A 56497-nucleotide genomic window follows, 5' to 3' on the forward strand; every position below is an offset into this window, starting at 1 on the left:
GTCAACGGGACGTGGCTCGACACGACCGAGATCCCCGGCGACCGGGCCAGGTTCGGCACGTTCGACATGCTGCGCGAGGAGTCGACCTCCCGAGTCCGCGACCTCATCGAGGCCGCAGCAGCCGACCACGACAGCGCACCGGGCACCCCGAAGCGCCAGGTCGGTGACCTCTACGCCAGCTTCACCGACACCGACCGGGTGGAGGAGCTCGGGCTGACCCCGCTGCAGGCGCTGCTGTCTGAAGTCGCCACCATCTCCGACGTCGCCACCCTCGGGGCAGCCTTGGGGCGCCTCGAGCGCGACGGCGTCGACGGACCACTGCGCCACTTCGTGTCGCCCGACGAGCGCTCGCCCGAGGACTACGTCGTCTACCTCGAGCAGGGCGGCCTCGGGCTGCCCGACGAGTCGTTCTACCGCGAGGACAAGTACGCCGACATCCGCACCGCCTACGTCGAACACGTCGGCCGGCTGCTCACGCTCGCCGGCATCCCCGACGCCGAGGGCAAGGCCACACGCATCATGGCGCTCGAGACCCTGCTCGCCTCGTCGCACTGGGACAAGGTCGCCAACCGTGATGCCGTGAAGACCTACAACGCCCACAGCCTCGACGAGGCCCAGGCGTTGGCGCCCCAGTTCCCTTGGGACGCATGGCTGTTCGGGCTACAGGCCCCGGCGGGGGCCTTCGACAAGGTCGTGGTGCGCCAGCCGAGCTTCGTCAGCGCGCTGGGCGCCGCCCTCGAGTCGGCCGACATCGACGACTGGCGCGCCTGGCTGACATGGCACGTGCTGTCGGAGTTCGCGCCCCTGCTGCCGCAGTCGTTCGTCGACGAGGACTTCGACTTCTTCGGCCGCACCCTGTCGGGGCAGCCCGAGAACAAGGAACGCTGGAAGCGTGGGGTGGCCGTCGTCGAGTCGTGCGTCGGCGAGGCCGTCGGCCGGCTGTACGCCGAGCGCTGGTTCCCCCCGGCAGCGAAGGAGCGCATGCAGGAGCTCGTCGCCAACCTCGTCGCCGCCTTCCGCACGTCCTTCTCGTCGCTGGAGTGGATGGGACCCGAGACCCGCGCCCAGGCCCTCGAGAAGCTCGACGCCTTCACGCCGAAGATCGGCTACCCCGAGGTGTGGCGCGACTACTCCTCCATCGACATCGACCCCGGTGACCTCGTCGGCAACGTGCGGCGCAGCACCGCGTTCGAGGTCGACCGCAACCTCGCCAAGATCGGCGGACCGATCGACCGCGCCGAGTGGTTCATGCTCCCGCAGCACGTCAACGCGTACTACATGCCGTCGATGAACGAGATCGTCTTCCCCGCCGCCATCCTCCAGCCGCCCTTCTTCGACCCCGAGGCCGACGACGCCGTCAACTACGGCGGCATCGGGGCGGTCATCGGGCACGAGCTCGGGCACGGCTTCGACGACCAGGGCTCGCGCTACGACGGCACCGGGGCGCTGCGCGACTGGTGGACCGAGGGCGACCGCGAGCGCTTCGACGCGCTGTCGCAGCGGCTCATCGAGCAGTTCGACGGCTACACGCCCGCAGGGCTCGACGAGTCGCACAAGGTCAACGGTGGCCTCACCGTGGGCGAGAACATCGGCGACCTCGGCGGCCTGCAGATCGGCTTCTCGGCCTACCGCATCGCGACCGAGGGCACCGGCATGTCCGAGATCGACGGCTTCACCGGGCCGCAGCGGTTCTTCGTCGGCTGGGCCCAGGTCTGGAAGGGCAAGTCCCGCGAGGCCGAGGCGATCCGCCTGCTCGCGATCGACCCGCACTCGCCCCAGGACGTGCGCGGCAACGCGGTGCGCAACCTCTCGGAGTTCCACGAGGCGTTCGCCGTCAAGCCCGGCGACGGGCTCTGGGTCGAGCCGGACGAGCGAATCCGCATCTTCTGACCCGGCCACGAGCGAGGGGCGGCGACCACCGGTCGCTGCCCCTCAGTCGTCGAGCCGGAGCTTGAAGCCGACGTGCGAGGCGACGAAGCCGAGACGCTCGTAGAAGCGTCGCGCGTCGGTGCGGCTGGCATCGCTCGTCAGCTGCACCAGGCCGGCACCGAGCCGGCGCGACTCGTCGACGGCCCAGGTCACGAGCTCGGTGCCGAGGCCGCTGCCGCGCTCACCATCGGCCACTCGTACGCCCTCGATGATCGTTCGCGTGGCGCCGCGCCGTGAGAGCCCGGGGATGACGCTGAGCTGGAGCGTGCCGACGACGGCGCCGTCGCGCTCGGCGACGACGAGGTGCTGCCCCGGGTCGGCAGCAACGCGGTCGTATGCCGCCGCGTACGCCTGCGTGTCCGCGACGTCCTCACGCCCTGCCCCCAGCGGGTCGTCGGCGAGCATCGCGACGATCGCGTCGACGTCGTCGCGGGTGGCCCGTCGGATGACCAGTGACCTCATGCGGCCTCGGCGGCGCGCTTGAGCTGGGCGAGGCCCTTGTCCATGTCGGGGCCCACCAGCTTCTCCATCGACCAGAACCTGCTCATGAGACGCATCACGACGTTCTGTGGGCCGGTCATCGCCCACTCGACCCGCGTGCCGCCGGCGACGGGCGCCAGCGTGAAGTCGACCCGGTTGTGAGCCTTCATCGGCGCGGCGAAGAGCAGGTCGACGCCGACGTGGCGGGTCTCGGACTCGAGGATCTCCATGCGACCCTCGCCGGCCTTGCTGTTGCCCTTCCACGCGTAGACGGCGCCCACCCCGGAGTCGGCGCCGGCGTAGGTGCGGTCCATGGCCGGGTCGAGCCCCTCCCACGGCGACCACTTCTGCCACTCGCGGAAGTCGGCGAGGAGGGCGTGGATGCGCTCGGGCGGTGCCGCGATCGTCGTCTCGCGGGTGATGAGGAAGCTCTTGTCGGCCATGGCGGCATCCTGCCACCGGCGTTCGGCCCGGGGGAGGAGCCGCCCCGTCGGCCGGCTCGCCTAGGGCGCCCTGAGCTCGTAGACGTCGGCGGTGCCGAGCCGCAGCCGCAGGTCCGCCAGCGTCGCCAGCGCCGGTGACACCGTGCTCGCCCGGCGGTCGGCGTAGAGCCAGCGGACGCCGCGTGCGTAGAGCGCGTCGAGCCCGGCCGGCGAGGGCGCGGTGAAGGCGGCCTCGTTGAGGGCGAACGTGGCGGGGTCGGAGAAGGGCTGCTGGCGCGAGCCGAGGTTGTTCCTCCCGTTCGCCTCGTGGGCCGCCTCGGTGTAGGCCCAGCCCTCGACGAGGACGGCCCGCTGGGTCAGACCGCTGACCCAGAAGGAGCGGGCGTCGCAGCCCGGTTGGGTGAGGAGGCGCAGGCAGTGGAGGTTCGTGGCCACGACGTCACGGCTCGGCGTGTTCGCTGCCACCCAGCGGGCGGCCCTCACCTCGGCCGAGCTGATGGTCCGGGACGGCTCGGGCGCGTAGCCACCGGTGTGGGGCACGTCGGTCAGGGGGCGCACGACCGGGGCGAGCACGAACGCCGCCGTCAGGGCCACGAGGAGGGGCAGTGCCGCCCAGCTGCCGCGCCGGCGCAGCACCCACCACGCGACGAGGCCCAGCAGCAGGGGCACGACGACGACGGCGAGGTCGGCGACGAGCTCGCCGTGGACGGCGGCGGCGGGTGGGCTCTTGGCCCCCGGTGGCACGTCGGTCCGGGAGAGGGAGTTCTGCAGCTGGAGAACCAGCCAGCCGACTCCGAGGCCCACGACGGCCCAGACCGCGAGCCTGCGCCGGCCGCCATCGCGTGCGACGGTCCAGATCCGGTGGACACCCCAGGCGGCGAGGACGTGCCAGGCCACGACGGCCCCGCGCATGAAGTACGCCTGGGAGACGCCGTCGACGTCGAGGAGCATCATCGCCCACCAGCCCGCGATGCCGGTGCCGAGGAGGAACCAGGCCGTGAGGTCGCCCTGGCGGCGGACGGAGAGGACGGACAGGCCGGCGAGCAGCCACGCGTACTGGACGGCATACGCGACGAGGACGAGCACGAGCAGCGTCGCGGCGCCGGGGGCGTCGAGTCTCGGGATGACCAGCCCGGTGTTGACGCCGATCTCGTAGTTGGTGACGCCCGTGACCTCCTTCCAGACCGGGAAGCGTCGCACGATCCCGAAGACCTGCACGGCGGAACCGGCGCTGCTGCCGGTCACGAGTGGCGCCATGACGAGCATGGCGGCGAGCACGGCTCCGCCGAGGGTGAGGCACCGTCGCCACCCGTCGCGTCGGAGCAGCGCGACGACGCCGGCCAGGGCGGCGCCGCAGAGGAGCACCGGCAGCACCGAGGACTTCGAGCCGGCCGTGAACACCAAGGCGAGGAACAGCAGGATCCAGCCCCGGCCGACCGGCCTGCCCCTCAGCACGTCGGTCGCCACGTGGATGACGAGCAGCAGGGGGATGAGTGAGTAGATCTGGGACGGGCTGTGCGGCACGAACGCCGTCACGCCGTCGAGCCCGAGCCAGGTGATGCCGTTGAGGCTGCCGCTCGTGAGCAGGAAGGCGGTCGCGACGAGCGACGGCCACGCAGAGCCGGTGAGCTTCACGATGACGGCGACCGAGAGGCCGGCGAGGAGCAGCACGACGGGCACGACCCACAGCCGGGCGACCACCACGGGCAGGTCGATGCCGGTGAGGGTGCTCATGACGCCCATGTGGGCGTTGGAGAACCAGTGGTAGGTGAAGGTGAGGTCGGCGACCTGCGGCACGCGAGGCAGCACGGAGCGCTGCAGCTCCGCGGCCGTCGCGAGGTGCCAGTAGTCGTCCGGGTACCACATCAGCGCGTCGGGAGGCAGCGGCGAGGAGGCGAACCACGACTGCGACACGCGCCAGATCAGCCCGCACGTCAGCGCCGCCGTCGCCCAGGCCACCCCGACCGGCAGCCGTCGGGGGTAGCGCGTGACGCTGGCGTGGCGACGCAGGGCCGGCACCACGGCGAACGGCGCGACGAGCAGCACTGTCCACACCCACATCCACGAGGCCTGGCCGAGGGCGGTGAACACGAGCCACCCGAGCAGCTGCAGCGCCAGACCGGTCGCCGCGCCGAGGGCGAGGTCGGCGACGAGGTGGCTCTGTCGGCCGCGGAGCCACCGGTGCACGAGCGTGCCGGGCAGCACGACCGACACCACGAAGGCGGCGAAGTAGGCCGCGACGGCGCGGCCCGGCGTGTCGTACGCGACCAGCAGGACGACCGCGAAGGCGACGGGGACGACGCCGGCCGCCCATCCGGACGCCCGGCGCGCGGCCTCCGCGCTGCGGGAGGCGGGCTCACGCAGGTCGTCCGACGGGTGGGTCATGAGTGGTGCCGGCACGGGCAGGATCCTAGACGCGACGAGGCGCCCACCCCACGGCGTCCCGCCCCTCGGAGGGGCGGGTCAGCAGGGGCGGACGCCTCGCGCAGCGATCCGGTGGCGGCGTCAGGCCGGCGGCGCGATGTCCTGCTGCGACGGCAGCTGGTCCTGGCGCACGATGCCGACCGGGCAGGTCATCCCGTTGGGGCCGTGGTTGCAGTAGCCGCCGGGGTTCTTGTGCAGGTAGCCCTGGTGGTAGTCCTCGGCGAGGTAGAACGGTCCGGCGTCGTCGGCCGAGCGGATCTCGGTCGTGATCTGCCCGAAGCCGTTGTCGTCCAGCACCTTCTGGAACGCCTCGCGCGTCGCCTCGGCCGCGAGCCGCTGCCCCTCGGTCGTCCAGTAGATCGCCGACCGGTAGGCGGTGCCGATGTCATTGCCCTGGCGGTTCGCCGTGGTCGGGTCGTGGTTCTCCCAGAAGGCCTTCAGCAGGAGCTCGGGCGAGGTCTTCTCGGGGTCGTAGACGACGCGCACCGTCTCGGCGTGGCCGGTGCGCCCCGTGCACGTCTCCTCGTAGGTCGGGTTGGGCGTGTAGCCGCCCATGTAGCCGGCGGCCGTCGACACGACGCCGTCCTGCTTCCAGAAGATCCGCTCGACGCCCCAGAAGCAGCCCATGGCGACGTAGATCACCTCTGAGCCGTGCGGCCACGGTCCCTCGATCGGGGTGCCTAGCACGACGTGGGTGGGGTCCACCTCGAACGGGCGCTCCGCACGACCGGGGAGGGCGTCCTCGCGAGCGGGCAGGTGGGTCTTCTTGCCGAGTCCGAACACCATTCCAGTGTCACATCCTTCGTGTGGGGCGGGTCGTACGCCTCTGCAACGCTCGAGGCCGCTCCCGTATGCCGGCCGGTCCGGTCTCGCACACCCGTGGCGTGTGCAGTCGGTGGGGTCAGGACCCCGGCGGCTGCACACGCCGGACCACCGCGGGTCTGCGCCGAGGCCGATCAGGTCCAGCCGACGGCCTGGCACCGTCCGTCGCGGGCGGCGACGACCCGTCCGACGAGGTGGTCGACCGGCACGACCTCCCGGAACCCGGCCGCGACGTCGGTGACCTGCACCGATCCGTCCGCGGCCTCGCGGGCACCGACGACGGCCACCACGGCGACGCGTCGCCGGCGGGCCTCGCGGACGCGCGAGCCGAGGGAGTCGTCGCAGGCCAGCTCCACGCGTACGCCCTGCGCGCGGAGCGCGTCGACGAGCGCGCGCGCGGCGTCGTCCTGTTCCTGCGACACCGGCAGCACGGCGACCTGGACCGGGGCGAGCCAGAGCGGGAGACGCCCGTCGTAGCGCTCGAGCAGCGCCGCGGTGACGCGCTCCATCGAGCCGACGGTGCCGCGGTGCACCATGACGACCCGGTGCCGCTCGCCGTCCTCACCGTGGTAGGTCAGGTCGAAGCGCTCGGGCTGGGTGAAGTCGACCTGGACGGTGGCGATGGTCTCCTCGTGGCCGCGGGAGTCGAAGACCTGCAGGTCGACCTTCGGGCCGTAGAAGGCGGCCTCACCCGGCGCCTCGACGAGGGGCAGGCCGGAGCCCTCGAGGATGTCGTGGGCCGACTCGCGCAAGGCGTCCTGCGCGGTGCGCCACTGCTCCTCGGTGCCGAGCCACGCGTCGGAGTCGTCGCGCATCGACAGGCGCACGTGGTGCACCGGCAGGCCGAGGATGCGCTGGGCCTCCAGGGCGGCGCGCAGCCCCCGCGCGACCTCCGCCCCGGTCTGGTCGGGCCGGCAGAAGACGTGGGTGTCGTCGAGGCTGATCTGGCGCACGCGGGTCAGGCCGGAGAGCACCCCGGAGCGTTCGGCCCGGAACATCGGCGCGAGCTCGTTGAGCCGGATCGGCAGCTCACGGTAGGAGTGGCTGCGCGCCTTGTAGACGAGGGCGTGGTGCGGGCAGTTCGCCGGCCGCAGCACGACCTCCTCATCGCCGAGCTGGAGGGTCGGGAACATGTCGTCCTCGAACTTGGCCCAGTGGCCCGAGCGCTCGAAGAGGGCCCGTTTGCCCAGCACCGGGGTGTGCACGTCGACGCAGCCGTCGGCGTGGGCGAGGTCCTTGGCGAGGCGTTCGAGCTCGCGGCGGATGACCGACCCGGCCGGAAGCCAGAGCGGCAGCCCGGCGCCCGCGAGCGGGTCGGTGGCGTAGACGTCGAGGTCGTGGTTGAGCTCGCGATGGTCTGACATGGTCGGTCTCCTTGCGCTGGGCCGGCCCGGAGACGACGAACGCCCCGGAGCCGACTCCGGGGCGTGGGTTGCAGTGGGTGCTAGAGCAGCAACAGTGCGCCGGAGGGGTCCGGCGTCGTCGTCTGCTGTGAGCGGTGCATGAGTCGAGGGTAGGGCGGGACCGCCGGTGCGGCAAGGCGATTGCTGGAACGAGCGCCGCCGAGGCCGTATGCCGTACCGCCTCGTTCGGAGGAAATGGCTGGCCCCGCGCCGGGCCGGTCGACAGACTCGGGCGCGTGAGCGACGACCTGGAGATCAGACCCATCGACCTGCTCGACGCGGCGCAGGACGCCGACGCGCGTGCCTGGATCGAGGTGCACGCGGCCGTGCAGCGCGACCTCTTCGGCGATCGGGGGAGCGCCTGGACCCTCGAGGAGATCCAGGGCTTCCACCGTTCACCGTCCGGTCGCCGGGTGTCGCGGGCCGCGTGGGTCGGCGACCGGGTCGTCGGTGCTCTCGAGGTGCGCATGCCGACCACGGACAACCTCGACCTCGCGCTCCTGTGGCTCTCGGTCCTGCCGGACCACCGTCGGCGTGGCATCGGTGACGCACTGCTGCGCGACGGGGAGGCGATCGCGCGGGAGCACGGGCGCGGCACGCTGATGAGCGAGACGGAGTGGGCCGAGGGTGGGGCGGACGTCGCCGAGGGCTTCGCCGGCCGGCACGGCTACGCGGTCGGCCAGACGATGCTGCGCAGCGTGATGGCGTTGCCGGCCGACCGTGACGCGCTCGCACGTGTCGCAGCCGTCGACGACGACTACGTCGTGGAGACCTTCGTGGACGCGATGCCCGAGGAGTGGTTGGAGGACCGGGCCGTGCTGCAGCAACGGATGAGCACGGACGCGCCGACCGACGACCTCGCGCTCGAGGAGGAGGAGTGGGACGCCGACCGGCTGCGCGAGACGCATGCCCGCACCCTGGCGTCCGGCCGCCGGATCATCGAGTCGGCCGCTCGCCACGTGCCTTCGGGCCGGCTCGTCGCCTTCACGACGATCGGGGTGTCCGCGGGCACCCCCGACCTCGGCTACCAGCAGGACACGCTCGTGCTGGAGGAGCACCGTGGGCACGCACTCGGCCTACGGCTCAAGGCGGTCAACGCGCTTCGCCTCATGGACGAGCTGCCCGACGTCACGGCCGTGCGCACGTGGAACGCCGCGTCCAACGAGCACATGCTCGCCGTCAACCGGCGGCTCGGGTATGCCGTCGACGGTTACAGCCGCGAGTGGCAGAAGCAGACAGCGTCAGACGAATGAGCTTTCAGGTCAAGGAGATCGAGCTTCGGGTCGGTGACCCGGGCAGCGAGGCGTGGCTCGAGGTCCACCACGCGGCCAACCGCCACGTCTGGGGTGCCGGGGCGCAGCGCATCTCCGTCGAGGAGGTCCTCGACATCGCACCGCGTCGCCACGAGGTGAGGCGCACCTTCGTCGTCGTGCCCGGGGGCTCGGACGAACCGGTCGCGTCGGCGCAGACCATCCGACGGACGCGCGAGAACGTCGGGACCGCGGGCGTCTGGCTCTCGGTGCATCCGGACCACCAGCGCCACGGCGTCGGCAGCCTGCTCCTCGCGCACTGCGAGGAGTCGCTGCGTGACGACGGGTGCACGCGCATCCACGAGCACAGTGGATCGCCGGTCGAGAACGGTGACGCAGCAACGGAGTTCGCGCTCGCCAACGGCTATCGCCAGACACTGGCAGACCTGCGTCAGGACCCGTGGCCGAGGGCACGCTCGCCGCACTCGATCCCGGACTCGACCCGACGGCATACGTCGTCCTGACCTCTGTCGACAGGCTGCCCGAGGAGTGGCTCGAGGACCGCGCGCTCCTGGCGCGGCGCATGAGCACCGACGCCCCGAGCGGTGACATCGAGCTCGACGAGGAGGACTGGGACGCCGAGCGGGTGCGTCAGCAGTGGAACACGCCGAGCCCCGTGTGGGGCGTCGAGTCCGTCGCGCGGCACGTGCCGTCCGGACGTCTCGTCGCCTTCACCGACATCTTCGTCAGGTCCGGGCAGCCCGACCTCGCAGTCCAGTCCGACACCCTCGTGCTCTGTGAGCACCGTGGCAACGCACTCGGCCTGGCGGTGAAGCTGGCCAACCTGCGGGCGCTCCAGTGCGAGCGTGCCGACGTGAGGATCGTGCGCACCTGGAACGCCGACACCAACACCCACATGGTCGCCATCAACGAGCGGTTGGGCTTCACGGTGACCGGCTGGACGCGGGAGTGGGCCAAGGATCTCTGAGGCCGGGGGAGAGGGGTGGCGGCCGGGCGCGGAGCCGGCCGCGCAGGTACTAGGACCAAAGCCCGATGGCGCCCGACGGGGTGCAGGCCGCACCGTTGGAGTCACAGCATCCGCACACCGACCCGAAGCCGGGAAGGTGCCCTGAAGAGGAGATTCCGATGAGACGACTCACCGTTGCAGCGGTGGCAGTGGCCGCCCTCGTTCCGGCCACTCTCGGCCTGGTCGGCAACAGCTCGTTCGCACAGAGCATCCCCACCTACGTTCCCCCGTCGGCCGAGCTCGTCACCGAGCCCGGCGACGACAGCGGCCGCACCTCCAGCACCCACAGCGGTACGCCGAGCGCGACCCACACCACCGAGGCCGGCGACGACAAGGGCGGCGCGACCCCTCGCGACTCGCGCACCGAGGCCGGCGACGACCGCGGCTCGCACGTCGAGCCGGGCGACGACCGCGGCTCGCACGCCGAGCCGGGCGACGACCGCGGCTCGCACGTCGAGCCGGGCGACGACCGCGGCGGCTCGTCGAACCGTGGCTCCGGTTCATCGGGATCCGGCTCCTCCGGTTCCGGCTCTTCGGTCTCCGGTTCGTCCGGCTCCGGTTCGTCGAGCTCGGGTTCCTCGTCGTCCTCGGGGTCACGCACCTCGGTGTCCAGGGTGACCCGCACCGCCGATGACCACGGCGGCAGGTCCGGCTCGTCCTCCTCCGGCTCCTCCGGCTCCTCCGGCTCGTCTGGTCGCCACGGTGGCGACGACTCCGGAGCAGACGACCACTGACCATGAAAGCGACCGAACGCTCGGGCGGCGAGAGCACGCTCCCGCTGCCTGGGGCGGCGCCCCGACCGGTGGTTCCCCCACCACCGATCGCGCCGACCGCCGTCGGCGAGCGACCCCACCGGAACCTCCCCCTCTGGTGGACGCTCGCCGACGGCATCGCCCCGCCGAGGGTGCCTCCGCTGCCGAGCCGGCGGCGGATGCTGCTCCAGCTCGGGCTGGCAGCGTTCGCCGTCTTCACCCTCGTCGTCGTGGGCGCGTCGTTCGCCGCGAGACAGCTCGCGGAGCGGCAGGTGCTCAACGACGTCGCGCACCGCACCGACCTGATCGCGCTGGCCCTCGTCCAGCCCGCTCTCGACGACGCGCTCCTCGCGGGGGACCCGAAGGCGTACAAGACCTTCGACACGATGGTGCGCGAGCGGATCATCGCCAACGGCATCAGGCGGGTCAAGCTCTGGGAGCCGGACGGCAGGATCGTCTACTCCGACGTGCCGAGCCTCGTCGGCAAGAGGTTCACCCTCGACGAGGAGCAGACGGCCACTCTCTCCGACCCCCGGACCCAGGCGGAGGTCACCGACCTGAACCGCTCCGAGAACGAGTTCGAGCGCGGCGACGGCAAGCTGCTCGAGGTCTACCGCCCTGTCTGGACCACCTCGAAGCAGGAGCTGCTCTTCGAGGTCTACGCCGACTACGAGCCGGTCCAGGAGCGTGCCTTCGACCTCTGGCGAGCACTCGCGGGGGTGCTGGCCAGCAGCCTGATGCTGCTGCTCGCCCTCATGCTCCCCGTCCTGTGGCGGCTGCTCGACCGGCTCGACGCCGCCCAGCACCAGCGCGAGGCACTGCTTCGCCGCGCCGTCGACGCGTCCGCCCGGGAGCGTCGCCGGATCGCCGCCGACCTGCACGACGGCCCCGTGCAGGACCTCGTCGCCAGCTCGCTGGCCGTGAGCGGCGCAGCCGAGGCCGAACGGGCAGAAGGGCGTGCGGGACTCGCCACGACGATCAGCGAGGCCGCCTCGACGGTGCGCGCGAGCGTCGCCAGCCTGCGCTCGCTCCTCGTCGACATCTACCCGGAACGGCTCGCCGAGGCCGGACTGTCCACGACGCTGGTCGACCTGGCCCGGCCGCTCTCGGGCCGCGGCGTCGAGGTCGACGTCGACGTGGACGAGGCGGTGGCGTCACGTCTCAGCGAGGTGGCCCAGCAGCTGACCCACCGTGTCGCGCGGGAGTGCCTCCGCAACGTGGTGCGCCACGCCGAGGCCTGTCACGTCTCGATCCGGCTCGCTGCCAACGACCACGAGGACCCCGACCACCCGGTGCTCCTGACCGTCGAGGACAACGGGATCGGCTTCGATCCCGACATTCTGCCGCGACTTGAGGGACACTTCGGAATACGGGTGCTCGCAGACCTCGCCACCGAGATCGGCGCGGTGCTCCGTGTGAGCTCGTTCCGCGGTCGAGGCACGACGTGGCAGCTCGCCCTACCCGTGGAGGAGGTTCGATGACCACCGTCGTCGTCGTCGATGACCATCGGCTCGTCCGCGCCGGACTGCGCACCATCATCGACGCGAGCGACGACCTCAGCGTCGTCGGTGAGGCGGCCGACGGGGCCGAGGCCCTCGGGGTGGTCTGCGCGGTCGAGCCCGACGTGGTGCTCATGGACCTGTCGATGCCCGGCGTCGACGGCGTCGAGGCGATCCGCCGGCTCAAGGCTGCCGGGGTGCCGGCCCCCGTCGTGGTCCTGACGTCCTTCGCCGAGGCCGAGCGCGTACGGGCTGCTCTGGAGGCCGGCGCCGTCGGCTACCTGCTCAAGGACAGCGAGCCCCGCGACGTCCTCGACGCGGTCCGGGCGGCTTCGGCCGGCCACGCGCCGCTCGACCCCCGGGTGACGAGGGCGCTGCTGCCGTCGAGCAGCCAGCATGCCATCGGATCACCCGCCCTCAGCGGCCGCGAGCGAGAGGTGCTCGCGCAGGTCGCCCAAGGCCTGGCCAACAAGCAGATCGCCCGCAGCCTGGGCATCAGCGAGCGCACCGTCAAGGTGCACCTCGGCAACGTCTTCCGCCAGATCGGTGTCGGCGACCGCACCTCGGCCGCGCTCTGGGCGCGCGACAACGGCGTGGCCTGAGCAAGACGCTCGAGGCAGCGTGGCTGGGGCGTCCCCGTCGGCGTCCCTGTCCCCGTCCCCGTCCCCGTCCCCGTGGCCGTCAGCGTCCGGTCAGGCGGGACCGGTCCACGGCCCGTTCGACCACGGCCGCCATGTCGGCGTAGCCGACGTCGTTGGGGTGGAACCGGTCCGAGGCGAGCCTGCCCCGCCACGAGCGCGGCCCCTCGCGCCGCATGTCGACGAGCACGACTCGTCCGGCGGCGGCGCGCTCGCGCAGCAGCTCGTCGACGACCCGTGCCTCGCGGTGCGGGTTGGGCAGGTTCGACACGACCGCGCCCTCGGGCAGCCGGTCGAGCAGCTCGGTGAACCGCCCGACCAGCAGGCGTCGGTGGCGCCGCAGCACCACGTCGTTGGAGCCGACGACGACCGTGACCAGGGCGGCCGGCCGTTCCCGCGACAGCTCGACCAAGGCCGGCAGCTGCCGCTCGAGGAGGTCCTCGACGCGTGCCCCGTTGACGCCGAGGTTGACCACGCGGTGGTGCCAGCCCCGCTGCTCGAACCGACGGCTGAGCTGTCCGACCCATCCCCGGTCGGGTGCGCCCGCACCGATGCCGAGCGTCATGGAGTCGCCGAGCGCGACCCAGAGCGGCCCGGTGCCACGCGCGGCCTCACGGTTGTGCGCACGCCACCAGGCGGCATACGGCTCGACCTGCTCCTGGACGGCGCGGATGCCCGGGAAGGCGGCCGAGAGCGCCGACAGCACCGGCCCGCGGGGGCGCACGGCGCGGTTGGAGTAGTCGAAGTCGTCGCCCACGCCCGCAGCATCGCAGAAGAGCCCGTGGGCATAGGCTCGTCACCATGTCTGACGAGCACGGCTTCTCCACTCGCGCCATCCACGCCGGCCAGGAGGCCGACCCGCTGACGGGCGCCGTGGTCACCCCGATCTACCAGGTGTCGACCTACAAGCAGGACGGCATCGGCGGCTTCCGCAACGGCTACGAGTACAGCCGGTCGGCCAACCCGACGCGCTCCGCGCTCGAGGAGTGCATCGCCGCGCTCGAGGGCGGCAGCCGCGGCTTCGCGTTTGCCTCCGGCCTCGCTGGCCAGGACACCGTGGCCCGCGCGCTGCTCGTGCCGGGTGACCACGTCGTCGTGCCGAACGACGCCTACGGTGGCACCTACCGCTATTTCAACAAGGTCGCGAAGCCGCAGGGGATCGAGCACTCGATCGCCGACATGGGCGACCTAGACGCCGTCCGTGCAGCGATCCGGCCCGGCCAGACGAAGATGGTCTGGGTCGAGACGCCGACCAACCCGCTGCTCGGCATCGCCGACATCGCGGCCATTGCCGAGATCGCCCACGAGGCGGGTGCCGTCTTCGTCGTCGACAACACGTTCGCGACCGCCTACCTGCAGAGCCCGCTGGCCCTGGGGGCCGACATCGTCACGCATTCCACGACGAAGTACTCCGGTGGCCACAGCGACGTCGTCGGTGGCGCGGTGGTCACCCGCGCCGGCATCCAGGTGCCGGGCCTCGAGGACGCCGAAGACCGGATCGCCTTCCACCAGAACAGCATCGGCGGTGTCGCCGGACCGTTCGACTCGTGGCTCACGCTGCGTGGCCTCAAGACGCTCGGTGTCCGCATGGACCGCCACTGCGACAACGCGGAGAAGGTCGTCGAGTTCCTGGAGGGCCACGACGGCGTCTCCCACGTGCTCTACCCGGGGCTGCCCGGCCACCGCAACCACGACGTCGCAGCCCGTCAGATGAAGCGGTTCGGCGGCATGGTGAGCTTCCGCATGACACGCGGTGAGGACGCCGCCGTCAAGGCCTGCGCGGCCGTGAGCCTCTGGACGCTCGGCGAGTCGCTCGGTGGTGTCGAGTCGCTCATCGAGCACCCGGGACGCATGACGCACGCGAGCGTCGCGGGCACCGAGCTCGAGGTGCCGAGCGACCTCATCCGCCTCTCGGTCGGTATCGAGGACGTCGACGACCTCATCGCCGACCTGCGCGAGGCGCTCGACATCCACGGCTGAGCCCGCGAACTCTCTTCCCACGCATGACGATCTTCGCGGTCGACTTCGGTTCGACCTTCACCAAGGGCGCGCTGCTCGCCGATGACGGCACGGTGCTGGGCACGGCGTCGACGCCGACGACCGGGACCCAGCGCAGCGGCGACATCCTCGACGGCTACCGAGAGCTTCGAGCGCGGCTCGACGTGCCCGACGACGCGGTGGTGCGGGCCTGCTCGAGCGCCGGCGGAGGGCTACGGCTCGCCGTCGTCGGCTACGAGCGCACCGTCACGGCCCAAGCCGGCCACCGGGTCGGGCTGTCGGCGGGCGCGAAGGTCGTCCACGTCGCAGCCGGTGAGCTCACGACGGCCGACGTCGCGGGCATCCGGGCAGCCCGCCCCGACATGATCCTGCTCGTCGGCGGCACGGACGGGGGCAACAGCAACGTCTTGCTGCACAACGCCGCTCGACTCGCCAGGGGAGCGATCGGTGGACACGGCGCGCACGCGGTCCCGGTGGTCCTGGCCGGCAACGCCGAGGCGCGTGACGAGGCCGCGGCGGTGCTCGCGACGACGAACCGGCCCACGGTGCTCGCCGACAACGTGCTCCCGCAGATCGGAGTCATCGCGCCCGAGTCGGCGCGGGCGTCCATCCGCGAGGCGTTCCTGCACCACGTCATCGGCGGGAAGGGCCTGTCCCGCGACCCGGCGTTCGCCGCAATGGTCGAGGCCGCGACGCCCGACGCCGTGCTGGGCGGGGTGGAGGTGCTCGCGTCCGTCGCCGACGGAGGAGACGTGCTCGTCGTCGACGTCGGCGGCGCCACGACCGACGTCTACTCGTGCCTGACCCCCGAGGGCGAGGACGCCGGCCTGCGCAAGGACGTCGTCGCACCCCTCTGGCACGCGCGCACCGTCGAGGGCGACCTCGGCATGCGCTGGAACGCCGAGCACGTGGTCGAGGCGGCCGAGGCCGAGCACCTGCTCAAGTCGGTACCCGATGCCGAGGCGCTGAGGGCGTATGCCGGCCGCGTCCACGAGCATCCCGGCTCGCTCCCCGTCGACGCCCTTGAACGCGGACTCGACCTCGAGCTGGCCCGTCTCGCCGCGCTCGTCGCCGTCCGGCGGCACGCTCGACCCGCTCAGCCCACCGAGGCGCCGCGTCCGCTCGCGAACGTCACGGCCCTGGTCGGGTCCGGCGGGGTGCTGCGTCACACCGACGACGCCGGGCGAGAGCACGTGCTCGGGGCCGTGCTCGCCGACCACGCGGGTGGCTGGAAGGTGCCGCGCGCGGCCCGCGCGACGGTCGACACGGCATACCTCCTCTTCGCCGCTGGGCTCCTCGCCGCCGACGCCCCCGACGTCGCCCGCACCGTCGCCGCCCAGATCACCCCCGCCCCCTAACCGTCGAGAGGCCAAAGTTTGCGGGTCTCCACCCGTCGAGGGGCCAAAGTTTGCGGGTCCCCACCCGTCGAGAGGCCAGCTTTCGCGGATCCTCACTCGTCGAGAGGCCGAAGTTCGCGGGCTGCCCCGTTGTTGTCCACACCCCCTCGTCCGCGGACCACGTGACCCACAGGTGACTCGCCGAGCATCGCGCGCCGTGCCCCGGCGCCGGAGCGTCTGGGCATGGAAGCCCAAGCCCTGCCGCCCGACCTGCTCTCCCATCCCTTCCGGACGTCCGAGGCGCTCCGACGAGGAGTGACGCCCTCTCGCCTGCGTGCCGGCGACCTGTGGACTCCGACCCCAGGAGTTCGGAGCGTGGAGATCCCGACCACCCTGCTCGAACGCGCGTGGGCCTTTGCCGCTGCAGCGCCAGGCGAGTTCGCGTTCGCACATGCGACAGCGGCCCGACTCCTCGGGATCCCGCTTCCGTACGCGCTCGAGGAGGACCCACACGTCCACATCGTCACGCGCACCGACGCCAACCGCATCCGCCGCGGCGAGGTGGTGGGTCACCGGGGCCTGGAGTCGCGCGAGGTGACCGAGGTCGACGGTCTGCCGGTCGTGGGCCCTGCGGACACCTGGGCAGACCTCGGGGAGTACGTCGGTGCGGGGCTCCCGGTTGGGCTTGATGACCTCATCGTGGCAGGGGACGCCGCGGCCAACCTCCTGGGGGAGATCTCCCCGCTCAAGCGGGCCGTCGAGGCGCGCGTCCGTCCGCGCGGCAAGGTGACCTTGACGTATGCCCTTCCGCGAGTCCGTCTCGGGGCCTGGTCTCCCATGGAGACCCGCAGCCGCCTGATGGTCACCCGGGCCGGACTGCCCGAGCCGAAGCACAACCTCCCAGTGGTCAGTCACGCCGGCGAGTGGCTCGGGTTCGGCGACCTCGTGTGGGAGGAGCAGCGGGTCGTCGGAGAGTACCTAGGCGTCGAGTTCCACAGCCGGTCGCGTGACAAGGTCCATGACCGTCTTCGCCGGGACCGGGTCGAGCGAGGCGACTGGGCCGTTGTCGAGATCCTCTCGGCCGACGTGTTCGACCACGCAGAACGTGCTGCAAAGCTTCGGGAGCTCGCCGGCTGCCTGGGCGTCAACGCCCACCTGTTGGACGTCATGGGAGCCGGCCCGCAGTTCTTCGCGCCGGCGCAGTTTGCCCGGTCTCGCCGTCGACGGTCCTAGCGGAGATCCGCGAACTTTGGCCTTTCGACGGCGGGGCACCCGCGAACTTTGGCCTTTCGACGGTGCCGCACCCGCGAACTTTGGCCTTTCGACGGTGCCGCACCCGCGAACTTTGGCCTTTCGACGGTGCCGCACCCGCGAACTTTGGCCTTTCGACGGTGGGGGAGGCGGGGGGAGCGGGGGTGGGGATGCGGAACGGGCCGGGTCCTGACCCCGTGGATGGGGAGGACCCGGCCCGTCTCGACAGGCGTGGGGCTCGGCTCAGCCGGTGTAGGGCTTGGCCGCGATGATCTTGACGTCGATCGTCTTGCCGTTGGGGGCCTCGTAGCTCGTGCTGTCGCCGACGCTCTTGCCGTTGATGGCAGCGCCCATGGCGGACTTCTCGGAGAAGACCTGCAGGTCGGAGCCGTCGGCGATCTCGCGGTTGCCGAGCAGGAAGGTCTCCTCGTCGCCGAAGATCTCGACCGTGACGAGCATGCCCGGCTCGACGACGCCGTCGTCAGGGGGCGTCTCGCCGATCGTCGCGTTGTGGAGCAGCTCGGTGAGCTGGCGGATGCGGGCCTCCATCTTGCCCTGCTCCTCGCGGGCGGCGTGGTAGCCGCCGTTCTCCTTGAGGTCGCCCTCCTCGCGGGCTTCTTCGATCTTGCGCGCGATCTCGATGCGACCTTCGCCCGTCAGCTGGTCGAGCTCCGCCTTGAGGCGGTCGTAGGCCTCCTGGGTCAGGAAGCCAGCGGCAGTGTCGGTCACTGTTGTCACTCCTCGATTGAAGAGCGCCCACGCGGTGCTCGCGTGGGCGCCTACACAAAAAGAAAGGGACCGAACCGTGGTGTCACCGACTCGATGTGCCGGTCGGCGACGGGTCCGGACCCTTGTATGAAGCACTCAGGATAACAAAGTGAACGGCAAAAGCGCAGTTCACGGCGTATTCGTGGACGCCGGGTCGGGCAGCGGGCCCCCTCAGGAGCAGGTGCGCACCTGTCCGGTCACGGCCCGCGAGGTGGTGCGCAGCGTCGCCGACGTGCGGGTGGTCTCGTCGGCGCTCGCGGGCACCCGTACGGTGCTCGTGCCGACCGGCGAGAAGTCGCGGGCCAGCGCCTCGACGGTGCAGGTCAGGGCCGTGCCGCCGGGCCGATAGACCTCGAAGTCGACGCGCACCTGCTGGTCGCTGACGACCTTGTAGCCGAGGGTCTGCCAGCTCGGCTGCCCGAGCGTGGCGGAGAGCCCGAACCAGATGGCCAGGGCGACGCCGGCGAGGATGCCGACGGTTCCGATGACCCACCACTTCAGCTGGCCGGGAGCGGGTCGGGGCAGGGTCGTGCGGGACGGCATACGAAGTCCTGGCGGTCGAAGCCCGGGCGTCGGGAGCCGCGGGGGAGAGTGAGAGGATGACAGGCGGGTCCAGTGTCTCGTATGCCGGCACGGCACGACGCGCGGGCCCGAGCGCCGGGCGGTCACGAGCCGCCTCGCGCCCTTCCACCGACGATCGACGAACAGGGAGCCACGTGGCCGAGGGCATGCGGTTGATGGCGGTGCACGCGCACCCCGACGACGAGTCGAGCAAGGGCGCCGCGACGACGGCGAGGTACGTCGCCGCGGGGACGTCCGTCATGGTCGTCTCGTGCACCGGCGGCGAGCGCGGCGACATCCTCAACGAGAAGCTCAAGGACGACCCGCACATCCTGCGCGACATCGCGCAGGTGCGGCGCGACGAGATGAAGGCGGCCCAGGAGGTGCTCGGCTGCGAGCACACGTGGCTCGGCTTCGTCGACTCCGGACTGCCGGAGGGGGACCCTCTGCCGCCGCTGCCCGACGGTTGCTTCGGCCTCGAGGACATCGACGTGACCACCGAGGCGCTCGTCCGCGTCATCCGCGCGTGGCGCCCGCACGTCATGACGACGTACGACGAGAAGGGTGGCTACCCGCACCCCGACCACATCATGTGCCACACGGTGTCGATGGCCGCCTTCGAGGCGGCCGGCGACCCGAGCCGCTACCCCCACGCCGGCGAGCCCTGGCAGCCGCTCAAGATCTACTACAACGGCGGCTGGTCCAAGGACCGCCTCGAGGCGATCCACGATGCGATGCTCGCCGAGGGTCTCGAGAGCCCGTATGCCGAGTGGCTGGCGAACTGGAAGCCGCGACGGTCCGGGCGTCCCACGACGACGATCGCGTGTGGCGAGTTCTTCGAGACCCGTGACCGGGCGCTCATGGCGCACGCGACGCAGGTCGACCCCGACGGCTTCTGGTTCCAGGTGCCGCTCGAGATCCAGAAGCGGGTCTGGGGCGTCGAGGAGTTCGAGGCGGCACTGTCCTACGTCCCGGTGGCCGACGGCGAGGACGACCTGTTCGCCGGTCTTGGCTCGCCGGCCGAGGCCGATGCCCTCGCGACCCGCGGTGACCTCGAGATCGTCCACGACGGCCGCCTTCCCGACGAGCCGGAGCCCGAGCAGGGACCCGAGTCGGCCGCGCACACGCACGGCGACAGCTCCGACACGCACACCGACGACGACGAGAGGACGGACGCCTGATGGGTAGCGGCGGCAACCTCCCGGTCGGCCCCGGCATCTGGGGCTTCATCGCCTTCTTCGTGCTCGCGATCTCCCTGTGGCTGCTCGTGCGCAACATGAACAGCCGGCTGCGCCGGATGGCCTACCGCGACCGCGACGAGGCTGCGGCGCGGGCAGACGCCGACGGCGTCGCGAAGCACCCGGACCCGTCGCACGACGCGCCCGTCGAGCGCGGCGCAGCGAGCAACGGGCCCGAGGACGACCGGCCGACGCCCCACTCCGACTGAACGGCCCCCCGAATCGAGAGAGCACTCCGTCACGAAACGCCCGTGACGGAGTGTTCTCTCGATTCGGGAGGAAGTGGGCTCAGGTTGCTGCCTGGTAGCCGATCACGGCGAGGACCACTGCGGCGAAGTGCGTCGCGAAGCCGCCGAGCGTGAAGGCGTGGAACACCTCGTGGAAGCCGAACCACTTGGGCCAGGGGTTGGGGCGCTTCGTGCCGTAGACGATGCCGCCCGCGGTGTACATCAGTCCGCCGAGACCGATCAGGGTGCCGATGAGCGGGCCGCCCTCGCGCCAGAACGGCACGACGTAGAACACGGCCGTCCAGCCCAGGGCGAGGTAGAGCGCGGTGTAGAGCCAGCGTGGCGCCCCGACCCAGAAGACGCGGAAGAGGACCCCGCCGATCGCGGCGCCCCAGATGACGGTGAGCAGCAGCCGGGCCTGGTCGGCGGACAGCAGCGTCACCGCGAACGGCGTGTAGGTGCCGGCGATGATGAGGTAGATGTTCGAGTGGTCGAACCGCTTGAGCAGGCCCGACATCTTCGGCCCCCAGGTGCCGCGGTGGTAGACCGCTGAGACGCCGAAGAGCAGGGCGGCGCTGACCGTGAACACGATCGATGCGGTGCGCACGGCGCCGGGGTCGGAGATCAGCACCAGCACGAGACCGCCGAGCAGGGCCACGGGGAACATGCCGAGGTGCAGCCAGCCGCGCAGACGGGGCTTGACGATCGCGACGAGCTCGGCGACGGGACCGCTCGCCTGCTCCTCACGGGGCTCGCCGGACTGCACGAGGGAGACCGCGACGAAGTCGTCGCGTGGCTGCTCGTCGTTCCGCTGGGGAAGGGTGCTCATGGCCCGAGTGTAACCTACGCAACCGTAGGTTACGGGTGCGTAGGTTCTGCTCCGTCACTGTCGGCCGCGAGGGCACACAACCTCCACATCCGCCTCACCAGACCCACCCGCGGTGCCCCGCCGACCGCCGGGATCGGGGGCAGCGTGAAGGGTACGGTGGGACGGCGGCCCGCTCGGGTCGCGACCTGTGGGCGAGGACGATCGAGTCGACGAGGAGGCCCCGTGGGGTGGCGCGATGTGGTCTACGGCGCGTACGAACGCCGGGTCCTCAAGGATCTGCCCAAGGAGTCGCTTCCACGGCACGTGGCCGTCATGCTCGACGGCAACCGGCGCTGGGCCCGCGCCCGCGGTGCCGGCACGGCGAGCGGTCACCAGGCGGGCGCCGACAAGATCGAGGAGCTTCTCGAGTGGTGTCGCGAGGCGGGTGTCGAGTACGTCACCCTCTGGCTGCTCTCGACCGACAACCTGCGTCGCCCCGAGGAGGAGCTGGCGCCGCTCCTCAAGATCATCGAGACCGCCGTCGCAGACCTCGCCGACACCGGCAACTGGCACCTGAAGATCGTCGGCGCGCGTGACCTCCTCCCGCGCGAGACCGCCGACAGCCTCAGGGACTCGGCCCGGCGCACCAAGGACGTCGACGGCATGACGGTCAACGTCGCGGTCGGCTACGGCGGCCGCCGTGAGATCGCCGACGCGGTGCGCGACCTGCTGCTCGAGCGGGCAGCAGCCGGCGAGTCCATCGAGCAGATCGCCGCCGGCCTCACGGCCGACGACATCGCCGGGCACCTCTACACCAAGGGCCAGCCCGACCCCGACCTCGTCATCCGCACCTCCGGCGAGCAGCGCCTCGGCGGGTTCCTGCTCTGGCAGAGTGCCACCTCCGAGTTCTACTTCTGCGAGGCGTACTGGCCCGACTTCCGCCACGTCGACTTCCTGCGGGCGCTCCGGGCGTATGCCGGCCGGCACCGTCGGTTCGGCGGCTGACCCTCCGCGCGGCCCGATCTGCGCGGCACGGTCCGCGGGGTGGGGAGTGCTCCCCATTGTCCGGCTTCGCCCTCGTTGCATACGTTTCGGGTAGCCGGCCGGGAGACCCGGACAGACGGCATACGGCACGGCACGCGGCATACGGCCCGGGTGGCACGAACACACACGACACGGCACGGCGACGACGTCAGGGGAGCAGCGGAACATGGCGATCTACAAGAAGGGCGCCGACCCGGTGGCGCTGCGCGCGTCGGCCGAGCGGATCACGGGTCACGCCCGCGAGTGCGAGAGCCTCAAGGGCGAGGCGAGCCGGGCGGTCCACGCGCTCAAGGGGCAGTGGGGTGGCGGCGACCTCGACCACCTGATGAACCGGTGGCCCCCGATCGAGGCCCAGCTGACGCAGTTCGGCACGGACCTCGGCAAGCTCGCCGAAGCCCTGCGCCGCAACGCCGGCGCCCAGGACACCACGAGCGGTCAGGGCGGCTCGGGACCCGGCGGCGGCCCCGGCGGGTCCGGCGGATCCGGCCGAGGCGGTGACCACGGCGGCATCCCCGGCTACGACCTCCTCAAGTCGCTGTGGACGCCGATCAAGGGCATCGGCACGGCCGTCGGCCTGCTGGGCACCGGCATGAAGATCAAGAACTTCCTCTCCAACCTCGGCACCTGGGACAGCGCGACCGGCGTCTTCGCCAACCTCAAGAACGCGTGGAAGACCGGTCGTCTCGCCGAGTTTGGTGAGGCGCTGGCGCCGAAGAACTGGAGCGGCCTCTCCCGCTTCCTGCCGTCGCTCGCCGAAGGCGGTGCCCTCGCCCGCACCCTCGGCACCGTCGGCAAGGCGCTCGGCCCGATCGGCGTCGCGTTCGGTGGGTTCACCGTCGCCAACGACATCTCCGAGGGCAACTACGGCCGGGCCGGCTACGACAGCGTGATGACCGGGCTCGGCGCCGCCGCGCTGATGACGCCGCCCCCCGTCGACGTCGTCTGCGGCATCGCCGCCGGCGGCATGGCGGTCGGCCAGCTCGTCTACGACAACTGGGACACCATCACCGACTTCACCGGTGACGCCGTCGACGCCGTCGGCGACTTCGCGTCCGACGCCGGCGATGCGATCAGCGACGTCGCCGACAAGGTGTGGCCCTTCTGACCGGTGCGCGGACGGCCCGGGAGGCGAAACCCCGGGCCACCCGGCATCGTTGGACCGACGGCATGACACCGTGGACCGACCCGCCGCGACCGAGACCCGCACGCCGACCCGCGAGCGACCGCACCCGACGACGAACGACACGAACGACACGAACGACCGTGAACGACCGCGCATCGACAGAGGAGAACCATGGCTGACCCGATGAAGGGCACCCCGCTCGAGGGCTTCGAGCTGCCCGAGGAGGTCTTCGGTCTCGGAGCCGCCGAGCTCGCCTACCTCATGGCCCGCCACGAGAGCCCCAGCGGAGAGCGCTCGCGGCAGCTGCTCATGCTCGACCCCCGGGCTGCCGACGACGCGGCGCTGCTCGCGGGGGCCTCCAGCCTTGCCTCGCGCGGCTGGCTCGCGGTGACCGGCGAGGGCAACCACGAGTCCCGGTCCAACGCCGCGCTCGTCGAGTACGCCGTCGGCGCGGCGACCCGCTGGACCCGCATCGGCCTCGTCGGCGAGAACGTCAGCCAGGCCGACTTCGCCATCCTGCTCGAGTCCGACACCGTCATCGCGCTCATGCAGCCGAGGCAGCTGGCGTCGTGGTTCATCCGCCTCGGCCAGCAGGACGGCGGCACCGGCGCGCTCGTGACGGACCTGGTGCGCGAGCGGTTCGCGGCCAACCCGCAGGCCGGCGTCTTCCTCGAGGTGCAGACCCTCGACAGCACGAGCAACCTGGCGATCCGTCGCTCCGGTGAGGGCTTCGAGGCGCTCGCCGACGTCGCCGGACCGGGCACCGGCACGGGCGGGGTCGTCGACGCGAACGGCCTCCAGGGCGCGGTCGAGGAGCTCTACACCGAGGCGGTCAGCGCATGAGCACGCCGGCACAGCAGCCCGAGGGCTCGTCGCAGGCGCCCGTGGCCCCGCGTACGGGCGAGCCCATGCCTCCCAAGGAGCCGTTCGCGTACGTCAGCCAGGAGCGCGGCCTGCTCACCCTGAAGATCCGTGAACCCGCGCTGATGTTCGTCTTCTTCCTCGCGCTCACCGTGCTCGGGGTGATCTTCTTCCTGCAGGTCAAGAAGGGCGCCGACGAGGGCGCGGCGGGCGCGATGGGCGTCGCCTACCTCATCCTCGGGATCTTCGGCGTGCTCGGCGTCGTCGGGATGGTCATCGCGGCCGCCCGCTGGCGCTGGAAGCGCGAGTACGTACGCGTGATGGGGCGCTCGCCCTGGGCCTGACCCGCCGCTCCCGACCCTGCCTGTCGAGTGCCCACTCTCCGACGCCCGGAACTGCGTCGGGAGCGGGGGACCCGACGGGGGCAAGGCCTCTCGGCGGACCTCTCATCGACGCCTGTGTTGCCGGGATGTGAACTCTCGAGCGACACGACGGCGCAACGACGTCCAATGCGGGTCACTGTCTGATCCGGGTCGTACCGTCGTCCCAACGGCCGACACCCGTCGGACGTTGCCAGGAGGCCCACCCATGGAGCGATCGCTCAGGACGGAGGGCCGGGCACGACGCCACCCTCTGGTGGCCGCCCGGCATCTCGGGAGCGATCAGGCGCGCTGAGCGCGCCGCGTAGGGAGTGGCACATGGCACGTACGACCCGTCAGGTCACGTCGGACGCCAGCACGACAGCCAGCAGCACGACCACCAAGCCGGCCGCGGCCTCCACACGCGCCACCACACGAACGACTGCACGTGAACGCGTGCCCGAGCACAAGACGTACGTCCTCGACACGTCGGTGCTGCTGTCCGACCCGCGGGCCATGCTGCGTTTCGCCGAGCACGAGGTCGTGCTGCCGGTGGTCGTCGTCACCGAGCTCGAGGGCAAGCGACACCACCCCGAGCTCGGCTACTTCGCCCGCCAGGCCCTGCGCCTGCTCGACGACCTGCGGGTCAGCGAGGGACGGCTCGACAAGCCCGTCGGCGTCGGCGACGACGGCGGCACGCTGCGCGTCGAGCTCAACCACACCGACCCGTCCTCACTGCCCGCCGGGTTCCGGCTCGGCGACAACGACACCCGCATCCTCGCCGTGGCCCGCAACCTCGCCAACGAGGGCTGCGACGTCACGGTCGTGTCCAAGGACCTCCCGATGCGCGTCAAGGCGTCGGCCTGCGGTCTCGAGGCGGAGGAGTACCGCCACGAGCAGGGGGTCGACTCCGGCTGGACCGGTCTGCACGAGCTCGAGGTCACGACCGAGGAGCTCGACCAGCTCTACGACCGCGGCCGTGTCGAGCACGCCGGCGCCGCCGAGCTGCCGTGCCACACGGGGCTCGTCCTGCTCTCGCCGCGGGGAAGCGGTCTGGGGCGGGTCGGCGCCGACAAGCAGATCCGGCTCGTCCGCGGCGACCGTGACGCCTTCGGCCTGCACGGTCGCAGCGCCGAGCAGCGCATCGCCCTCGACCTGCTCCTCGACCCCGACGTGGGCATCGTCAGCCTCGGCGGGCGCGCCGGCACCGGCAAGTCGGCCCTCGCGCTGTGCGCGGGCCTCGAGTCGGTCATGGAGCGGCGCATCCAGCGCAAGGTCCTCGTCTTCCGCCCGCTCTTCGCGGTGGGTGGCCAGGAGCTCGGCTACCTGCCCGGCACCGAGGCCGAGAAGATGAACCCGTGGGGCCAGGCGGTCTTCGACACCCTGAGTGCCCTCGTCTCCACCGAGGTCGTCGAGGAGGTGATGGACCGCGGGCTGCTCGAGGTGCTGCCGCTGACCCACATCCGCGGCCGGTCCCTGCACGACGCGTTCGTCATCGTCGACGAGGCCCAGTCGCTCGAGCGCAACGTGCTCCTCACCGTGCTCTCCCGCATCGGTCAGAACTCCAAGGTCGTGCTCACCCACGACGTCGCCCAGCGCGACAACCTGCGGGTGGGGCGCCACGACGGTGTCGCGGCCGTCATCGAGAAGCTCAAGGGCCACCCGCTGTTCGCCCACGTCACGCTGACCCGGAGCGAGCGCAGCCCCATCGCGGCCCTCGTCACCGACATGTTGGAGGGTCTCGAGGTGTGACCTGCGTCACGTCACGCACGGCGCCCCCCGAGCACGCGCTCGGGGGGCGCCGTGTTTCCGGACACGGGCCCAAAAGCCACCAACCACCCATTACGGTTGGGGCCGAACTTGATCTCGGTGCCGACCGCTGGCACCGTGGCACTTCGAATGATCTCGGATCGGTAACGCTCGCTGCGGGGGGTGAGCGCTGGCGGACCAGGGATCCCCTCCCACACAACCAGCTCCGGGGCGGCCACTGCCGTCCCGCACCTGCGTCGAGCACCACCCCCGAACCCCAGGAAGGCGTGACACACGTTCATGGCACGGTATGAAGGCCGGCACCGCAACGCACCGGCTCCCTCAACCGCTCCCAGCTCGCAGCGCGCCACTCCTTCGGCGCGTGCGAGCCGGCCCGGCGGCCCCACCCAGTCCGGCGCCGCGGTCCCGCGGTCGCCGCAGGGACTGGCGACGCAGGCGATGACGCAGGGCGCGCAGACCCAGACGGTAGCCTCGCGCCGGAGCCGCCACGAGGCGACCCCGAAGCGCAAGCGCCACCGCGGCCGCCCGATCCTGGCCGGCGCCCTCGCCCTCGGCCTCGGCACCTCCGGCTTCGCGTACGCCAAGGCGACGAACCTCATCGGCACCGATGCGGCGGCGTTCGTCGTCGGCTCGGGTGTCGCGGCCCAGACCGACGAGCTGGCCCGCGCGACGACGGTCGACACGACCTACCGCGCCGCCGCGTCCGTCTCGCGCAACGAGCGCCGCACGGCGATCGCCGCGACCGGCCTGCGCACCGCCAAGGAGCTCGAGGCCAAGCAGAAGAAGGAGGCCGCCAAGCAGGCCGAGCAGGCCCGCGTGGCTGCCGAGAACGCCGCGCGCGAGCGAGAGCGTCAGCGCGCCATCGCCAACGCCAAGGATGACCCCAAGGCCGCGGCCCGCGTGCTCATGGCCGACCAGGGCTGGACGAGCGACTCGCAGTACAACTGCCTCGTCAACCTCTGGACGGGTGAGAGCGACTGGCGCTGGAACGCTGAGAACCCGAGCTCAGGCGCCTACGGCATCGTGCAGGCGCTGCCCGGCCGCAAGATGGCCCAGGTGGGCTCCGACTGGCGCACCAACCCGATCACGCAGATGAAGTGGGGCATGTGGTACATCAAGATGTCCTACGGCAACCCCTGCAACGCGTGGTCCACGTGGCAGGCACGCTCGCCGCACTGGTACTGAGCTGACGGTCGAGCGCGACACCGACCGACGACGTATGCCGTGTGGCCGGCTCCCAGCGGGGGTCGGCCACACGGCATACCTGCGTCCGGACCGCGGCTGCGCCGCCGTGGGTGCGGCTCAGATCTTGCGGAGCCGGACCCGGCGCACCTCGTGGTTGTCGCCCTTCGAGAGCACCAGGCTGGCCCGTGACCGGGTGGGCAGGATGTTCTCGACGAGGTTGGGCCCGTTGATCTCGCGCCAGATGCGGTTGGCCGTGGCCACCGCCTCCTCGTCGGAGAGCACGGCATACCGGTGGAAGTACGAGTCGGGGTCGGAGAAGGCCGTCTGGCGCAGGCGCAGGAAGCGGTCGACGTACCACTTGCGCACGTCGTCGACCCACGCGTCGACGTAGACGGAGAAGTCGAAGAAGTCGCTGACCGCGAGGCCGGTGCCGCGCACCGGGTGCACCTCGGGGGCCTGGAGCACGTTGAGGCCCTCGACGATGAGCACGTCGGGCTGGCGAACGACGATGCGCTCGCCCGGCACGATGTCGTAGGTCAGGTGCGAGTAGACCGGTGCGGTGACCTCGGCCCGGCCCGACTTGATCTCGGCGACGAAGCGCAGCAGCGCCCGACGGTCGTAGGACTCGGGGAAGCCCTTGCGCTGGAGCAGCCCGCGGCGCTCGAGCTCGGCGTTGGGGAAGAGGAAGCCGTCGGTGGTGACGAGGGCGACCCGGGGCGTGTCGGGCCAGCGGGCGAGCATCTCGCGCAGGATGCGGGCCGTCGTGGACTTGCCGACCGCCACGGAGCCGGCGACGCCGATGACGAACGGGGTCTTGGCCGGGCGCTCGCCGAGGAAGTCGCTCGTGACCTGGTGCAGCTGTCGGGTGGCGCCGACGTAGAAGTTGAGCAGGCGCGACAGCGGCAGGTAGACCTCCTCGACCTCGTTGAGGTCGACCCGGTCGCCGAGGCCGCGCAGGCGTGCGAGGTCGGCGTCGTCGAGGTTGAGCGGCTGGTTCTCGCGCAGCCGTGACCAGGCTGCCCGGTCGAACTCGACGTAGGGCGACGGGATCGACCCGTTGCCCCCTGACCCGTTGCCGCCGGTCGCGCCAGGGGTCGCGCCAGCGCTGCTCGTCGTCTCCGACACGCGTTCCGCCACGTCCGCCATTGTGTCGGACGATGGCACGCCCGGCGGCCTCGGCCCCGAACGCGGCACCCTCTGGGTTCCCCTAGGCTGGACCACATGTGTGGAATCGTGGGATACGTCGGCCGGGCGAACGACGGCACGGCGCTCGACGTCGTCATGGAAGGCCTGGCCCGACTCGAGTACCGCGGCTACGACTCCGCCGGTGTGGCCCTGCTCGACGGCGACCACGTCGAGACCCGCAAGAAGTCCGGCAAGCTCGCCAACCTCACCGCCGAGCTCGCGGCCGACCCGCTGCCCGCCTCGACCACCGGCATCGGGCACACCCGCTGGGCCACGCACGGCGGCCCCACCGACGAGAACGCCCACCCGCACCGCGGCGGCAAGGACGGCAAGCTCGCCCTCATCCACAACGGCATCATCGAGAACTTCCACAGCCTCAAGAAGGGCCTGCTGGCCGACGGCATCGAGTTCACGAGCGAAACCGACACCGAGGTCGTCGCCCACCTGCTCGCCGCGGCCTACGAGCGCGAGCACGACCTCACGGCCGCGATGCGCGCCGTCGTCGCCGACCTCGAGGGCGCCTTCACGCTCCTCGCGATCCACGCCGACCAGCCCGACGTCGTCGTCGGCGCCCGCCGCAACAGCCCGCTGGTCGTGGGCCTCGGCGACGATGCCAACTACCTCGGCTCCGACGTCGCGGCCTTCATCGGCCACACCCGGCACGCCCTCGAGCTCGCCCAGGACCAGATCGTCACGATCACGCCCGACGGCGCCACGGTCATCAACTTCGACGGCACGCCCGCCGAGGGCAAGGCGTACGAGGTCACCTGGGACGCCGCGGCCGCCGAGAAGGGCGGCTACGCGACGTTCATGGAGAAGGAGATCAACGACCAGCCGCACGCGGTCGCCGACACCCTCCTCGGCCGCACCGACATCGACGGCCGGCTCGTGCTCGACGAGATGAACATCTCCGAGGAGCAGCTCAAGGCCGTCGACCGCATCACCATCGTCGCGTGCGGCACCGCCGCGTATGCCGGCATGACCGCCAAGTACGCCATCGAGCACTGGACGCGCATCCCCGTCGAGGTCGCCCTCGCTCACGAGTTCCGCTACTGCGACCCGATCGTCAACGAGCGCACGCTCGTCGTGTCGATCAGCCAGTCGGGCGAGACGATGGACACCCTGATGGCCGTCAAGCACGCGCGCGAGCTCGGTGCCCTCACGGTCTCGGTGTGCAACACGCACGGCTCGACCATCCCCCGCGAGTCCGACGCCGTGCTCTACACGCACGCCGGGCCCGAGATCGCCGTCGCGTCGACGAAGGCGTTCCTCGCCCAGATCACCGCCTGCTACGTGCTCGGCCTGTACCTGGCCCAGCTGCGCGGCGGGTCGTTCGCCGACGACGCGGCTGCGGTCATGAAGGAGCTCGGCGAGATCCCGGCCAAGATCGAGACCCTCCTCGGGCAGATGGGTCGCGTCAAGGAGATCGCCAAGTTCATGGCCGACACCCGCTCGGTCCTCTTCCTCGGCCGACACGTCGGCTACCCGATCGCCATGGAGGGCGCGCTCAAGCTCAAGGAGCTCGCCTACATCCACGCCGAGGGGTTTGCCGCGGGCGAGCTCAAGCACGGGCCGATCGCGCTGATCGAGCCGGGCCAGCCGGTCTTCGTCGTCGTGCCGTCGCCGACGAGCGAGCACGGCCTGCACGGCAAGGTCGTCAGCAACATCCAGGAGATCCGCGCCCGCGGCGCCCGCACCCTCGTCATCGCCGAGGAGGGCGACGACTCCGTCGAGCCCTTCGCCGACGAGGTCATCCGGGTGCCTGCGACCTCGCCGCTGCTGGCGCCGCTGCTCACGGTCGTGCCGCTGCAGGTCTTCGCGCTGTGGCTCTCCACCGCCAAGGGCCTCGACGTCGACCAGCCGCGCAACCTCGCCAAGTCGGTCACGGTCGAGTGACGTGATCGTCGGGGTCGGCATCGACGTCGTCGACATCGCGCGCTTCGAGGAGACCCTCCGGCGCGCGCCGGCGCTGCGTGAGCGGCTCTTCACCGTCGAGGAGCGCGGGCTCGGCATCGCGTCCCTCGCGGCGCGGTTCGCCGCCAAGGAGGCCCTCGCCAAGTCGCTCGGGGCCCCCGGCGGCATGGAGTGGACCGACGCACGTGTGGTCACCAACGCCGACGGCCGGCCGTCGCTCGAGATCGGCGGCACCGTGCGCGCGCGCGCCAACACGCTCGGGGTCGACTCTTTCCACGTGTCCATGTCGCACGACGCGGGCATCGCGTCGGCCGTCGTCATCGCGGAGGGCTGATGATCCGCGCCCACTCCATCGAGGCCGTGCGCGCTGCCGAGGCAGCCGCCATGGCCGACCTGCCCGAGGGCACGCTCATGGCTCGCGCCGCCCTCGGCCTGGCCGAGGTCGCGGCGGCGCGCCTGTCCGACACCGACGGCACGACGGTCGTCGGGCTCGTCGGGGGCGGTGACAACGGCGGCGACACGCTGTATGCCGTCGCCCACCTCGCCGAGGCCGGCTACGCCACCGCGGTGGTGCTGCTGGCGTCGGCAGGTCGTGACGGGGTCCACGCAGCGGGGCTCTCGGCCGCCGAGGCCGCCGGGGTCGTGGTCCACAGCCTCCACTCGCCATCCGGCGACTCGAACGACACCGACGGCACCGACGGCACCGACGGCACCGACGGCACCGACGGCACCGACGGCACCGACGGCACCGACGGCACCGACGGCACCGACGGCACCGACGCACTCGATGATGCCTCCGGCGTCGTCGCCGAAGCCGACCTCGTGCTCGACGGCATCGCCGGCATCGGGGGACGCCCGGGCCTGCGGCCCGAGGCGGCCCGGCTCGTCGACGCCATCGACGACGACGCCTGGGTCATCGCCGTCGACGTCGCCAGCGGGCTCGACCCGGCCGGCGGCGCCGGCGAGGACGACGCCGTCTGGGCCGACGAGACCGTCACGTTCGGCACCCCGAAGCCGGCCCACCTGCTTCCCGCGGGGGAGGGCGCGACCGGTGTGCTCACCGTGGTCGACATCGGCGTCCCGTTCGACGACGTCCCGGCGGCCGTGGAGCGCCTGACCTGGGACGACGTCGCGACCCTCTGGCCCGTGCCGCAGGCCTCCGACGACAAGTACTCCCGCGGCGTGCTGGGGGTGGTCGCCGGCAGCGAGGCCTACCCGGGCGCCGCCGTGCTCTGCACGACGGCCGCGGCCGAGGCCGGGGTCGGGATGATCCGCTACGTCGGCACGCCCACCCCCGTCGGCCTCGTGCACCACGCCGTGCCCGAGGCGGTCGTCGGCGACGGGCGCGTGCAGGCGTGGGCCGTCGGGCCCGGTCTCGACGTGGACGCCGACGACGACTCCGCGCGCACCCAGCTCGACGCCGCCCGCGCCGCGCTCGCCTCCGACCTGCCGGTCGTCGTCGACGCCGGCGGCCTCGACCTCGTCGAGATCTCCAACGGCGGGCGCGAGGCGCCCACCGTGCTCACCCCACACGCGGGGGAGCTGGCCCGCCTCCTGACCCGCCTGGACGGGTCGACCCGCACGGTCCGACGGCCTGAGGACGTGGCCGGCGCCGAGGGCTCCGGCGACGACGACCATGCGGCCGGCGTCAGCGTCGACGACGTCAAGGCCGACCCACTGGGCCACGCGCGCAGGCTCGCCGACCTGACCGGGGTCACCGTCCTGCTCAAGGGCTCCACGACCCTGGTCGTGACGGACGGCCACGCCGTACGCGCGCAGGCCGATGCCCCGACGTGGCTGGCCACGGCCGGTGCCGGTGACGTTCTTTCCGGCATCGTGGGCACCCTTCTCGCCGCAGGTCTCACGCCGCACGACGCCGCCTCACTCGGAGCACTCGTGCACGGCGTGGCAGCGGACCGCGCCTCCGGTGGTGGCCCGCTACGGGCGCTCGCGGTGGCCCACGGCATACGGCCGGCGGTCCGCGACCTGCTCGCCCGGGGCAGGTCCGCGCCGGGGTGAGCAGGTCGGGCTCCAACCCCGGTGACGGAGCGTTCTCTCGATCAAGCAACACGACCAAGCAGTCCAATCGAAAGAACGCGTTGTCACCCGCCGTCCGGCCCGGCACGGGCGACGGAGCGTTCTCTCGATCAAGCAATCCAATCGAAAGTACGCGTTGTCACCAGCCGTGCGGCCAAGCACGGGCGACCGAGCGTTCTCTCGATCAAGCAATCCAATCGAAAGAACGCGTTGTCACCCGCCGTGCACCCGCTGACCCGCCCCGGTCAGCGACCCACACCACGAACTGCGAGACTTCACCCATGAGCCAGATCGACGCCGCCGACGCCGACGCGCGTTCCGCCGTGTCCACCCCTGGGACGGTCGAGGCCGCCTCACGCGTGCCCGACACCCGCGGGCTCACCGTGTGGGCCGAGATCGACCTGACGGCCCTCGAGGCCAACGTGCGCACCCTCCGCGCCCTCGCGCCCGGCTCGGAGTTCATGGCGGTCGTCAAGGCCGATGCGTACGGCCACGGGCTGCTGCCGGTGGCCCGAGCGGCGCTGCGGGGCGGCGCGGCCTGGCTCGGCGCAGCCCAGTTCGCCGAGGCCTTCGCGCTGCGAGATGCAGGGCTCACCGCTCGGCTGCTGACCTGGCTCAGCGTCCCGGGGTCCGACTTCGCCGGCGCGGTGGGCCGCGACATCGACGTGTCCGCATCCGCGCCTTGGGTGCTCGACGAGATCGCCGCCGCGGCCCTTGCGCTGGGGCGCACCGCGCGGGTGCACCTCAAGGTCGACACCGGTCTCGGGCGCGGGGGCGCCTTCGGCGTCGACTGGGGCACCCTCGTGGCCCATGCCCGACGCCTCGAGGACGAGGGCAGTGTCAGCGTCGTGGGCATCTGGACCCACTTCGCCCACGCGGACTCACCGGAGCACCCGACCGTGCTCGCGCAGCAGGAGCGTTTCTACGAGGCGGTCGCGGAGGCCGAGCAGGCCGGCATACGGCCCGAGGTGCGCCACCTCGCCAACTCCGCCGCGACCCTCGTGCACCCCTCGGCACACGGCGACCTCGTGCGGCCCGGCATCGCCATGTACGGCCTCACCCCGGTGCCGCAGGTCGACGACGACTTCGGGCTGCGCCCGGTCATGACGTTGCGGGCCCGGCTCGCCCTCGTCAAGGCGCTTCCGGCGGGGCAGGGCATCAGCTACGGACACGCGTACGTCCCCGAGGTCGACACGGTGGTCGGGCTCGTGCCCGCTGGCTACGCCGACGGCATCCCGCGCAACGCGACGAACGTCGGCCCCCTGCTCGTCGGCGGGCGACGCACGACGATCGCCGGGCGGGTCTGCATGGACCAGCTCGTCGTCGACCTCGGCCCCGGCTCGACGGCGCAGGCGGGTGACGTCGTGACCCTCTTCGGCGGCGCGCCGGGCGAGCCGACGGCGCAGGAGTGGGCCGACGCCACCGACACCATCAGCTACGAGATCGTGACCCGGCTCGGGGCGCGCGTGCCCCGGCTGCTCGTCGGCGACGACCCCGGCGTCGACAGTTCCGACGGCTCCGACGGCTCGGACGGCACGGCCGCCGACGCGAGCCGCGCATGAGCCCCCGCCGCAACCCGGTGATCGGCATCGCCGCAGCGACCTTGGGCGTCGCCGCGGGCGTGGCTGCCGGCATCGCCGCCGACCGCGCGGGCAAGCACCGTGCCGCGATGGCGGCCCTCGAGACCCCCGAGCTGCTCGACATCCGGCCCGACGAGGAGCACGTCGTCCTCACCGACGACGGGGTGGCCCTGCACGTCGAGATCGACCTGCCGACCGACGAGGCCGCTGCGCGGGCCGCCGACGGCCCGACGCGTGACGGCAGCACCGCCGAGCTGCCGACGGTCGTGCTGACCCACGGCTACTGCCTGAGCCTGCGCTGCTGGGTCTACCAGCGTCGTGCGCTCAAGGAGGCGGGCTACCGCGTCATCTCGTGGGACCAGCGCGGTCACGGACGCTCCGCTCGCGGCGAGCGCGACAGCTACACCATCGACCGGGTGGGCCAGGACCTCCGGGCCGTCATCGCCGAGCTGGCGCCCGAGGGAGACCTCGTGCTCGTCGGGCACTCGATGGGCGGCATGACCATGCTCGCCCTGGGCGAGCAGGACCCCGGGCTGGTGCTCGACCGGGTCACCGGGGCGGCGTTCGTCGCCACGAGCCCCGGCGGCATCATGCTCGCCAACGGTGGCCGCGTGGCCACGCTCGGGCGACTCATGCTCGAGCGGCTCGGACCCGGTGTGCTCGGGCCGCTCAGCCACCGGCCCGAGCTGTTCACGCGGATCCGGCGCGTCGGCCGCGACTTCGAGCACTTCATGGTCGAACAGAACTCGTTCGCGTCACCGGTGCCGCGTTCGGTCGTGCGCTACACCGCCGACATCCTCCTCGGTACGCCGCTCGACGTCGTCAACGACTACCTGCAGACGTTCGACGGCTTCGACAAGCGACCCGCCCTCAGCGAGTTCCGCAACGCGGTCGTGCTCGTCTTCAACGGTCGCGAGGACATCCTCACGCCGCCGTCGCACAGCGAGCTGATCGTCGAGGGCATCCCCGGCGCCGAGCACATCGTCGTCAACGACGCCGGCCACGTCATCATGCTCGAGCACCCCGACCTGCTGAACGCCCACCTCATCCAGCTCGTCGACCAGGCCACCCGCGCCCGAGCCGAGCAGATAGAGGTCTCGCAGCAGCCGCGCGTGCGACGCATCGTCACCGACGTCGCGAAGAACCGCCGCCAACAGCGTCTCGAGAAGGAGGCGGCCGACCTCCTGCGCACCGGCCGCGCCAAGACGCCGCGCGCCAAGCCGGCCCGTAGCAAGGGAGCCTGAGCCCGTTGACCGCAGCAGCGAGCACACGGCGGGAGCTCCGTTGGGCGTCGGTCGAGCAGACGCAGGACTTCGGGCGACGCCTCGGGTCGCTGCTGCAGGGTGGCGACGTGCTCGTGCTCACGGGTGACCTCGGCGCGGGCAAGACCACGCTGACCCAAGCGATCGCCGAGGGGCTCGGCGTCCGCGGGCCCATCACGTCGCCGACGTTCGTCATCGCCAGGGTGCACCCGTCGCTCGTCGGCGGACCCGAGCTCGTTCACGTCGACGCGTACCGCCTCGGCAGTGCGCTCGAGCTCGACGACCTCGACCTCGACGCCGACCTCGACGCCAGCGTCACCGTCGTCGAGTGGGGTGCCGGCCTCGCCGAGCAGCTCTGCGACACGCGTCTCGAGCTGACGATCACCGGTGACGACGAGCGCACGGTCGAGCTCACCGGCGTCGGCTCCCGCTGGGACGGCGTCCTCGACGAGCTCGCTCCCGCGTCCTGACGCGTCGGCCCGCGCCGCCGTCGAGAGCCGCCCTCGAGCGCCGCCGTCGAGCGCCCCGCGGGTGCTCGGATAGCCTGACCGACGTGCTCCTGCTCGCGATCGACACGTCCACGACGGCCATCACCGTCGGACTGCACGACGGCTCGTCGGTGGTCGCCGAGGAGACGACCCTCGACGCGCGGGCGCACGCCGAGCACCTCGCTCCCGGCATCCGCGCCGCTCTCGCCTCCGTCAGTGCAGCGACCGAGGACGTCACCGACGTCGTCGTCGGCATCGGGCCCGGCCCGTTCACCGGGCTGCGCGTCGGCATCGTCACCGGCCGCACCTTCGGCTTCGCGCTCGGGCTGCCCGTGCGGGGGCTCACCAGCCTCGACGCCCTCGCCCACCAGGCGTGGGTCGATGGCCGGCGCGGCGACCTGCTCGTCGCCACCGACGCCCGCCGCAAGGAGGTGTATGCCGCCGCGTACGCCCTCGGTGACGACGGCGCACTCCGCACGGCCGACCCCGTCGTGGCGCGGGCAGCGGACCTGCCGCCCGAGCTGAGGGCCCTGCCCAGCGCGGGCCGCGGGCCCGCCCTCTACCCAGACGCCGTGCCCCACTCCTGTGGGCCCCTCGACGTCAGCGGGGGAGCGCTGGCCGACCTCGCCGTTCGGCGGCTCGCGTCGGCCGGCGCCGGCCCGGCGGACGGGCTCCAGTGGGTCGACCCCGGCCACGGCTTCGACGGCCTCGAGCCGCTCTACCTGCGCCGCCCCGATGCCGCGCCCGCGCCGCCGTCGAAGAAGTCGACGCTCGGATGACCGTGGAGAGGCCCGAGACGACCCAGCCCGACGCGACCCAGCCCGTGGAGACCGAGCCCGCGGTGCGCTTGCGTGACCTCGAGTGGACCGATCTGGCCCGGCTGGCGGAGCTCGAGCAGCAGCTGTTCGCCGACGACGCGTGGTCCGAGGCGACGTGGTGGAGCGAGCTCGCGGGTCGTCCGCGACGGGACTACGTCGTCGCGGTGGCCCCCGAGGGGGGCATCGCCGGGTATGCCGGCCTCGACGTCTCGGGGGAGGTGGCCGACATCATGACGGTCGCGACCGCGCCCGGTGGCCGGGGCCGCGGCACCGGCCGCCTGCTGCTCGACGAGCTCGTTCGGCGCGCCGTCGCCCGCGGTGTCGAGTCGGTGCTGCTCGAGGTGCGGGCCGACAACGACGCCGCGCGCCGGCTCTACGACCGGGCCGGTTTCGAGGTCATCTCCGTCCGTCGCCGCTACTACCAGCCGGGAGACGTCGACGCCCTCGTCATGCGCCTCCTGGTCACGAAGGGAGACGCATGAGCGACGAGCCCCTCGTCCTCGGCATCGAGACGTCCTGCGACGAGACGGGTGTCGGCATCGTGCGCGGCGAGACGCTGCTCGTCGACACGGTGGCGAGCAGCGTCGACGAGCACGCCCGCTTCGGCGGTGTCGTGCCGGAGGTCGCGAGCCGCGCGCACCTCGAGGCGATGGTGCCGACGATCGAGCGCGCCTGCCGTCATGCCGGGGTGCAGCTGCGCGATCTCGACGCGATCTCCGTGACCTCAGGTCCAGGGCTTGCCGGCGCGCTGCTCGTCGGGGTCGCGTCCGCCAAGGCGCTCGCGCTCGCCCTCGGCAAGCCCATCTACGGCGTCAACCACCTCGCCTCGCACGTGGCCGTCGACATCGTCGAGCACGGCCCGCTGCCCGAGCCGACGATGGCGATGCTCGTCTCCGGCGGCCACTCGTCGCTGCTGCTCGTGCCCGACGTGACCAACGACGTGCGATCGCTCGGCTCGACGATGGACGACGCCGCCGGCGAGGCCTTCGACAAGGTGGCACGCGTGCTCGGGCTGCCCTTCCCCGGCGGCCCGCACGTCGACCGGGCTGCGCGAGAAGGCAACCGGATCGCCATCGACTTCCCGCGCGGGCTGACCACCGGGCGCGACATGGAGCGGCACCGCTTCGACTTCTCCTTCTCGGGGCTCAAGACCGCCGTCGCCCGCTGGGTCGAGACGCGCCAACGGGCGGGCGAGCCCGTGCCGGTCGCCGACGTCGCCGCGAGCTTCCAGGAGGCGGTGGTCGACGTCCTGACCCGCAAGGCACTGTTGGCGTGCAAGGAGAACGACGTCGACCACCTGCTCATCGGTGGCGGCGTCGCGGCGAACTCCCGGCTGCGCGCCCTCGCCGAAGAGCGCTGCACCAAGGCCGGCATCACCCTGCGAGTGCCGCGTCCCGGGCTGTGCACCGACAACGGCGCGATGGTCGCCGCGCTCGGGGCGCAGATGGTCGCCAAGGGGCGGGAGCCGAGCGACCTCGGGCTTCCCACCGACTCGTCGATGCCGGTCACGCTCGTCCAGGCGTAGAGCCGGTTCAACGCCCGGGTGGTTCTCGGGCTCGCGTGGCTGAGTTCGTCGAACGCGCGGGAACCTTCGCGGCGTGGAGCGTCAGCCGGCCGTCACAGCTCGCAGGTCCCTTGCGTATGCCGCATGCCGGCTGCCGAAGCCGCTCGCGTCCCCGCGCGCCCTCCCCTGCGCGAAGGTGGCCGACGCCGATGCCGCTCGGGTCCCCGCGCGCCGCCCTCCTCAGCGCGCCGACGCAGCACGCCGCGCTCCCAGCCCCGTCCGACCGACCGCCACGAGACGGCATACGGCGGCGTCTCGTGCGGGAGGGCGATCGGTCGTGGCGGTCGCTCGGCCGCTGGAAGGCCGGCCGCGCCTGAGACCCGGCACGAGATCGCGCGGGCGGTGTTGCTGGCGAGCTCCAACGGCGCGCGATCTGGCGCAGGTGGTGGCGGTCAGCTGCAGTTGGCGAGCCCGCGGCGCAGCTTGAGGTCGACGACCCGGACGGCGGCGGCCTCGACGAGCTTCGCGAACGCGGGGTCGGCGGCCATCTTGCGCGTGATCGCGTCGTACATCGCCGGGACGGTGGAGGGGCGGGCGGTCAGGGTGATGTCGCCGCCGGCCTGGATGAAACGGATGGCTCGCTGGGCGACCGGCACGGATGCGAGCGCCTTGGCCGCGCCCACGTCGTCGGTGATGACGACCCCGTCGTAGGAGAGCCGCCCGCGCAGCAGGTCGGTGACGATGGCCTTGGAGAACGTGGCGTTCGTGTTCGGGTCGATGCGGCTGTAGATGGCGGAGCCGACCATGACGAGCTCGACACCGTCCTGGATGCCGGTGCGGAACGGCTCGAGGAACGGGTCGTCCACTGTCGTCGTGCGGTCGGTGATGCCGTTCGCGGTGAAGTCGGTGTTGCCCGTGATGCGGCCGATGCCGGGGAAGTGCTTGACCGTCGAGGCGACGCCGCCGGCGCGCATGCCTGCGATGAAGGCTCCGACCATGCGCGACACCCGGTCGGGGTTGCTCGAGAACTGCCGGTCGTGCTGACCGATGGGTCCGTTCGCGCGGCCGATCGAGGTCGGCACGGTGTCGGCGACGGGTGCCAGGTTGGTGTTGATGCCCGCGCTCCGCAGCTGGTTCGCCCAGCGGGTCGCGTCGGCGGTCAGCTCGCCGGGCGAGCCCTGGTCCTGCACGCGCGCCGATGGCATCCGGGTGAAGCCGTCGCCGCGCAGCTGCTGGACCTGTCCGCCCTCCTGGTCGGCTGCGAGGAGCAGCCCGAGACCGGCCGTGGCCTTCTCGGAGGCGAGACCGGCCAGGTGGCGGGTCGTCGCGCGAACGCGGTCCGCGCCGCCGAACCAGCCGCCGAGCAGGATGACCCCGCCGAGGTGACGCTGGGTGACCAGGGTGTCGAGGCTGGTCCGGCGTGCCGCGTTGTCGAGGCCGACCATCAACAGCTGTCCGGCGCGCTCCCCGGAGGACATGCGGGCGACGATGCTCGGCGCGCACGAGGTGGAGCCGCCGTCGCCCGGGGTGGGAGTCGGGGTGGGCGTCTGGGTGGCCGTCTGGGTCGCCGTCTGGGTCGGCGTCGAGGTGGTCGTGGTGGCGCCGCTCGTGGTCGTCGACCGAGTTGCGCTCGTCGGGCTGCTCGGTGCGGCCGAGGTACTGCCGCCGGCCGTGCTGGCCGGGGTCGGGGTGGACGAGCAGGCCGCGCCCAGCGACACGGCGACGGCGACCACGGCGAGCCTCGTGAGGGTCGTCGGCAGGTGGCGTCGGCTGTGGCTCGGGCGCATCATCCGAGCCTATCCCGCGATCCCTCGCGCTCCGTCGGGCCGTCGCCCGGCGAGGGTAGCCCGGTCACGTCGGCGGCGCCCGGACCGCCGGCCGCACACGGTACGTTGCCGCTGTGACCACCGGAACCACTCCCGTCGTGCTCGACGTCGACACCGGCGTCGACGACGCGTGCGCGCTGCTGCTGGCGGCCCTTCATCCGGCCCTCGACCTCCGGGCCGTGTCCTGCGTCGGTGGCAATGCCCCCGTCGACGACGTCGTGCGCAACACCCTCAAGGTGCTCGAGACCGCGGGCCGGTCTGACGTCCCTGTGGCTCGCGGGGCCGAGCGACCGTTGCTCGAGCCAGCCCTGCACGCGCACCACGTGCACGGCCAGGACGGGATGGGTGACCTCGGGTGGCCGGACTCGTCGCTGCAGCCCGACGGCCGCCACGCGGTCGAGCTGCTCCGGGACGTATGCCGTCAGGCCGCCACGGAAGGCCGCCCCGTCACGCTCGTGCCCCTGGCGCCGCTGACGAACATCGCCCTGCTGCTGCGCACCTACCCGGAGGTGGCGGCCGGCATCTCCGAGATCGTCTTCATGGGTGGCGCGGCGAACGTCGGCAACGCCACGGCCTCGGCAGAGTTCAACGTCTTCCACGACCCGGAGGCCGCCGCCGTCACCCTCGATGCGGCAGCCGACCTCGGCATCCGCGTCACGATGTACGGCCTCGACGTCTTCTACGAGCCGGTCGTCTCGCGCGAGATGGCGGCCGAGCTCGTCGCTGTCGGGGGCCGCGGCCCGGCCGAGCTGGGCGGCCGTCTGATGGACTTCCAGCGCGACCGGATCGACGGCAGCGCGACCATCGGTGACGCCGGTGCAGTCTGCGCCCTCATCGACCGCGAGGCGTTGCGCACGCAGGTGCTGCCCATCCGCGTCGAGCTCGCCGGCACCTGGTCACGTGGCCGCACGATCGTCGACCGCCGCGACTGGAGCGGGGCGATCGCGCACGACCCGCACGGTGAGGCGCCGGTCCGGGTCGACGTCGCCCTCGGCGTCGACGGCCCCCGCTATGCGCGGCTGTGGAGCGACACCCTCCTTGGTCGGGCGGGGCCGCGCTGATGGGTCGCGTCATCGTGCTCGGGTCGCTCAACGTCGACGTGGTGACCCGGGTCGAGCGCCACCCGATGCCCGGCGAGACGCTCTTGGGCGAGCCGGGCGGGCGCTTCGCTGGTGGCAAGGGCGGCAATCAGGCGATGGCGGCTCGGCGCGCCGGTGCGGCCGTGGTCATGGTCGGGGCGGTCGGCACCGACGAGGCCGGCGACGCCTACCTCGCGCGTCTGCGGGCCGCGGGCATCGAGAGGGCTGTTTCGCGCTTCCCGGATGCCCCGACCGGCACCGCCTACATCGCAGTCGACGAGGGCGGCGAGAACACCATCATCGTCGTGCCGGGGGCGAACGCGTGGGTGCAGGACGCCTCGATGAAGTCGGTCGGTGCCGGGCCGGGCGACGTGCTGCTCTGCTCGCTCGAGGTGCCCCTGCACGACGTGGAACGGATGGCCCTCCTGGCACACCGCGCCGGCGCCCGCGTCGTGCTCAACATGGCGCCGTACGCGCCGCTGCTGGCCGACGCGGTGGCGATCTGCGACCCGGTGGTCGTCAACGAGTCCGAGATGCGCCAGCTCGCCGACTCCGACCTCGTGCCGGGCTCGCTGCTCGTCACGTTCGGCGCGGCGGGTGCCCGCTGGGGCGCCGAGCAGGTCGACGGCATACCTGTGGCCCCGGACGACGTCGCCGACACGGTCGGTGCCGGCGATGCGTTCTGCGGTGCGTTCGCCGCGGCCCTCGCAGCCGGTGCCGACGACAGGACGGCGCTCGAGGCCGCCAACCGCGCCGGCGCCGACGCCGTGCGGTGGGCCGGGGCCCAGCCCGACGCCGCCCTCTGACCGGCTGGTCGCGCGTCTGTGTCTTGTCAGTTACGTAACGGTGCGGTTACGCTAACGTGGTGGGCAGGACGTGGGAGGCGCTGAACGACCCGACACGACGTGTGATCGTCGAGCACCTCGCCCGCGAAGAACTGACGGCCGGTGAGGTCGCGGCGCTCTTCGACGCCGCCCGGCCCGGCATCTCGAGGCACCTCCGGGTGCTCCGCGAGGCGGGCGTGGTCGAGGCGGAGGCCGTCGCCCAACGGCGCGTCTACCGGCTCGTGCCGGGGGCGCTCGACGAGGTCGAGCAGTGGTGCCGCGACATCCGCTCGTTCTGGGGGCAGCGCCTCGATGCCCTCGACACCGAGATCGCCCGCGGCGCGCGGGCCCGACGACAGGATCAGGGATGAGCGAGCTGACGCAGGTGCTGGGCCGGATCGAGCGCGGCGACGACGCGGTTGCGGTGGTCTTCGACCGGCACTACGCGACGTCGGCAACCGACCTCTGGGGTGCGTGCACCGACCCGGACCGGCTCGTGCGGTGGTTCGCTCCGGTGACCGGCGACCTGCACGAGGGCGGCGAGTTCACGATCCACTTCGACGACGCCGACACCCCGGCCTGCCGGATCGTCGAATGCAAGGCCCCTCAACGTCTGGTCTGGGAGTGGCCGGTCAAGGACATGGCGAGCCTGGTCAGGGTCGGCATCTCCACCGACGGGGACGGGGCACGCCTCACCCTCCGGCACGAACGGCTGGCCCCGACCCAGGCTCCCGGGTATGCCGCCGGCTGGGACACCTACATCCGCTCGCTCGCGGCGCACCTCGCGGGCACGGACGCCCCCGACTGGGGCATCACCTGGAGCGAGCTGCACGAGCTGTATGCGGGGGGCGCGGGCTCGGACCCGTACTGACCTTCGAGCGGAGACCGTCCTGCTCGAGTGCCCATTTCCCGACGCCGGCCGTCCTCTCGCTCGGCAACCGCTCGGTCGAGTGCCCTTCCGACGCCAAGAGCGTAGGGAAGTGAGCACTCGATGGGGGCGGGACCGTTGGGAACTGGGCACTCGATGGGGCGTGGGGCGTCGGGAACTGGGCACTCGATGGGTGGGGTGGGTGGGTCAGGTCGGGGTGACGACGACGGCTACCTGGCTGCCGCCGACGCGGGTCAGGACCAGGGTCGCCTCGGACCCGCCCTTGCCCCGTCCCGTCATCTTCAGCTGTCGGCGCAGCACGTCGGCGTCGAGGGTGACGCCGCGCTTCTTGATGGTGACGCGGTCGTGCCCGGCGTCGCGCAGCCAGCGCGCCAGCCGCTTCGTCGACAGCGGCATCGCCTCGACGACCCGGAACCGGCGCGCCCAGGGCAGGTCGCGCGACACCGCGCTCGTCACGTAGCCGACACCCGACGCCAGCTCGACGCCGTCGACGGCACCCACCAGGGCACCGGTCAGTCCGGCACGGATCACGGCCCGGTCGGGCTCGTAGAGCCACTCGCGCATCCCGGTGACCGACGGCAGGACCGGGTGCTGGGCCCCTTCGGCTGCGTCGCGCTCGGTCACGACCGCGGTCGACGCCTCGGTGCAGACGGCGGCGGTACGGCCGGCCGACGCGACGAGGGGCCCCCACCACACGGCGCACTCGAGCACCTCGCCGTGCCACGAGGTCCACTGCGCCTCGGCCCCACGGGGCACCGACCCGTGGGGGAAGGCGGGGGAGAGCTTCGCCCCGGTCGCCGGGACCTGGTCGGCGAAGGCGAGCACCTGCGACCACGACGGCGAGATGGCGTCGAGGGAGAAGACGCGCTTGGTCCGGCCGGTCACGTCGGCCACCCCGCGCACGCGGCGGGCAGGGTCGAGCCACAGGCCGACGTGGCCGCCGGCGACACCCGGCGGCAGGCGTACGTCCTCGGCGAGACCGTGGGTGACCCGGGCGGACGGCCAGTGCCGCAGGTTGACCGCGGCGACGCGTGCGGTGGTGTCGTCGGCGTCGACGGCGTGCACGGCGAGGTCGAGGCCGGCGAACGCCATCGCGTCGGCACCCAGCCCGCACCCGAGGTCGTGCACCTCGCGCACCCCGGCGGCGGCGTACCGGTGGGCGTGCCTCGCCGCGATGGCGAGGCGGGTGGCCTGCTCGAGCCCGTCGGGGGTGAAGAGCATGCCGGCGGCGAAGTCGCCGAACTTCTCGGTGCCCCGCGAGCGCAGGCGGGACTGCGTCATGGCGGCGGCGACGAGGTCGGCCGCGAAACCGGCCTCGCGGAGGCGGTCCTGCAGGTGCAGCGAGGCCGTCTCGTCGTACGGCGGCAGCGACTGGAGCAGCGCCCAGCCCTCACCCGCGGCGAGGCGGTCGACCATGGCGGCGTCCATGCGCTCATCCTGCCAGCGTGGGCGACCTGCACGAATCGCGACGGATTCTGGCACTCGACTTGACCGAGTGCTAACCGAAACCTAGATTTCATCCTGTTGGCACTCTCCACCCGGAAGTGCCAGCGTCCTCCTCGAGGGAGGTCGACCCCCGCGACGGCGTCCGTCCTCGAGAGCCCACAGTCCGCAATCCAGTTTTCGACTGTCCCGAAGGGAAGGTCACCACCGTGTCGGTTTCCATCACGCCGCTCGAAGACCGCATCGTCGTCAAGTCCCTCGAGGCCGAGCAGACCACCGCGTCCGGCCTCGTCATCCCGGACACTGCCAAGGAGAAGCCGCAGGAGGGCGAGGTCCTCGCTGTCGGCCCCGGCCGCTTCAACGACAACGGCACCGAGCGCGTCCCGCTCGACGTCAAGGTCGGCGACAAGGTCATCTACAGCAAGTACGGCGGCACCGAGGTCAAGTACGGCGGCGAGGAGTACCTCATCCTCTCCGCGCGCGACGTCCTCGCCATCGTCGGCTGACCCAGCCGTATGCCGTGACGCACCCCGGTGAGCCCCGCTGGGGTCTCCCCGGGGTGCGTCTCGTTCGACCGGGCCGGCTCAGGGCCGCCCGGAAACCCAAGAACCGCAAAGCATTTCGAGCCAAAGGAACACCATGGCCAAGCAGCTGGAGTTCGACGACTCCGCCCGCAAGTCGCTCGAGCGCGGCGTCAACGCGCTCGCCAACGCCGTCAAGGTGACGCTCGGCCCCAAGGGTCGCAACGTCGTCATCGACAAGAAGTGGGGCGCCCCCACGATCACGAACGACGGCGTGACCATCGCCCGCGAGATCGAGCTCGAGGACCCCTACGAGAACCTCGGCGCCCAGCTCGCCAAGGAGGTCGCGACCAAGACGAACGACGTCGCCGGTGACGGCACGACGACCGCGACCGTGCTCGCTCAGGCCATGGTCAAGGAGGGCCTGCGCAACGTCGCCGCCGGCGCCGCCCCGGCCGCGCTCAAGCGCGGCATGGACAAGGCCGTCACCGCGGTCAACGACCGCCTCCTCGAGAACGCCCGCGAGGTCGACGGCAAGGACGAGATCGCCTCCGTCGCGACCCTCTCCGCCCAGGACGCCACCCTCGGCGGCCTCATCGGCGAGGCGTTCGACAAGGTCGGCAAGGACGGCGTCATCACCGTCGAGGAGTCCTCGACGACCGCCACCGAGCTCGAGTTCACCGAGGGCATGCAGTTCGACAAGGGCTACCTCTCGGCCTACTTCGTCACCGACACCGAGCGCATGGAGACCGTCCTCGAGGACGCCTACGTGCTCATCAACCAGGGCAAGATCTCCGCGGTCGCCGAGATCCTCCCGGTTCTCGAGAAGGTCGTGCAGTCGGGCAAGCCGCTGCTCATCATCGCCGAGGACGTCGACGGCGAGGCCCTCTCGACGCTCGTCGTCAACAAGATCCGCGGCACGTTCAACGTCGCGGCCGTCAAGGCCCCCGGCTTCGGCGACCGCCGCAAGGCCATGCTGCAGGACATCGCGATCCTCACCGGTGGCCAGGTCATCGCCGAGGAGGTCGGCCTCAAGCTCGACCAGGCCGACCTGACCGTGCTCGGCCAGGCCCGCCGCATCGTCCTCACCAAGGACAACACCACGATCATCGACGGCAACGGCGACGAGTCCGAGGTGGCCGGCCGCGTGCACCAGATCAAGGCCGAGATCGAGCGCACCGACTCCGACTGGGACAAGGAGAAGCTCCAGGAGCGCCTCGCCAAGCTCGCCGGCGGCGTCTGCGTCATCAAGGTCGGCGCGCACACCGAGGTCGAGCTCAAGGAGAAGAAGCACCGCATCGAGGACGCCATCTCCGCGACGCGCGCCGCGATCGAGGAGGGCATCGTCGCCGGTGGCGGCACCGCCCTCATCCACGCCGCCTCGGCCATCGACAGCCTCGAGCTCACGGGCGACGAGGCCACCGGTGCCAGCATCGTGCGCAAGGCTGTCGCCGAGCCGCTGCGCTGGATCGCCGAGAACGCCGGCCACCAGGGCTACGTCGTCACCTCCAAGGTGGCTGCGCTGCCGATCGGGCAGGGCCTCAACGCGGCCACCGGCGAGTACGGCGACCTCATCGCCGCCGGCGTCATCGACCCGGTCAAGGTGACCCGCTCCGCGCTGCGCAACGCCGAGTCCATCGCGTCGATGATCCTCACGACCGACACGCTCGTCGTCGACAAGCCCGAGAACGAGCCCGAGGCCGGCGGCCACGGTCACGGCCACGGTCACTGACCAGCGGACCGGGCCTGACGGCATACGTCGTCAGGCCCGCCGCAGATCGGCTGCGTCTGGCGCACGCCACTGACGCAGCCTCCTGACGCACGACGAGGGCCGCTCCCCATGGGGAGCGGCCCTCGTGTCGTGACTGGGCCCGGCGGGCCGTGGCGGTCCGTTAGGCCGCGATCAGGAGGCTTCCTGGATGCCGTCGTAGAGCACCTCGCGCTCGGCTTCGGTGAGCCCTCCCCAGACGCCGTAGGGCTCTCGGACCTCGAGCGCGTGCGAGCGGCAGGCGGCCACCACGGGGCAGGCCGCGCAGACGGCCTTTGCCTGGGCGTCGCGGTTGCGGCGCCGGGGGCCGCGCTCTCCTTCGGGATGGAAGAAGACCTCGGGGCTGGCGCCGCGGCAGGCGCCGTCCAGCTGCCAGTCCCAGAGGTCGGCAACTGGTCCGGGCAGGCGGGTGATCTCGGCCATGAACTCGTCTCTCAGGTCGGGCGGGGTGTCCGCCGGTCGAACCGGTCCGCTCGGTGCATGTGGGGGCGCGGACCGCGAAATCGACGCTAACCGGGCACGTGATCACGGATAAAGGTTGGAATCTTAAGGACTTGTTCAAGAATTGCCATTCGGATGGCATGCTCGTCGAAGGCGTGCTGGGGAGCATCCCCGTCGCGTCCGGGAGCGTCCGTCCGGCTAGCATGGGGCCCGCTCCGGGCCGATTCCGACGAGCAGCGCGACGTGGCGCTGGGACTACAAGACGAAGTTCGGGGGGACGACGACTCACATGGGTCACCGATGGTCGACGCGCGCCCCCGTAACGGCGGGCGGCGTTTCTGCGATGGAGCGAGTGGATGCTCTATCGCTTCGTGAGCTGGCGGCCGGTGCCGCGCGCGACCCCCAGGCGCGCGACGTGCTGCTGGCCCGCGTCAGGGACATGGCCCTGCGATACTCCCGCGTCCGTCTCGGTCGCTTCGGCGCCGAGGACATTGCCCAGGACGTCGCCCAGGAGGTGTGCATGGCCGTGGTGACGGCTCTGCCGACCTACGAGGAACGTGGCCTGCCCTTCGAGGCGTTCGTCTACACGATCACCTCGCGCAAGCTCGCCGATGCCCAGCGCGCCGCCATGCGGGGTCCGGCTCCCGTCGCCGACATCCCCGACGGACCGGCCGACGGCCCGTCGCCCGAGTCGGTGGCCATCATGCGCGACGACGCAGCCACCGCGATGACCCTCATGCGCCAGCTGCCGCCCCAGCAGCGCGAGATCCTGACCCTGCGCGTCGCGGTCGGCATGTCCACCGACGAGACGGCGGCGGCGCTCGGCATGTCCGCGGGCGCGGTCCGCGTCGCCCAGCACCGTGCGCTGGGCAAGCTGCGCGGACTGATGGCCGATGCCGAGGCGGGTGACGTGGCGTGAACGACTTCTCGCCCCTGGGCGGTCCGAGCGACCTCCTCGCCGACGACCTGCTCCTCGACCGCATCGGTCGTCGTGAGCTCGGCGGCGGCGAGCCCGTGGCCGGTCTGCTCGTCGCGCTGGCGGCCCACGCCGACAGCCCGCTGCCTGCGCGCACCGGCCGCCGTCGCATCGCCAACAAGCACCGCTACCTGGGGGCCTTCGCCGCGCTGGCCGTGGCGGCCAGCGGCGCCGGCGTCGCAGCAGCGGTCACCCTTCCCGACGAGGGGGCGGCGCAGGCCAACCGTGCCCGCATCGAGCAGCGCATGGAGCTGAGCGCGCGCAGCGGCGCCCCGAGCGCTCTGCTCTCGCGCCTCGGCCTCCCGTCCACCGACGGCATGACGGCCGCTCGTGGCCTGGTCCTGGCGCGCGGCGCGAACGGCACCTTCGTGCTGCTCCCCGCAGCAGCTGCCGCGGCGCAGGCGCGGGCTTCATCCGCGACGCAGGCGAGCGCCGTCGGTGGCGGCACGGGCGACACCCTGGCCGGCGCGGTCGGCGGCGAGTCGGGCGCGGGCATCGCGGTCGGCGGCGAGTCGGGCGCGGGCAGCGCTGCGCCGGGCGCCGGCACCACCGCGGGCGCCGACCCGGGCGCCGATCCGGGCGCCGATCCGGGGGCCAAGCCGGCAGCTGATGCCACGGGCGCCGACGCCGCGCCGGGCAAGGCCAAGCCATCCAAGACCAAGCCGACGAAGCCGGGCAACGCCCGCCCCGCCAGCAAGCCCGCCACGGGCAACGGCCAGAACCGCAACGGCCAGAACGGCAACGGCCAAGGGGCCAACGGCCAGGGCGCCGCCGGTGCCACGGGCCCGGCGAGCAGTGACCCGATCTGGGTCGTCGACCCGGCCACCGATCCGGCGCTCGCCGGCCCGTCGACCGCCGATCCCACCGGTCCGGCCGTCGCAGGACCGTCCACGAGCAGCACGCGTCTGGCCGACCCGTCGGCCCAGCAGTCGCTGGTGGGCCCGTCCACCAGCCCGAAGGCCAACCGCCGTGCCGTCGTGCCCGGGGTGGGCCCGTCCGTGACGCCCGGGGCCGCACACTCGCAGCGGCCCTCGGCGCCGCAGGCGACAAACCCTCCGGGGGCGGCGAAGTCCGCCGTGGCCGCGGCCAGGGAGGCCGCGGCAACAGAAGCAGCCGCCGCAGCACAGGCCGCGGGTGCCTCCGCGACCGGCGCTGCAGCCGCCGCGGCACCCGCCGGCTAGGCCTCGGCACCCACGTCCGGCGCGCCCGTCGAGCCCGTCGTGCCCAGCCCATGACGCGCGTTCGGACGGGGCTCCGTGAGCCCGTAGAATCGGCGAATGAGTCTCGGATCGTCTGACGTGCCCGCTGCTTTCGCCCCGATGGGACTGACCTACGACGACGTCCTGCTCCTGCCGGGCTACAGCGACCTCGCCCCGAACGACATCGACACCTCGACGCGTCTCACCCGCGAGCTGTCGATCAAGTCGCCGCTCATCTCGGCGGCGATGGACACCGTCACCGAGGCCCGCATGGCGATCGCCATGGCCCGCCAGGGCGGTCTGGGTGTGCTGCACCGCAACCTGTCGATCCAGGACCAGGCCTACCAGGTCGACCTCGTCAAGCGGACCCAGACCGGGATGATCTCCAACCCGATCACCATCGGTCCCGACCGCACCCTCGAGGAGCTCGACGCGATCTGCGGCGAGTACCGCGTCTCGGGCCTGCCGGTCATCGGCGACGACAAGCGGCTCATCGGCATGGTCACCAACCGCGACCTGCGCTTCACGCCGGTCGCCGAGTGGGCCACGACGCTCGTGCGCGACGTCATGACGCCGATGCCGCTCATCACCGGCCACGTGGGCATCAGCCGCGACGAGGCGACGGCCCTGCTGCGCCAGCACAAGCGCGAGCGGCTGCCGCTCGTCGACAGCGAGGGTCACCTGACCGGACTCATCACCGTCAAGGACTTCGTCAAGAGCGAGCAGTTCCCCAATGCCAGCAACGACGCCGACGGCCGGCTCATGGTCGGCGCGGCCATCGGCTACTTCGGTGACGCGTGGGAGCGGGCCACGACCCTCATCGAGGCCGGCGTCGACGTGCTCGTCGCCGACACCGCCCACGGCCACGTGCGCCTCCTCATCGAGATGGTCGATCGTCTCAAGAAGGACCCCGCCACGCGCCACGTGCAGGTCATCGGCGGCAACGTCGCCACGACCGCCGGCGCGCAGGCGTTCGTCGACGCGGGCGCCGACGCCGTCAAGGTCGGCGTCGGCCCGGGCTCGATCTGCACGACGCGCATCGTCACGGGCGTGGGCGCCCCGCAGATCACGGCCGTCCACGCGGCGGCGCAGGCGTGCAAGCCGGCCGGCGTGCCCGTCATCGCCGACGGTGGCCTCCAGTACTCCGGCGACATCGCCAAGGCCATCGTCGCCGGCGCCGACTCGGTCATGGTCGGCTCGCTCCTCGCCGGTTGCGAGGAGAGCCCGGGCGAGCTGATCTTCGTCAACGGCAAGCAGTTCAAGAGCTACCGAGGCATGGGCTCGCTCGGGGCGATGAGCAGCCGCGGCAAGAAGTCGTACTCCAAGGACCGCTACTTCCAGGCCGAGGTCGAGTCCGACGACAAGATCGTGCCCGAGGGCATCGAGGGGCGCGTCGCCTACCGTGGCCCGCTCTCGGCCGTCGCCCACCAGATGCTCGGCGGTCTGCGCCAGTCGATGTTCTACGTCGGCGCCCGCACCGTTCCCGAGCTGCAGGAGAAGGGCCAGTTCGTGCGCATCACGTCGGCCTCGCTCAAGGAGAGCCACCCGCACGACATCCAGGGCATGGTCGAGGCCCCCAACTACTCCGGCTGACCCACCACCTCCCGTCGAGTGCTCAGTCCCTGACGTCGGAAAGTGGGCACTCGACGGTTTCCCGAGCACCCCTGCGCCGAGTGCTCGGTTGCCGACGCAGCCGAGGACGTATGCCGTGCCGCGGAGCCCGCGGGACGGCATACGTCCTCGGTGTGGCCGGTCGGTAGGATCGGCCGGTGACCGAGATCGAGATTGGCCGAGGCAAGCGCGGACGGCGCGCCTACTCCTTCGACGACATCGCCGTCGTGCCCTCACGGCGCACGCGCGACCCGGAGGAGGTCTCGGTCTCGTGGCAGATCGACGCCTACCACTTCGACATCCCGGTCATGGCTGCCCCGATGGACTCCGTGGTGTCGCCCGAGAGCGCCATCGCGCTGGGCAAGCTCGGCGCGCTGCCGGTGCTCGACCTCGAGGGGCTGTGGACCCGCTACGACGACCCGACGCCGATGCTGCGCGAGATCGCCGAGATCGAGCCCGGCGCGGTGACGGCCCGCATGCAGCAGATCTACGCCGAGCCCATCAAGCCCGAGCTCATCGCCGAGCGGCTGCGCCAGCTGCGTGACGCCGGCGTCACCGTCGCCGGCGCCCTGTCCCCGCAGCGCACCCAGCAGCACTGGAAGACGGTCGTCGACGCCGGTGTCGACCTCTTCGTCATCCGTGGCACCACCGTGTCGGCCGAGCACGTGAGCGGCCGCGCCGAGCCGCTCAACCTCAAGCGCTTCATCTACGAGCTCGACGTGCCCGTCATCGTGGGCGGGGCCGCCTCCTACACCGCGGCCCTGCACCTGATGCGCACCGGCGCGGCCGGTGTGCTCGTCGGCTTCGGCGGCGGCGCGGCCCACACGACGCGTACGGCCCTCGGCATCCATGCACCGATGGCCTCGGCGGTCGCCGACGTCGCCGCGGCGCGCCGTGACTACCTCGACGAGTCGGGTGGCCGCTACGTCCACGTCATCGCCGACGGTGGTGTCGGCACGTCGGGTGACATCGTCAAGGCCATCGCCTGCGGCGCCGACGCCGTCATGCTCGGAGCAGCACTCGCCCGCGGCACCGACGCGCCCGGCGGCGGCTACCACTGGGGCCCCGAGGCGCACCACGCGCAGCTGCCCCGCGGCGAGCGCATCGCCCTGGGCAGCCAGGCCTCGATCGAGGAGATCCTCTTCGGCCCGGGTCGTCACGCCGACGGCACGACCAACGTCATCGGTGCCCTCAAGCGCGCGATGGCCACCACCGGCTACTCCGACGTCAAGGAGTTCCAGCGCGTCGAGGTCGTCGTCTCGCCGTACCTCGGCAACTGAGCGGCGGGTTCCGCTGCGCGGCAACGGGGTTCAGTGACCGGTGCGCGCCAGGGCGACGAGGTCGCGCACCCCCGCGTCGGGCAGGTAGGCCCGGCTGAGCGCGAGCCCGATCCGCGGCAGGGCCGCCTCGTCGGGGAAGACGAGGTAGAGCGGGTGGTGCTCGGGCTGGAACTTGGCCTTGAACGCGAGCAGCGAGCGGAAGCCGTAGTAGGGCTCGAGCGTCTCACCGAGCCGGTCGAGGAACGCGTCGACAGTCCCGCGGTCGAGCCCGTCGTCGTTTGCCGCGCTGCGGGCCAGGGGTGCGCCTGACAGCGAGACGACGGAGCAGCCCTCGTCGCGGAAGCTCAGGCAGGCCGACGCGATGAGGAACTCCATCGAGTAGCGGAAGCCGCCCGGCAGCCGGCGCATGACGTCGAGCGTCCACCCGACCGCCGCGCCACCGACGTCGTGGATCGGCATCCAGGACGTGACACCGTGCACGGTGGACTCGCTGTCGACGGCCAGGCCCACGCGCACCGCCGGGTCCATCGCCTCGTCGACCCCGCCGAGGGTGAAGCCCATCTCCGGCAGGCCCTTGTCCTCGACCCACTCCGACGAGATGGCCTTGACCTGCATCTGCAGGCCCCGCGGCATCTGGGCGAGCGGCTGGAGGCTGAGGTGGATGCCGAGCTTGCCGGCCTGGTTGAGCGCCGTGCGCACGTCCTGCCACGCCTTGCCGACGAAGTCGAGGGTGGGCAGCTCGATGACCGCCTCCTCGGCGACCTGGAGGCTGTGCCACCCCAGCTCGCGCGCGTGCCGGCACGCCTCGGAGCTGACCGTGAAGAGACAGGGCACCAGCCCCTGGGCGTGGACCCGGTCGGAGAACTCGACGAGCAGCGCCGCGCGGTCCTCCTCGTCGGCCGCCACCGGGTCGCACAGGCCCACCGCGACGCCGGCGTGCACCCGGTACGCGACGTAGCCGGCCCGCTGCGCACTGGTGAACCACCGGTTCTCGGGCCACGTCGTCATCCAGGCGAGCCGGTTGACCGTGCCCTCCTCGCGCAGCAGCACTGTCGCCTGCTCGCGCTGGTCGTCGTCCGCTGGCGCCACGAGGCTTCCCCGCGTGCGGCGCGCGCGACGCGGGGACGGGTTGCGGAACGCGTGGCGACCGACGAGCAGCACGACGAGGCCGACGCCGTTGCCGACCGTGTCCCAGCCGGCAGCCACCAGCCCCGGCTCGCCGGTCGCGACCATCCAGCCGAAGTTGGCCAGCTGGATCCCGAGCACGAGGACGAGCAGGGCCAGCGCCCACCGCCACGCGCGCCGGCGCCCCTTGTACAGCGACCGGGCGAGCCACAGCCACAGCACGATCTGGAGGACGCCGAGCGCGAGGCTGGAGTCCGACAGCTCCTCGGCGCGGGCGTCGGCCGACAGGGTGACCGTGAACGGCCCGTCGGCGGTGGTGAAGGGGTGCAGCGCGACCTCGGCCGCCGCGACGACGAAGAAGCCCGACGCGAGCAGCCGGAAGTCCCGTCGGGTCAGCTGTCGTCTGGTGAGGGCCGGTCGGCGACCCACGAGGTAGGGCCCGAGCGCCAGCCCGACCCCGACGCTGAGAAGGTGCTCGAGGTCGGCGAGGGCACCCATGTGGATGAGGAAGAGCACCACGTACGCGACGAGCAGCGTCCGCGCGCGCCCGCGCCACGGTGGGGCCAGGGTGACCGTCGCAGCAGCCGCCGCACCGAGGAAGGCCGCCGACGGTCCGGCGTCGCGGGCATGGGCGAGCGTCGTCGTCCAGACGTAGCCGTGGTCGCGGGTGACCCAGAGGAGGCCTGCGGCTCCGAGCACCCCGGCGAGGTGGCACGCGGCCAGCGCGACGGCATACCTCCTCGTGCCCAGGCGCCACTCGGCGAACCCGCCGAAGAGCGCGAGGCCGACGATGATCGGCACGTACTGGAGGGGCCGTGCTGCGAAGAAGGCGCCGGTCAGCAGCGTCCACCAGCTGCCCGACTCGAAGGCCGGGAGGCCGTAGCCGAGGCTCGTGTGGAGGGAGCGGTCGACCAGCGGGTCCCAGAGGGTCCTGGTGACGACGGACAGGGCGAGGATCACGGCGAGGAGGGCGCTCGTGAGTGGCAGGCGCCGGATCACCGTCCAGGGACGGAGCATCCTCCCATGCTCCTCCTCGGTCGGCGCCGCGTCTGGAGACCGGAGCAGGTGACCGTCATTACTCTCGGTAGCCTCGGTCGCTCCAGCGCTCTAGGGTTGAGCACATGGAGCTCGACCACGACGTCGTCGTCATCGGGTCCGGCTTCGGCGGGTCCGTGGCAGCGCTACGACTTGCCGAGAAGGGCTACCGCGTCCACGTCTACGAGGCGGGTCGCCGCTTCGAGGACGCCGACTTCGCCCGCACCAGCTGGGACGTGCGGCGCTACCTCTGGGCGCCGCGACTGGGCCTGCTCGGCGTGCAGCGCATCCACCGGCTGCCCGACTGCCTGGTGCTCGCCGGCGCGGGGGTCGGTGGCGGCTCGCTCAACTACGCCAACACGCTCTACGTGCCGCCCGCCCCGTTCTTCCGCGATCGGCAGTGGGGCCACATCACCGACTGGCAGACCGAGCTCGCCCCGCACTACGCGACGGCCCAGCGGATGCTCGGCGTCACGGTCAACGCGTGTGAGGGCCCCGTCGAGCAGCTCATGCGCGATGCCGCGTCCGACCTCGGGGTCGGCGACACCTTCAGCAAGACGCCCGTCGGCGTGTTCTTCGGCGAACCCGGCAAGCGGGTGCCCGACCCGTACTTCGGCGGTGCGGGGCCCGACCGCACGGGGTGCACCGAGTGCGGCAACTGCATGGTGGGCTGCCGCGTCGGCGCCAAGAACACCCTGGTCAAGAACTACCTGGCGCTCGCCGAGCGACGGGGTGTCACCATCGAGCCGCTGCGCACGGTCACACGCGTGCGCCCGCTCGACCCCGCGTCCCCCGAGCACGGGTATGCCGTCACGACCGAACGCACCGGGGCGTGGGGTCGACGTCGGGCGGGCGAGCGCACCGTCACCGCCGGTCACGTCGTCGTGGCGGCCGGTGCCTGGGGCACGGCGCAGCTGCTCCAGGCGATGAAGGCCGACGCCGACGGGCTGCCGCAGGTCTCCGACCACCTCGGCGAGCTGACGCGCACCAACTCCGAGGCGCTCGGCGGGGCGATGACCTCGCGGGTGCCCGAGGGCGTCGACCTGACCCGGGGCGTCGCGATCACCTCGAGCTTCCACGTGTCCGACACGACGCACGTCGAGAACGTCCGCTACGGCAAGGGCTCCAACCTCATGGGCGCGCTCGCGGTCATGCAGGTCGACGGCGGCGGCCGGGTGCCGCGGTGGCTGCGCTTCGCCGGCGGCGCGGCCCGCCACCCGTACGTCTTCCTCCGGTCGCTGTCGTCCCGCCGGTGGAGCGAGCGCACCGTCATCGCGCTCGTCATGCAGACGAGCGACAACTCGATCACGGTCAGCCGCCGCCGCGGACTCTTCGGCTGGCGCCTGACCTCGACCCAGGGCCACGGCGAGCCCAACCCCACCTACATCCCCGAGGGCAACCGTGCGGTGCGGGCGATGGCAGAGCGCCTCGAGCGCTCGACGGGTGAGCGCGCCTGGCCGGGGTCGTCGATCGGCGAGGTGTTCGACATCCCGATGACGGCGCACTTCCTCGGCGGAGCGGTCATCTCCGACTCGCCCGAGACCGGCGTCATCGACCCGTACCAGCGGCTCTGGGGCTACCCGGGCGTCAGCGTCGCCGACGGCTCCGCGGTCTCGGCGAACCTCGGCGTCAACCCGAGCCTCACGATCACGGCCCAGGCCGAGCGCGCCTTCGCGCTGTGGCCGCCTGCCGGCGAGGTCGACCGGCGCCCGGCGCAGGGTGAGGCGTACGTCCGCCTCGACCCCGACCCCATTCCTCGATCGAGAGAACGCTCCGTCACCCCCGCCACGTGACGGACTGTTCTCTCGATCGGTGTCTGGGGCCGCGGCTCCGTTCGGCTGGGTGACGGAGTGTTCTTTCGATTGGGGGTGTGCGCGTCTCACCTGATCGAGAGAACGCTCCGTGACGCTCGACGGGTGACGGAGTGTTCTTTCGATTGGGTCAGAGCTGGGTGTTGAGGTAGGCCTGCAGCTGGTGGACGGTGCGTGAGTTCCACGTGGTCGCCCCGTCGTGCGACAGCCCGAGGTAGGACTGCAGGGCTGCCATCGACCGGCTGCCCCAGACCCCGGAGGCGGGCACGTTCACCCGCACCTGGAGCGCCCGGATCGTCGCGCTGCCCAAGGCGCCCGTACGCGTGACGCCGAGCCAGCGCTGCAGCGACGAGACGGTGGACCCGGTGAGCGACCCGCTCATGGCGATCCTCGTGCCGAGCATCCCGTTCGCGGCCTTGACGGTGAGCACCCGCAGCGCGGCGGCGTTGACGCGGGCTCGCAGGGCGGCGTCGGTGGCAACCCTGGCCGTGACCGCGCCGACCATGGCCGGGATGACCGTCGGGTCGACCGTGAGCACGATGTCGCCGCCCGCGTTGAGGAAGTTGAGGGCGCGGGTGCCCGGCGACCAGGCCTGCACGGCACGGGCCGCCCCGAGGTCGTCGCTGATCACGATGCCGCTGAACCGGAGGTCGCCGCGGATCATCCCGGTGATGACGGTGGGGG

At 72.1% G+C, this 56497-nt stretch carries 53 protein-coding genes (2 of these 53 only partly in view); 38 read left to right on the plus strand and 15 right to left on the minus strand.

Annotated features, from left to right (window positions below; translation table 11 throughout):
* Positions 1-1890 carry the 3' portion of a M13 family metallopeptidase gene (locus AB4091_RS16680; protein ID WP_442293130.1) on the plus strand. The gene continues 69 nt to the left of window position 1, outside the view, so only the last 1890 of its 1959 coding nucleotides appear in the window; its start codon lies off the left edge, out of view; its stop codon occupies positions 1888-1890.
* Positions 1891-1932: 42 nt separating this feature from the next.
* On the opposite strand, the gene AB4091_RS16685 is transcribed toward AB4091_RS16680, so the two are convergent.
* The 5 genes from AB4091_RS16685 to thrS all read right to left on the minus strand — a co-directional run bounded on the left by AB4091_RS16685 (position 1933) and on the right by thrS (position 7462).
* Positions 1933-2391, minus strand: coding sequence for a GNAT family N-acetyltransferase (locus AB4091_RS16685; protein WP_442292976.1), 459 nt, complete (start codon positions 2389-2391; stop codon positions 1933-1935).
* Positions 2388-2852, minus strand: coding sequence for an SRPBCC family protein (locus tag AB4091_RS16690; RefSeq protein ID WP_442292978.1), 465 nt, complete (start codon positions 2850-2852; stop codon positions 2388-2390). Before AB4091_RS16690 ends, AB4091_RS16685 begins: the two co-directional genes overlap by 4 nt.
* A gap of 60 nt (positions 2853-2912) precedes the next feature.
* Positions 2913-5252, minus strand: coding sequence for a hypothetical protein (locus tag AB4091_RS16695; RefSeq protein ID WP_442292980.1), 2340 nt, complete (start codon positions 5250-5252; stop codon positions 2913-2915).
* 105 nt (positions 5253-5357) lie between these two features.
* Complete coding sequence (msrA, locus tag AB4091_RS16700) at positions 5358-6062, minus strand: peptide-methionine (S)-S-oxide reductase MsrA (protein WP_442292982.1); 705 nt, start codon at positions 6060-6062, stop codon at positions 5358-5360.
* Positions 6063-6232: 170 nt separating this feature from the next.
* Positions 6233-7462: a threonine--tRNA ligase gene (gene thrS, locus AB4091_RS16705; RefSeq protein ID WP_442292984.1), complete on the minus strand. Its 1230-nt coding sequence runs from the start codon at positions 7460-7462 to the stop codon at positions 6233-6235.
* A gap of 275 nt (positions 7463-7737) precedes the next feature.
* Here thrS and AB4091_RS16710 point away from each other — a divergent pair, with 275 nt between their 5' ends.
* The 6 genes from AB4091_RS16710 to AB4091_RS16735 all read left to right on the plus strand — a co-directional run bounded on the left by AB4091_RS16710 (position 7738) and on the right by AB4091_RS16735 (position 12631).
* Complete coding sequence (locus tag AB4091_RS16710) at positions 7738-8754, plus strand: GNAT family N-acetyltransferase (RefSeq protein WP_442292986.1); 1017 nt, start codon at positions 7738-7740, stop codon at positions 8752-8754.
* Positions 8751-9275 (plus strand): GNAT family N-acetyltransferase, encoded by a 525-nt coding sequence (locus AB4091_RS16715; RefSeq protein ID WP_442292988.1) that lies wholly within the window; start codon positions 8751-8753, stop codon positions 9273-9275. The genes AB4091_RS16710 and AB4091_RS16715 overlap by 4 nt, the downstream gene beginning before the upstream one ends.
* Positions 9212-9739, plus strand: a complete 528-nt coding sequence (locus AB4091_RS16720; RefSeq protein ID WP_442292990.1) for a hypothetical protein — start codon at positions 9212-9214, stop codon at positions 9737-9739. The genes AB4091_RS16715 and AB4091_RS16720 overlap by 64 nt, the downstream gene beginning before the upstream one ends.
* 158 nt (positions 9740-9897) lie before the next feature.
* Positions 9898-10512: a hypothetical protein gene (locus AB4091_RS16725; protein WP_442292992.1), complete on the plus strand. Its 615-nt coding sequence runs from the start codon at positions 9898-9900 to the stop codon at positions 10510-10512.
* 2 nt (positions 10513-10514) lie between these two features.
* Positions 10515-12011 (plus strand): sensor histidine kinase, encoded by a 1497-nt coding sequence (locus tag AB4091_RS16730; protein ID WP_442292994.1) that lies wholly within the window; start codon positions 10515-10517, stop codon positions 12009-12011.
* A complete protein-coding gene (locus tag AB4091_RS16735) occupies positions 12008-12631 on the plus strand; it encodes a response regulator (RefSeq protein ID WP_442292996.1) in 624 nt (207 codons plus the stop codon). Before AB4091_RS16730 ends, AB4091_RS16735 begins: the two co-directional genes overlap by 4 nt.
* A gap of 79 nt (positions 12632-12710) precedes the next feature.
* On the opposite strand, the gene AB4091_RS16740 is transcribed toward AB4091_RS16735, so the two are convergent.
* Positions 12711-13424 (minus strand): SGNH/GDSL hydrolase family protein, encoded by a 714-nt coding sequence (locus AB4091_RS16740; RefSeq protein ID WP_442292998.1) that lies wholly within the window; start codon positions 13422-13424, stop codon positions 12711-12713.
* Between the two features lie 44 nt (positions 13425-13468).
* On the opposite strand from AB4091_RS16740, the gene AB4091_RS16745 reads away from it, so the two are divergent.
* From AB4091_RS16745 to AB4091_RS16755, 3 genes are all read left to right on the plus strand, one after another.
* A complete protein-coding gene (locus tag AB4091_RS16745) occupies positions 13469-14647 on the plus strand; it encodes a cystathionine gamma-synthase (protein WP_442293000.1) in 1179 nt (392 codons plus the stop codon).
* Positions 14648-14670: 23 nt separating this feature from the next.
* On the plus strand, positions 14671-16023 hold the full coding sequence (locus AB4091_RS16750) for a glutamate mutase L (protein ID WP_442293002.1): 1353 nt from the start codon (positions 14671-14673) through the stop codon (positions 16021-16023).
* 354 nt (positions 16024-16377) lie between these two features.
* Positions 16378-17235: a hypothetical protein gene (locus AB4091_RS16755; RefSeq protein ID WP_442293004.1), complete on the plus strand. Its 858-nt coding sequence runs from the start codon at positions 16378-16380 to the stop codon at positions 17233-17235.
* A gap of 261 nt (positions 17236-17496) precedes the next feature.
* Here AB4091_RS16755 and greA read toward each other — a convergent pair whose 3' ends face one another.
* Together greA and AB4091_RS16765 are read right to left on the minus strand one after the other, a co-directional pair.
* Complete coding sequence (greA, locus tag AB4091_RS16760) at positions 17497-17982, minus strand: transcription elongation factor GreA (RefSeq protein WP_442293006.1); 486 nt, start codon at positions 17980-17982, stop codon at positions 17497-17499.
* Between the two features lie 210 nt (positions 17983-18192).
* Complete coding sequence (locus AB4091_RS16765; protein WP_442293008.1) at positions 18193-18564, minus strand: DUF4307 domain-containing protein; 372 nt, start codon at positions 18562-18564, stop codon at positions 18193-18195.
* 173 nt (positions 18565-18737) lie between these two features.
* Between AB4091_RS16765 and mca the strand changes: the two genes are divergently transcribed.
* Positions 18738-19763, plus strand: a complete 1026-nt coding sequence (gene mca / locus AB4091_RS16770; protein WP_442293010.1) for a mycothiol conjugate amidase Mca — start codon at positions 18738-18740, stop codon at positions 19761-19763.
* A complete protein-coding gene (locus AB4091_RS16775) occupies positions 19763-20029 on the plus strand; it encodes a hypothetical protein (protein WP_442293012.1) in 267 nt (88 codons plus the stop codon). The genes mca and AB4091_RS16775 overlap by 1 nt, the downstream gene beginning before the upstream one ends.
* Positions 20030-20108: 79 nt before the next feature.
* Here AB4091_RS16775 and trhA read toward each other — a convergent pair whose 3' ends face one another.
* Positions 20109-20876: a PAQR family membrane homeostasis protein TrhA gene (gene trhA / locus AB4091_RS16780; protein WP_442293014.1), complete on the minus strand. Its 768-nt coding sequence runs from the start codon at positions 20874-20876 to the stop codon at positions 20109-20111.
* Positions 20877-21098: 222 nt separating this feature from the next.
* Here trhA and AB4091_RS16785 point away from each other — a divergent pair, with 222 nt between their 5' ends.
* From AB4091_RS16785 to AB4091_RS16810, 6 genes are all read left to right on the plus strand, one after another.
* The gene (locus AB4091_RS16785) at positions 21099-21860 is read left to right on the plus strand and encodes an isoprenyl transferase (RefSeq protein ID WP_442293016.1); all 762 of its coding nucleotides are present in this window, start codon (positions 21099-21101) and stop codon (positions 21858-21860) included.
* A gap of 205 nt (positions 21861-22065) precedes the next feature.
* Positions 22066-23004, plus strand: a complete 939-nt coding sequence (locus tag AB4091_RS16790) for a hypothetical protein (RefSeq protein ID WP_442293018.1) — start codon at positions 22066-22068, stop codon at positions 23002-23004.
* A gap of 189 nt (positions 23005-23193) precedes the next feature.
* Positions 23194-23865, plus strand: a complete 672-nt coding sequence (locus AB4091_RS16795; RefSeq protein WP_442293020.1) for a hypothetical protein — start codon at positions 23194-23196, stop codon at positions 23863-23865.
* Complete coding sequence (locus AB4091_RS16800; RefSeq protein ID WP_442293022.1) at positions 23862-24227, plus strand: hypothetical protein; 366 nt, start codon at positions 23862-23864, stop codon at positions 24225-24227. Before AB4091_RS16795 ends, AB4091_RS16800 begins: the two co-directional genes overlap by 4 nt.
* Positions 24228-24758: 531 nt before the next feature.
* Positions 24759-25994, plus strand: coding sequence for a PhoH family protein (locus tag AB4091_RS16805; RefSeq protein ID WP_442293132.1), 1236 nt, complete (start codon positions 24759-24761; stop codon positions 25992-25994).
* A gap of 456 nt (positions 25995-26450) precedes the next feature.
* A complete protein-coding gene (locus AB4091_RS16810; protein ID WP_442293024.1) occupies positions 26451-27197 on the plus strand; it encodes a lytic transglycosylase domain-containing protein in 747 nt (248 codons plus the stop codon).
* A 117-nt stretch (positions 27198-27314) separates the two neighbouring features.
* Here the strand turns inward: AB4091_RS16810 and coaA are convergent, their stop codons facing one another.
* Entirely contained in the window at positions 27315-28343 is a 1029-nt protein-coding gene (gene coaA, locus AB4091_RS16815; protein WP_442293026.1) for a type I pantothenate kinase, read from the minus strand.
* Positions 28344-28418: 75 nt separating this feature from the next.
* Here coaA and glmS point away from each other — a divergent pair, with 75 nt between their 5' ends.
* The 9 genes from glmS to tsaD all read left to right on the plus strand — a co-directional run bounded on the left by glmS (position 28419) and on the right by tsaD (position 38006).
* On the plus strand, positions 28419-30278 hold the full coding sequence (gene glmS, locus AB4091_RS16820; protein WP_442293028.1) for a glutamine--fructose-6-phosphate transaminase (isomerizing): 1860 nt from the start codon (positions 28419-28421) through the stop codon (positions 30276-30278).
* Between the two features lies 1 nt (position 30279).
* Positions 30280-30630, plus strand: coding sequence for a holo-ACP synthase (locus AB4091_RS16825; RefSeq protein WP_442293030.1), 351 nt, complete (start codon positions 30280-30282; stop codon positions 30628-30630).
* Complete coding sequence (locus tag AB4091_RS16830; RefSeq protein ID WP_442293032.1) at positions 30630-32315, plus strand: bifunctional ADP-dependent NAD(P)H-hydrate dehydratase/NAD(P)H-hydrate epimerase; 1686 nt, start codon at positions 30630-30632, stop codon at positions 32313-32315. The genes AB4091_RS16825 and AB4091_RS16830 overlap by 1 nt, the downstream gene beginning before the upstream one ends.
* A gap of 299 nt (positions 32316-32614) precedes the next feature.
* Positions 32615-33895, plus strand: a complete 1281-nt coding sequence (alr, locus tag AB4091_RS16835; protein WP_442293034.1) for an alanine racemase — start codon at positions 32615-32617, stop codon at positions 33893-33895.
* Positions 33892-35157: an alpha/beta fold hydrolase gene (locus AB4091_RS16840; protein WP_442293036.1), complete on the plus strand. Its 1266-nt coding sequence runs from the start codon at positions 33892-33894 to the stop codon at positions 35155-35157. The genes alr and AB4091_RS16840 overlap by 4 nt, the downstream gene beginning before the upstream one ends.
* A 5-nt stretch (positions 35158-35162) precedes the next feature.
* On the plus strand, positions 35163-35645 hold the full coding sequence (tsaE, locus tag AB4091_RS16845; protein ID WP_442293038.1) for a tRNA (adenosine(37)-N6)-threonylcarbamoyltransferase complex ATPase subunit type 1 TsaE: 483 nt from the start codon (positions 35163-35165) through the stop codon (positions 35643-35645).
* An 83-nt stretch (positions 35646-35728) separates the two neighbouring features.
* Positions 35729-36442: a tRNA (adenosine(37)-N6)-threonylcarbamoyltransferase complex dimerization subunit type 1 TsaB gene (gene tsaB / locus AB4091_RS16850; protein WP_442293040.1), complete on the plus strand. Its 714-nt coding sequence runs from the start codon at positions 35729-35731 to the stop codon at positions 36440-36442.
* Positions 36439-36963, plus strand: a complete 525-nt coding sequence (gene rimI, locus AB4091_RS16855) for a ribosomal protein S18-alanine N-acetyltransferase (RefSeq protein ID WP_442293042.1) — start codon at positions 36439-36441, stop codon at positions 36961-36963. The genes tsaB and rimI overlap by 4 nt, the downstream gene beginning before the upstream one ends.
* The gene (gene tsaD, locus AB4091_RS16860) at positions 36960-38006 is read left to right on the plus strand and encodes a tRNA (adenosine(37)-N6)-threonylcarbamoyltransferase complex transferase subunit TsaD (protein WP_442293044.1); all 1047 of its coding nucleotides are present in this window, start codon (positions 36960-36962) and stop codon (positions 38004-38006) included. Before rimI ends, tsaD begins: the two co-directional genes overlap by 4 nt.
* A 431-nt stretch (positions 38007-38437) precedes the next feature.
* On the opposite strand, the gene AB4091_RS16865 is transcribed toward tsaD, so the two are convergent.
* Positions 38438-39772: a glycoside hydrolase family 3 N-terminal domain-containing protein gene (locus tag AB4091_RS16865; RefSeq protein ID WP_442293046.1), complete on the minus strand. Its 1335-nt coding sequence runs from the start codon at positions 39770-39772 to the stop codon at positions 38438-38440.
* Between the two features lie 113 nt (positions 39773-39885).
* On the opposite strand from AB4091_RS16865, the gene AB4091_RS16870 reads away from it, so the two are divergent.
* Genes AB4091_RS16870 through AB4091_RS16885 form a run of 4 tightly spaced genes read left to right on the plus strand, consistent with a single transcriptional unit; the run spans position 39886 to position 42585 of the window.
* Positions 39886-40872, plus strand: a complete 987-nt coding sequence (locus AB4091_RS16870) for a nucleoside hydrolase (protein ID WP_442293048.1) — start codon at positions 39886-39888, stop codon at positions 40870-40872.
* On the plus strand, positions 40872-41696 hold the full coding sequence (locus tag AB4091_RS16875; RefSeq protein ID WP_442293050.1) for a PfkB family carbohydrate kinase: 825 nt from the start codon (positions 40872-40874) through the stop codon (positions 41694-41696). The genes AB4091_RS16870 and AB4091_RS16875 overlap by 1 nt, the downstream gene beginning before the upstream one ends.
* Before the next feature lie 59 nt (positions 41697-41755).
* Positions 41756-42085, plus strand: a complete 330-nt coding sequence (locus AB4091_RS16880) for a metalloregulator ArsR/SmtB family transcription factor (protein WP_442293052.1) — start codon at positions 41756-41758, stop codon at positions 42083-42085.
* The gene (locus AB4091_RS16885; protein ID WP_442293054.1) at positions 42082-42585 is read left to right on the plus strand and encodes an SRPBCC family protein; all 504 of its coding nucleotides are present in this window, start codon (positions 42082-42084) and stop codon (positions 42583-42585) included. The genes AB4091_RS16880 and AB4091_RS16885 overlap by 4 nt, the downstream gene beginning before the upstream one ends.
* Positions 42586-42789: 204 nt before the next feature.
* Here AB4091_RS16885 and AB4091_RS16890 read toward each other — a convergent pair whose 3' ends face one another.
* On the minus strand, positions 42790-44031 hold the full coding sequence (locus tag AB4091_RS16890; protein ID WP_442293056.1) for a THUMP-like domain-containing protein: 1242 nt from the start codon (positions 44029-44031) through the stop codon (positions 42790-42792).
* Positions 44032-44255: 224 nt separating this feature from the next.
* On the opposite strand from AB4091_RS16890, the gene groES reads away from it, so the two are divergent.
* Positions 44256-44552, plus strand: a complete 297-nt coding sequence (gene groES, locus AB4091_RS16895) for a co-chaperone GroES (RefSeq protein WP_442293058.1) — start codon at positions 44256-44258, stop codon at positions 44550-44552.
* A gap of 133 nt (positions 44553-44685) precedes the next feature.
* On the plus strand, positions 44686-46299 hold the full coding sequence (gene groL / locus AB4091_RS16900; protein WP_442293060.1) for a chaperonin GroEL: 1614 nt from the start codon (positions 44686-44688) through the stop codon (positions 46297-46299).
* 171 nt (positions 46300-46470) lie between these two features.
* Here groL and AB4091_RS16905 read toward each other — a convergent pair whose 3' ends face one another.
* Complete coding sequence (locus tag AB4091_RS16905; protein WP_442293062.1) at positions 46471-46758, minus strand: WhiB family transcriptional regulator; 288 nt, start codon at positions 46756-46758, stop codon at positions 46471-46473.
* Positions 46759-47119: 361 nt separating this feature from the next.
* Between AB4091_RS16905 and AB4091_RS16910 the strand changes: the two genes are divergently transcribed.
* The 4 genes from AB4091_RS16910 to AB4091_RS16925 all read left to right on the plus strand — a co-directional run bounded on the left by AB4091_RS16910 (position 47120) and on the right by AB4091_RS16925 (position 51842).
* Complete coding sequence (locus AB4091_RS16910) at positions 47120-47695, plus strand: sigma-70 family RNA polymerase sigma factor (RefSeq protein WP_442293064.1); 576 nt, start codon at positions 47120-47122, stop codon at positions 47693-47695.
* Positions 47692-48933, plus strand: coding sequence for a hypothetical protein (locus AB4091_RS16915; protein ID WP_442293066.1), 1242 nt, complete (start codon positions 47692-47694; stop codon positions 48931-48933). Before AB4091_RS16910 ends, AB4091_RS16915 begins: the two co-directional genes overlap by 4 nt.
* A gap of 96 nt (positions 48934-49029) precedes the next feature.
* Positions 49030-50544 carry an IMP dehydrogenase gene (gene guaB / locus AB4091_RS16920; protein ID WP_442293068.1) on the plus strand — a complete coding sequence of 505 codons (1515 nt, stop codon included), beginning with the start codon at positions 49030-49032 and terminating at the stop codon, positions 50542-50544.
* A 176-nt stretch (positions 50545-50720) separates the two neighbouring features.
* Positions 50721-51842 carry a GuaB3 family IMP dehydrogenase-related protein gene (locus tag AB4091_RS16925; RefSeq protein WP_442293070.1) on the plus strand — a complete coding sequence of 374 codons (1122 nt, stop codon included), beginning with the start codon at positions 50721-50723 and terminating at the stop codon, positions 51840-51842.
* A 30-nt stretch (positions 51843-51872) separates the two neighbouring features.
* On the opposite strand, the gene AB4091_RS16930 is transcribed toward AB4091_RS16925, so the two are convergent.
* Positions 51873-53984, minus strand: a complete 2112-nt coding sequence (locus AB4091_RS16930; RefSeq protein WP_442293072.1) for a phosphatidylglycerol lysyltransferase domain-containing protein — start codon at positions 53982-53984, stop codon at positions 51873-51875.
* Positions 53985-54088: 104 nt separating this feature from the next.
* Here AB4091_RS16930 and AB4091_RS16935 point away from each other — a divergent pair, with 104 nt between their 5' ends.
* Positions 54089-55795, plus strand: coding sequence for a GMC oxidoreductase (locus tag AB4091_RS16935; RefSeq protein ID WP_442293074.1), 1707 nt, complete (start codon positions 54089-54091; stop codon positions 55793-55795).
* Between the two features lie 148 nt (positions 55796-55943).
* Here AB4091_RS16935 and AB4091_RS16940 read toward each other — a convergent pair whose 3' ends face one another.
* Positions 55944-56497, minus strand: the final stretch of a protein-coding gene (locus AB4091_RS16940; protein WP_442293076.1) for a glycoside hydrolase family 3 N-terminal domain-containing protein. The gene runs 982 nt beyond the window's last position; 554 of the gene's 1536 nt are visible here — the last part of the coding sequence; its start codon lies off the right edge, out of view; the stop codon is at positions 55944-55946.

The sequence above is a fragment of the Terrabacter sp. 2RAF25 genome (genome assembly GCF_052115265.1).
In the GTDB taxonomy this organism is placed as follows: Bacteria; Actinomycetota; Actinomycetes; order Actinomycetales; family Dermatophilaceae; genus Terrabacter.

What these genes read in the sequence shown, in the direction of transcription:
- AB4091_RS16910 (WP_442293064.1), top strand. Translation starts at nt 47,120, where the DNA reads ATGGAGCGAGTGGATGCTCTATCGCTTCGTGAGCTGGCGGCCGGTGCC.
- msrA (WP_442292982.1), bottom strand. Translation starts at nt 6,062, where the DNA reads ATGGTGTTCGGACTCGGCAAGAAGACCCACCTGCCCGCTCGCGAGGAC.
- AB4091_RS16690 (WP_442292978.1), bottom strand. Translation starts at nt 2,852, where the DNA reads ATGGCCGACAAGAGCTTCCTCATCACCCGCGAGACGACGATCGCGGCA.
- AB4091_RS16885 (WP_442293054.1), top strand. Translation starts at nt 42,082, where the DNA reads ATGAGCGAGCTGACGCAGGTGCTGGGCCGGATCGAGCGCGGCGACGAC.
- alr (WP_442293034.1), top strand. Translation starts at nt 32,615, where the DNA reads ATGAGCCAGATCGACGCCGCCGACGCCGACGCGCGTTCCGCCGTGTCC.
- AB4091_RS16750 (WP_442293002.1), top strand. Translation starts at nt 14,671, where the DNA reads ATGACGATCTTCGCGGTCGACTTCGGTTCGACCTTCACCAAGGGCGCG.
- AB4091_RS16775 (WP_442293012.1), top strand. Translation starts at nt 19,763, where the DNA reads ATGGGTAGCGGCGGCAACCTCCCGGTCGGCCCCGGCATCTGGGGCTTC.
- trhA (WP_442293014.1), bottom strand. Translation starts at nt 20,876, where the DNA reads ATGAGCACCCTTCCCCAGCGGAACGACGAGCAGCCACGCGACGACTTC.
- AB4091_RS16930 (WP_442293072.1), bottom strand. Translation starts at nt 53,984, where the DNA reads ATGCTCCGTCCCTGGACGGTGATCCGGCGCCTGCCACTCACGAGCGCC.
- AB4091_RS16810 (WP_442293024.1), top strand. Translation starts at nt 26,451, where the DNA reads ATGACGCAGGGCGCGCAGACCCAGACGGTAGCCTCGCGCCGGAGCCGC.
- coaA (WP_442293026.1), bottom strand. Translation starts at nt 28,343, where the DNA reads ATGGCGGACGTGGCGGAACGCGTGTCGGAGACGACGAGCAGCGCTGGC.
- AB4091_RS16715 (WP_442292988.1), top strand. Translation starts at nt 8,751, where the DNA reads ATGAGCTTTCAGGTCAAGGAGATCGAGCTTCGGGTCGGTGACCCGGGC.
- AB4091_RS16890 (WP_442293056.1), bottom strand. Translation starts at nt 44,031, where the DNA reads ATGGACGCCGCCATGGTCGACCGCCTCGCCGCGGGTGAGGGCTGGGCG.
- AB4091_RS16935 (WP_442293074.1), top strand. Translation starts at nt 54,089, where the DNA reads ATGGAGCTCGACCACGACGTCGTCGTCATCGGGTCCGGCTTCGGCGGG.
- AB4091_RS16830 (WP_442293032.1), top strand. Translation starts at nt 30,630, where the DNA reads ATGATCCGCGCCCACTCCATCGAGGCCGTGCGCGCTGCCGAGGCAGCC.
- rimI (WP_442293042.1), top strand. Translation starts at nt 36,439, where the DNA reads ATGACCGTGGAGAGGCCCGAGACGACCCAGCCCGACGCGACCCAGCCC.
- thrS (WP_442292984.1), bottom strand. Translation starts at nt 7,462, where the DNA reads ATGTCAGACCATCGCGAGCTCAACCACGACCTCGACGTCTACGCCACC.
- tsaD (WP_442293044.1), top strand. Translation starts at nt 36,960, where the DNA reads ATGAGCGACGAGCCCCTCGTCCTCGGCATCGAGACGTCCTGCGACGAG.
- guaB (WP_442293068.1), top strand. Translation starts at nt 49,030, where the DNA reads ATGAGTCTCGGATCGTCTGACGTGCCCGCTGCTTTCGCCCCGATGGGA.
- AB4091_RS16730 (WP_442292994.1), top strand. Translation starts at nt 10,515, where the DNA reads ATGAAAGCGACCGAACGCTCGGGCGGCGAGAGCACGCTCCCGCTGCCT.
- AB4091_RS16735 (WP_442292996.1), top strand. Translation starts at nt 12,008, where the DNA reads ATGACCACCGTCGTCGTCGTCGATGACCATCGGCTCGTCCGCGCCGGA.
- AB4091_RS16805 (WP_442293132.1), top strand. Translation starts at nt 24,759, where the DNA reads ATGCTGCGTTTCGCCGAGCACGAGGTCGTGCTGCCGGTGGTCGTCGTC.
- AB4091_RS16795 (WP_442293020.1), top strand. Translation starts at nt 23,194, where the DNA reads ATGGCTGACCCGATGAAGGGCACCCCGCTCGAGGGCTTCGAGCTGCCC.
- glmS (WP_442293028.1), top strand. Translation starts at nt 28,419, where the DNA reads ATGTGTGGAATCGTGGGATACGTCGGCCGGGCGAACGACGGCACGGCG.
- AB4091_RS16745 (WP_442293000.1), top strand. Translation starts at nt 13,469, where the DNA reads ATGTCTGACGAGCACGGCTTCTCCACTCGCGCCATCCACGCCGGCCAG.
- AB4091_RS16905 (WP_442293062.1), bottom strand. Translation starts at nt 46,758, where the DNA reads ATGGCCGAGATCACCCGCCTGCCCGGACCAGTTGCCGACCTCTGGGAC.
- AB4091_RS16790 (WP_442293018.1), top strand. Translation starts at nt 22,066, where the DNA reads ATGGCGATCTACAAGAAGGGCGCCGACCCGGTGGCGCTGCGCGCGTCG.
- AB4091_RS16875 (WP_442293050.1), top strand. Translation starts at nt 40,872, where the DNA reads ATGGGTCGCGTCATCGTGCTCGGGTCGCTCAACGTCGACGTGGTGACC.
- AB4091_RS16865 (WP_442293046.1), bottom strand. Translation starts at nt 39,772, where the DNA reads ATGCGCCCGAGCCACAGCCGACGCCACCTGCCGACGACCCTCACGAGG.
- AB4091_RS16765 (WP_442293008.1), bottom strand. Translation starts at nt 18,564, where the DNA reads ATGCCGTCCCGCACGACCCTGCCCCGACCCGCTCCCGGCCAGCTGAAG.
- AB4091_RS16685 (WP_442292976.1), bottom strand. Translation starts at nt 2,391, where the DNA reads ATGAGGTCACTGGTCATCCGACGGGCCACCCGCGACGACGTCGACGCG.
- groL (WP_442293060.1), top strand. Translation starts at nt 44,686, where the DNA reads ATGGCCAAGCAGCTGGAGTTCGACGACTCCGCCCGCAAGTCGCTCGAG.
- AB4091_RS16840 (WP_442293036.1), top strand. Translation starts at nt 33,892, where the DNA reads ATGAGCCCCCGCCGCAACCCGGTGATCGGCATCGCCGCAGCGACCTTG.
- AB4091_RS16725 (WP_442292992.1), top strand. Translation starts at nt 9,898, where the DNA reads ATGAGACGACTCACCGTTGCAGCGGTGGCAGTGGCCGCCCTCGTTCCG.
- AB4091_RS16800 (WP_442293022.1), top strand. Translation starts at nt 23,862, where the DNA reads ATGAGCACGCCGGCACAGCAGCCCGAGGGCTCGTCGCAGGCGCCCGTG.